Genomic DNA, 43,121 nt, shown 5'->3' on the forward strand with positions numbered 1-43,121 from the left:
TGGCTTGGTTTGTTGTTGGTTTTAATTCGTGTGAATTAAAGTTTATTAATTAACCTACTGTTTAATTTTCAAAGTTCTTAGAATTTTATGGTGGACCATCAGGGACTCGAACCCCGGACCTACCGGTTATGAGCCGGGCGCTCTAACCAACTGAGCTAATGGTCCACTAAAAATATGGTGCCGAAGACCGGAATCGAACCGGTACGGGAGTATAAGTCCCGCAGGATTTTAAGTCCTGTGCGTCTGCCAGTTCCGCCACTTCGGCATGCACCACCTAGCTACGTCCTACTCTCCCAGGCAGTTGCCCACCAAGTACCATCGGCGCTAAAGAGCTTAACTTCTGTGTTCGGAATGGGAACAGGTGTATCCTCTTCGCTATAATAACTAGATATTTTATTTTGTTTTTTCGCACTGCTTAATCAGTACAGGTATAATAATACCACCTATATATTTTATTGTCAACAGATTTTTTTATTTTTTTTATTTTTTTGTTAAATATCCTTATTTTTCGCTTATTTACTATGTTTAAACTCCATTTTTTCTTATCAAAATATAACTTTTTATAGTAACTTTTAAAAAAAATAAAAAAAATATAGGATAAATATCTTAAAATAAAATATTTATCCTATATTATAAAAACAAAATAAAATTATAAAAATCTTTATAATTTTATTTTTCGTATTCTTTTCGTAATTTCTGCACTACTTTTCTTTCAATTCTAGAAATAGTCATTTGCGATATTTCTAGTTCTTTTGCTAGAGTAGACTGAGTTTTTTCTTTGAAAAATCTTCCCTCGAATATATTTCTTTCTAATTCATTCAATTTATTCACAAATTTTTCTATAAAATCTTTATATTCTATATTAGAAAAACTATCTTCTTGTCCACCTATCTTGTCAATTAAAGTTACTTCCGTATCTTCAGAATCACCATTTATAGGAGAATCTAATGAAACAGGCTGATATCCATATGATGCTTCTAAAGCTTCTAATACTTCTTCTTCTCTGCATCCTATATATTCTGCAATTTCTTTTACTTTAGGTTTTTTCTTATTTTGTTGTTCTAATAAAAGTTTTGCTTCGTTTACTTTTTTATTTAATTCTTGAACTCTTCTTGGAACTCTCATAGTCCAGACTTTATCCCTAAAGTATTTTTTTATTTCTCCTATAATAGTTGGCGTTGCAAAACTTGAAAACTCATAACCTTTTGACATATCGTAACGTTCTATAGCATATATAAGAGCTAATGAACCTACTTGGTATAAGTCTTCAAATTCAACCCCTTTATTTATATATTTTTTAGCTAATATATTAACTAAATAAAGATTTCTCTCGATTAATATATCTCTAACTTCTTTATTACTTTTATCTTGACTGTAAATATTAAATAATTCTTTATTATCCATATCTAGATAGTTGGTAACAGATGACATATCTTTCATTAATTATCAACTCCTAAATATTTTGTCATTTTTATAACTGTTCCATAATTTATATTAGATTTGATCTCTACTTCATCCATTAAACTTTGTATTATAAATAACCCAAGTCCGCTTTCTTTAGGTTCTTCTAAATTAGGCACATCTATCGAATCAACATCATATCCTTTGCCACTATCTATTATTGTAATAGTTAATCCATTTTCAAATATTGTATATTCTACAGAAAATTTATTGTCTAAACTATGTTTTATAGCATTTGTACAAGCTTCTGATACAGCTACTTTTATATCTTCGATATCTTCTAAACAAAATCCTATTTTATTAGCTATCCCTGATGTAGTTAATCTTATAACGCTTACATATTGTGGGTTAGAAGCAATTTCCATTTTTATAGTTTCAAAATTCAATTCTATCCCTCCATTTTAAATATTTTATCAAGTCCTGTTATAGAAAAAATCTTTTTAACATTATCTCTTGGTGATTTTATATATATTTCTTTATTTTCAACTTTTATTCTTTTTAGTATTCCTATAATAACACCTAATCCAGTTGAATCAATATAATCTAGATTTTCTAAATTAAGTCTTATGTTTTTTATACCTTTATCAATTAATTTATGTAAATACTCTTTAAATTCGTCTGCTGTAGATACATCTAATTCTCCTGCTACTAATACTTCCCAGAAATCAGCATCTGTATCATTTTTTAATTTTATATCTATAGACATTTACAAACCTCCTGCACTATTCCAATTATTTTTTAAATATTCTTAAAACCTTGAAGAAACCAGTTACTTTTTCAACCACATCTAATATACTTCTTACATCATTTGTTATATCGGCTGCATTATCTATTATTTGATTTAAGTTTTTTTCATTGTAATCAATTATTTTATTAACTCTATCAATTGTTTTTGTAGCTGTATTTAGTGTTTTAGCTATGTATATAGCTATTATTAATATCGCAACACCAAATAAAACTGCCCCAATTTGCCAACCAATTGCATTCATTATTTATTCTCTCCTTCTTCATCAAAACGTCTGCTGACTACTATGTCTTCTTCTTTGATTTCCATTTTTTCTTCAGATAAGTCATCTTTTATTTTAGACACTTTTTGTTTTACATCTGCAAATGTTTCATGTAGAACATCTTTGGGATTTTCTTTTATTGTGTCTATCTTTTCTTTGGCATCTCTTCTTAATTCTTTGCCTTTCTTAGGTGCTAAAAATAATCCAATAAAAAATCCTATTATTACTCCTAATGTTAAAGTTCTTCCTCTTTTTTTACTCATATCATCTAGCTCCTTTCACCTTTAAATATATTTATATTATATATTACATTGTGGATTGATTATATATTATTTATTCAAAATACCAAAAAAGTTTATTAAAAAATGCTTTTAAAGTTATTTCTTGGACATTTCTTAAATCTCTTATTATAATATGCAAAATTGCAATTTTTAACTATCCACAAATAATATATTTTGTCCACAATATTAATCAATGTATGTAATATAGAAAAAGAATAGGTGTTACCCTATTCTTCCTCATCTGTATTTATTTTAGCTATTGAAACTACGTTAACTTCATCATCTGTTTTCATAAGTTTAACACCACTAGTAACTCTTCCGAATACAGATATATCATCAACTCTTAATCTAATAAGAACTCCATCAGAATTTATAAGCATCAATTCGTCTTCGTTGTTTACCATTGTTGCTCCAACTATTTCACCTGTCTTTTCAGACATGTTGTAAGTTTTAATTCCTTTACCTGCTCTTATTTGGCTTCTATATTCATCTATGTCTGTTCTTTTTCCATAACCATTTTGGCTTACAACTAATAAGTCTTCACCTTCATCAGATAAACTCATAGATACTACTCTGTCGTCTTCAGATAAAGTTATACCTTTAACACCCATAGCAGTTCTACCCATTGGTCTTATGTCTTTTTCATCAAATCTAATTGACATACCTTTTGATGTTACAAGTAATACATCTTTTTCTCCGTTAGTAGTTTTTACATCTATTAATTCATCGTCATCTCTTAATCCAATAGCAATTAAGCCTGATTTGTTGATATTTTTGAATTCAGATCTCTTAGTTTTCTTAACTATACCTTTTTTAGTAGCTAATAATAAGTAAGAATCATCATTTGTTGTTGTATCAACTTCAATTAATGTTGCTATTTTTTCATTTGGTCCTAATTGAAGTAAGTTTACTATTGCAGTTCCTTTTGCTTGTCTCTTCCCTTCTGGAACTTCAAATGCATCTAATCTAAATACTCTACCTCTATTAGTAAAGAATAATAATCTATTGTGAGTTCTTGTAGTTATAAGGTGTTTTACGAAGTCTTCTTCTCTAACAGTAAGAGCAGATATTCCTCTTCCACCTCTTCTTTGACTCTTATAAGTATCTAAAGGTAATCTCTTGATATATCCGAAATGAGTTAATGTTATAGTTATTTCCTCATCATCTATTAAATCTTTTATATCTATTTCACCTTCAGCATGTCTTATTTCTGTTCTTCTAGCATCTGAATGTTTCTTTTTAATTTCTAAGATTTCGTCTTTTATAACACCTAGTAATAATTGCTCATCTGCAAGTATTGATTCTAAGTATTCTATCTTTTTCATTAATTCGTTGTATTCAGCTTCTACTTTTTCTCTTTCTAGCCCTGTTAACTTTTGAAGTCTCATATCTAAGATAGCTTGAGCTTGTATATCACTTAATTTGAATCTTTCCATTAATCCACTCTTAGCCATTTGTGTATTTGCAGAAGATCTGATTAAGCTTATAACTTCATCTATGTAATCTAAGGCTATTTTTAAACCTTCTAATATATGTGCTCTTGCTTGAGCTTTGTTTAATTCGAATTTAGTTCTTCTTGTTACTACATCTTTTTGATGTTCAACATAGTAGTATAATATTTGTTTTAAGTTTAATATTCTTGGAACACCGTTTACTAGAGAAAGCATTATTATACTGAATGTATCTTCAAGTTGAGAATGTTTGTATAAGTTGTTTAATACTATGTTAGCATTTACATCTCTCTTTAACTCTATAACGATTCTCATACCATTTCTGTTACTTTCGTCTCTTAAGTCTGATATTCCTTCGATTTTTTTATCTTTAACTAATTCAGCTATTCTTTCAACTAATTTAGCTTTATTAACTTGGTAAGGAATTTCTGTTACAACTATTTGTTGTTTTCCTTTAGGAAGCTCTTCTATTTCTGCTCTAGATCTAACTTTAACTTTACCTCTACCAGTTTTATAAGCTTCAGCTATACTATCTTTACCCATTATTATTGCACCAGTTGGGAAATCTGGACCTTGTATATATTCCATTAATTCATCAACTGAACAATCTGGGTTATCAATAAGATGTACTGTAGCATCTATTGTTTCACCTAAGTTGTGTGGTGGTATAGATGTTGCCATACCTACAGCTATACCATTTGATCCGTTTACAAGTAAGTTAGGGAATCTAGCTGGTAATACAGTAGGTTCTTTTAAAGATTCGTCAAAGTTTGGTCCGAAATCTACAGTTTCTTTGTCTATATCTCTTAATAATTCTAATGATAACTTACTCATTTTTGCTTCTGTATAACGCATTGCGGCTGGTGAGTCACCATCTACAGAACCGAAGTTACCATGTCCATCAACTAAAAGTCCTCTAGTTGAGAAATCTTGTGCCATTCTAACCATTGCTAGGTATACTGCACTATCGCCATGTGGATGGTACTTCCCTAAAACGTCCCCAACTATACGGGCAGATTTTCTATATGGTTTATCTGGAGTTAAGTTTAACTCATTCATAGAGTAAAGTATTCTTCTATGAACTGGTTTTAAACCATCTCTTACGTCTGGAAGTGCTCTACCAGCGATAACACTCATGGCATAGTCTATATATGAATCCTTCATTTCTTTCGAAATTTCGGCAGGAATTATTCTATTATTTTCTTCCATGTTTATTCTCCTTCCTCATTAAATATCTAAGTTCTTAACGAATTCAGCATTTTCTTCTATAAATTCTTTTCTTGGTCCAACTTTATCTCCCATTAACATAGAGAATATTCTATCTGCTTCTGTAGCATCATCTATTGTTACTTGAAGTAAAGTTCTTGTTTCTGGGTTCATTGTTGTTTCCCATAATTGTTCTGGGTTCATTTCCCCAAGACCTTTATATCTTTGAAGCTCAATTCCACTCTTACCTATTTCTTCTAATAAAGTTTCTAATTCTTTATCTGAATAAACATAGTATTCTTTCTTTTGTTTTTTAACTTTGTATAGAGGTGGTTGTGCTATATAAACATAACCATTATCTATAAGTGGTCTCATATATCTAAAGAAGAATGTTAATAATAATGTTCTGATGTGTGCACCATCGACATCGGCATCGGTCATTATTACTATTTTGTGATATCTAGCTTTTTCTAAATCAAAATCATTTCCAACACCACAACCGTAAGCAGTTATCATGTTTTTGATTTCTTCTGATGATAATATTCTATCTAATCTAGATTTTTCAACGTTAAGTATTTTACCTCTAAGTGGTAATATAGCTTGTGTATATCTATCTCTACCTTGTTTTGCTGAACCACCGGCAGAATCCCCTTCGACTAAGAATATTTCACTTTTTGCAGGGTCTTTTTCTGCACAGTCTGCTAATTTACCTGGTAAAGAAGTACTTTCAAGTACAGTTTTTCTTCTTGTTAATTCTCTAGCTCTCTTTGCAGCTTCTCTAGCTCTTTGAGCTCTTAATGCTTTATCCACAATTACTCTTGCTGTTTGTGGATTTTCTTCTAAGAATGCACCAAGTTCTTCAACAGTTACTGCATCAACTATACCTCTCATTCTAGTGTTACCTAATTTAGTTTTAGTTTGTCCTTCGAATTGAGGGTCTGGTAATTTAACAGATACAACTGCTGTAAGACCTTCTCTTATGTCTTCACCTGATAAGTTTGCATCGCTTTCTTTTAATAATTTATTTCTTTTAGCATACTCGTTTACTGTCTTTGTTAACGCAGATTTAAACCCAGCTAAATGGGCTCCACCTTCATGAGTATCTATATTGTTCGCAAATGATAATATATTTTCAGAATATCCATCTGTGTATTGGATAGCAATTTCAACCATACAGTCTTGTATTTTTTTATCTATGTAAACTACGTTTTCATGTATAGGAGTTTTAGTGCTATTTAGGTATTCTACGAACTCTCTTATACCACCATTGTATAAGAATTCTTTTTTCTGTTCTTGTCCAGGTCTCTTATCTTCAAATACTATTCTTACACCTTTGTTTAAGAATGCTAACTCTCTTAATCTACTTTCTAGTGTTTTGTAGTCAAATACTATATCATCGAATATTGTAGCATCAGGCATAAATTGAATTATTGTTCCTGTATGATCAGATTCACCTACTATCTCTAATTCTGAATCTGTTATACCTTTTTTATAACTTTGTCTGTATATCTTTCCATTTCTGTAAACTTCAGCAACTAACCATTCTGAAAGTCCATTAACAACAGATATACCAACACCGTGAAGACCACCAGATACCTTGTAACCTCCACCACCGAATTTACCACCGGCATGTAGTATTGTTAATACTGTTTCAAGTGTAGATTTACCTGTTTTAGGATGTGTTTCTACAGGTATACCCCTACCATCATCCTTAGTTGTTACACTACCATCTTCGTTAATGCAGACATATATTCTATCACAGTATCCTTGTAATGCCTCATCGATACTGTTATCCACAATCTCATATACTAAGTGGTGTAAACCTCTTGGTCCTGTAGATCCAATGTACATACCTGGTCTTAATCTAACTGCTTCTAAACCTTCTAGTACCTGAATCTGATTTGCACCATATTCTTGTTTCATCTAATTACCTCCATCCTCAATATTTGTAACTTTTCCTTTATCTATATAAAAAATTGCTGTATCACTCTCATCAAAAATTCTCTTATGTGCTAGTTCCGCACTAGTTATAAACATTTGGACTTCGCCTAAATTTTTGACTAATAATTTTTGTCTAGTTTCGTCTAATTCGCTAAAAACATCGTCTAAAATTAGAACTGGATTTTCGTTCACTTCTTGTCTTATTAGTTCTATCTCAGATAATTTTAACGAAATAGATGCTGTTCTCTGTTGACCTTGAGAACCGTATAATTTAACATCTAAATCATTTATAAAAATGTTTAGGTCATCTTTATGAATTCCGTACTTAGTCATTCTAGTTTCTATATCGTGTTGTCTATTTGATTCTAATTTTTTCAATAGCTTATTTTTTGCATCTATAACGGTATCCTCATCAGATAAATTTATCTGATTTTTATAGGTTATCAACAATTCCTCATTGTTACCTGTTAATTTCTTGTGCATTTCATTAGATATTTTAGCTATTTTTTTTATAAAATCTCTTCTCAAAATGTAAATATAGGCACCATAATTAGCCAGGTTCTCATCATACACAGACAATAGATTAGCATCTACCATCTTACTTTTTAAAGTTTTATTTCTCTGAATCAATATTTTATTATAATTAACTAGATAATTATAATATTTAGGCATGATTTGGCTAATTTCTTTGTCAATAAATGATCTTCTCTCTCTAGGACCGTCCTTAACTAACTTAAGGTCCTCTGGAGAAAAAATTACGACATTTAAGTTACCCAGCAATTCTTGAATTTTTTGAATATGAATCTTATTAACTTTTATTCCCTTTTTATTCTTTCCAATTGCAACTTCAATTAAACCTTTTGAAGAGTTTTTTAAATAATTTCCACCGATATATAGGTTTTCACTTCCGAATTTTATGACTTCCTTGTCTTTATTGGTTCTAAATGATTTTCCAAATGATAGCATGTATATAGCTTCTACAATGTTAGTTTTTCCTTGTCCATTTTTTCCAACGAGTAAATTTATGTTTTTCTCAAAATTTAAATGTAAATTATCATAATTTCTAAAATTTATTAGTTGTAAGCTATTTAATCGCATAAGAATACTCTCCTTAGAGTACTAACTTACTTTGTTAGTGTTATTTGATTTCCTTCTACTTCAACAACATCTCCAGGTACTAATTTTTTACCTCTTCTTGTTTCAACTTCACCATTTACTTTTACAACGCCCTCTTGAATAAGGTATTTTGCATGTCCACCTGTTGATGCAATATCAGCAAGTTTTAGAAATTGATCTAATTTTATATATTCTGATTCTATTTTCAATTCAAGCATAACTTACCCTCCTACAATTTTTAATCTAATAACTTATTATATCATAACTAAAAAAAACTCGTACTATTTATTTTTAGACGAGTTTTTTTTATGTATTCCTTTTCTGTAATATATTAACATTTATTAACAGTTGTGGATTATTTAGTGGATTAATTATTAGAAGATATTCTTACTGGTAAAAGTAAGTATGTATATTTTGTTCCATCAGCTGGCTTAATTATACAAGGATTCACATTTGTTGTGAATTCTATAAATATTTCTTCACAATCTATATTTTTAAGTCCCTCTAATAAATATCTTGAGTTAAATGCTATATCTAAATAATCACCTTCTAGTGATAATGCCACTTCTTCATAAACATTACCTTTTTCGTTGTTTGAAGTTATAGCCATCACAGAATCTCTTATAGATAATTTTATAAGATTATTAAGTTCAGATTGAGAAAGTAAAGATGCCCTTTCTATACTGTTTAATAAATCTCTTGTTTTTAATTTTATTTTTGAATTATACTCCCTTGGGCATAACTTGTTATAGTCTATGAATTCTCCATCTAGAAGTCTTGTTACTATTTTAGTTTCATCCAATATGAAAATAGCATTTTTTTCATTGAATCCAACTTTAACATCTTCTTCTGAAGATAATAAACTATTCACATCAATTAGTGTTTTCCCTGGGATAATTATCTTAGCTTTTATATCTTCATGGCTTAAGTTATCCACTTGACAACTTCTAACCGCAAATCTATAACCATCTATTGCAACTAAGTTTATATTTCCATTTTCTATTTCTAAAAGCTCTCCCATAAGTATTGGCTTAGTTTGATCTTGTGATGTTGCAAATACTGTTTGTTTTATCATACTTTTTAGTACGTCTTGAGGTATGCTATATAACTTATCCTCATTAACATCTGGAATTTGTGGATATTCTTTTGCTGAATCCCCTTTTATTTTGAATTTTGAGTTTAAACAATTTATATAAACATTGTTATCTTCATCTGTTTCTATTTCTACAAATGAATCTGGTAATTTTCTTATTATATCCCCAAATAGTTTTGAATTTATTACTATACTTCCTTCTTCAATTACTTCTGCTGAAACATGAGTTTCTATTCCTATTTCTAAATCATATCCCTTTAAGACTATTTCATCTTGTTTCGTAACTATTAAAACACCTTTTAGTAAGTCTAAAGTTGTTTTTGAATTAATAGCCTTTTGCACAATTCCAATTTTATTAGCTAATAGTTTTTGATTACAAATTATCTTCAATGTGGATAACCTCCTTGTTGCTTTTTTAATAAAATAATTAATAATAATGATAGTAGTATTAGTAGTAGGTGTTGTTGATAATGTGTATAAGTACTTGTAGAATACTGATATCAATGATTGCAGCATGTGTACAAAATGTGTATAACTATGCAAAAACCTATTGATAACTTTGTGGAAAGATTATGGATAACTTTTTGCCAAAAATTATATACACATCTATTCACAGGTTTATCCACAAGTATTCACAGGTAAACTGTGTATAACTTTACCCTTTTAATTCTGCTATTATTTTACTTATTTTCTCTTTTAATTCACTATTTTTTTCAAGCTCAAGATCTTTTGAAATTTTGTCATGAGCGTGTATAACTGTAGTATGGTCTCTTCCTCCAAATTCGTTTCCTATCTTAGGTAACGATAAGTCTGTAAGCTCCCTACTTAAATACATTGCTATTTGGCGTGGATAAGCTATTGTTCTTGTTCTTTTCTTAGAATTAAAGTCATCCATTTTGATTCCAAATGCAGTAGAAACTTTTTCTTTTATTCTATTTACAGATATCTCTTGGCTTTCTGATGTTGTTACAATGTCTTTTAAAGCTTCAACAGCTAAGTCGTAAGATATATCTTTGTTGATAAGTGATGAATAAGCTACAACTCTTGTTAGAGCGCCTTCTAACTCTCTTATATTTGATTTTATATATGTAGCTATATAATTCATTACTTCATTAGGAATATCTATATTTTCTATTTGAGCTTTTGTTTTTAATATAGCTATTCTTGTTTCAAAATCAGGTGGTTGAATATCTGCGATTAATCCCATTTCGAAACGAGATCTTAACCTGTCTTCTAATGTAGGTATCTCTTTTGGAGGTCTATCACTAGAAATAATTATTTGTTTATTTGCTTCATGTAAAGCATTGAATGTGTGGAAGAACTCTTCTTGAGTACCTTCTTTACCTGCTATAAATTGAATATCGTCTATAAGCAGTATATCAACATTTCTATATTTATCCCTAAATTCCTCGTTTTTATCGCTTTTTATTGAATTTATAAGTTCATTTGTAAATTTTTCAGATGATACATAAACAACTTTTGCATCATTTTGCTCTTTCATAATAGAGTGTCCGATCGCATGCATTAAGTGAGTTTTTCCAAGTCCAACACCACCATATAAGAATAGTGGATTATATGCTCTTGCTGGTGATTCAGCAACTGCAACACAGGCAGCATGAGCAAATCTATTACTATTTCCTATTACGAATGTATCAAATGTGTATTTAGGATTTAGTCTAGGGTAATTTCTAATAATATTATTGTTACTATTGTTGTTAATAATATTATTATTATTTGAAGTTTTTAAAGGATTTTGTTCAACTTCGTTACTATCAGAAATAATTTTAATTTCAAATTTGTTTGAAGTAAGTTGGCTTAAGCAACTTTCTATCAAATTTAAATATCTAGTTCTTAATATATCTTCTGCAAATTCAGTAGGTGCAAGTAATGTCAACTCATTCGAATTTGTTTCAATAGGTACAGTGTTTTTAAAAAATGTTTCAAAGCTAGCAGATGCAACTTCACCTTTTATAAGTTGCAATGTTTTTTTCCATAATGAAACGATGTCCATATTTAAACCTCCAACAAATTATTAGTTTTTCCACAGAAATATCCACAAAAAGCTTAAAAAATGACAAAGTTAGAATTCTAATATAGTTACTAACAACAATCGGTGGATAACTTGTGGATAATGTGTGCGTACGTATTTAATATATATAATTATTAACAAGCTGTGGATAAAGTTATTAAGATTATTAAGTATTGTAATTTCAATGAATAGTAATAATATTGTCAATAAAAGTGCTAGTTATACACAAGAATATCCACATGTTGTGAATTGCTTAATAACTTTATCCACAATATTAACATGCACCTTAATAATATCAAAAAATTTTCCAAATTACAATATGACTAAATTAAATTATCCACAAATAAACAGGGATGTGGATAATTTAATTAACATAGTGTGAATCAAATGTGCATATAAAAAAATATATTATTTGCAGGCTAAAAGCAAGAGCCAATTTTACAAATTAAATAAAAAAATAAAAAGGCAAAATTTGATGGATTAAGAGTATAAATTTGTGGAAAATGTGAATTAGTTTATTTTTAGTTAATATAAAGGAGGTATTTTAGAGAAAATATAAAAAAGGTATAAAAAATTTTTAAATGTTTATATTGTAATAATGAAGAAATATAAAAAGAAGTCACATTTTCAACAGATAAATGTGGATAGTTGTGGATAAAATAGAATATGTAGATGAACTTAAAATCAAATTGTAGTAGGTTAAGACCAAGGGCTAAAAAAATGAATAAATTATTTTGAAATTAATCTGTTAAGATATGCACATATATGTTGATAATAATGTGAATATATTTTTGCATTATGTGTAATTTTTATAAAAAATTTAACCGTTTTAATATGTTTAATAAGCTCAAAAACTCGTTGACAACCTAATTAAAAGCATTTATAATAATATGTGTTATGTTTACTTTGAAAGTAAAATTATTATTTTTATAAATGGAAAAAAATTTGAAAGGCGGTGCAAAGAATGAAAAGAACTTATCAGCCAAAAAAAAGACAAAGAAAAAAAGAACACGGATTTAGAAAAAGAATGAAAACTTCTAACGGAAGAAACGTGTTAAAAAGAAGAAGATCTAAAGGAAGAAATAGATTAACTCATTAATTTAAAAAGGCCGCTTAAGAAAGTGGCCTTTTTGCGTAATTTTTTTAAATTTAAAAATGAAGAAAACAATGAAGCTGTGTTTATGGAGGATTAACTAAGATGTATTTTAATGAAACTGAACGTTTGAGAAAAGACTCTGATTTTAGACGAGTTTATAAACACGGTAAATCTTTTGCAAATAGATACTTAGTAATGTATATAATGCGAAACAATTTAGAATATAATCGAGTGGGCATATCAGTTTCTAAAAAGGTAGGAAAAGCGATTGTTCGCAACAAGGTTAAAAGAAAAATAAGAGAATCATTTAGATTAGATGTTGATGGCAAAATAAAATCTGGATACGATATAGTTTTTATTGCTAGAGTTGCAATAAACGACGTGCAATACAACGAAGTTAATAAATCTATGAAGCATCTCGTAAATAAGTTTAAATTATTTAATAGATAATTGTTTCTAAATTATGGAGGTTCAAATTTGTTGAATAAAATAGTTTATAAATTGAAGGAAATAAACGTTTATTTATCGAAAGTATGTATTTACTTAATAAGATTTTATCAAAAATATATATCTCCATTGAAAGGACCTACTTGTAGATTTTATCCAACATGCTCTCAATATGCAATAGAAGCATTTAAAAAATATGGAGTGATAAAGGGCATGTTTCTCACAATAAAGAGAATACTAAAATGCCACCCATTCCATCCAGGGGGCTATGATCCTCTAAAATAATATTTCGGGAGGTATACGAATTGTTAGACGCAATAGGGAATTTTTTAGGTATTATACTTAGCTTTATAGTAAATATAGTTAATGACTATGCTTGGTCAATAATCATATTCACTATATTAGTTAGATTATGTCTTCTGCCTTTAATGGTAAAACAAATCAAGTCAACTAAGGCAACGCAAGATATTCAACCTAAAATAAAGGAAATTCAAGAAAAATATAAGAATAAGCCAGAAAAACAACAAGAAGAAATAATGAAGCTTTGCAAGGATGCAAAAATAAATCCTATGGCAGGATGCTTGCCGATGTTTATACAATTACCAATATTAATGGGGTTATTTGCACTATTAAGAAATCCTGTTTCATATGGGGTGTTTCCTAATGAAGCGGCATATCATGCTGCTAACCACGGATTCTTATGGATTTCAAGTGTATCACAAACGCATAACTTAAGTTTAGGTATACTATCTGGTATAAGTGCTTACTTCATGCAAAAATCTATGGCAACAACTGATGAGTCTCAAGCTCAAATGATGAAATCGATGACGATAGTAATGACAGCTATGTCTTTCTGGTGGGGATATACGTATGAAGCGGGTCTTGCACTTTATTGGACAATGAGTAATATATTCTCAATAGCACAATACTATTTAGTAACAAGTCCTTTAAAAGCTAAGATGGCTAACTCTGAGGAGGAAGTAGTTAAAGATGAAAAATCAAGCGATAGAAAATCAAACAAAAAAGAACAATCAAACAGACAATCAAAAAAGTCTGGAACTAAGAAGTAAGTCACAAGAAGAAGCAATACAAAAAGCAATTGAGCAATTAAATGTAGATAAAGAAGATATCGAAGATATAAAAGTTGAAGTTATTGAAGAACCAAGTAAAGGATTCTTAGGTTTTATAGGAGCTAAAGATGGACTTTATAAAATAACTTTAATTGAAAAACAAATAGAAATAAAAGAAATTGATATAGCAAAAGAGTTTATAGAAACAATGTTACATAATGCAAAAGTAAATGCTGATGTAATAGCTACTCAAGAAGATAATTTAATAAAAATTAATATCAAAGGAAAAGAAGCAACATGTCTAATAGGTAGACGTGGTGAAACTTTAGATGCTGTTCAATTCTTAACTGGTTTAGCTCTTAATAAAATAAATAAAGATTCTCACTGTAGAGTACTAGTAGATATAGAAAACTACAGAGAAAAAAGAGAACAATCTTTAATTAGATATGCTAACAAAGTAGCTAGAGAAGTAGCTAAAACTAAAAAAACTAAAAAATTAGACTATATGAATCCATATGAGAGAAGAATAGTTCACTCAGCACTTCAAAATGATAAGTATGTAATTACTTACAGTGAAGGAACAGATCCATATAGAAGATTAGTAATAGAGTATAAAAGATAATTTGAAAACCTCCTAAGATATAGGGGGTTTTCTTTTTAAGTAGTATTTTTTAAAATATTTTTACTAGATATTTATAGAATTTTTAAATTAGGTATAAAATGTTAATAAGTGTTGATATAATATTCAATTGAGTTTGAGTTAAAAATGTTAAAATAGAGATTGTAAAATTTAAATAGAAAATATAATTAGAAATTTAAGAGGTGATAATTTTGTTTATAGATGATACAATAGCAGCTATTGCCACTGCCCCAGGTGAAGGTGGTATAGGAATAATAAGAATAAGCGGAAGCAACTCATTACCAGTTGCAGAAGAAATATTTAAATCAGTATCGGGTAAAAAAATAAGTGAATATAATCTTAGAACATTAATATATGGAAATATATTTGATGGAGAAAAAAGAATAGATGAAGTTTTAGTAGCTTATATGAAAGGACCTAACTCATACACAGGTGAAGACGTAATAGAAATAAATTGCCACGGTGGATTTATTTCAGTTAAAAAAATATTAGAACTAATATTAACTAAAGATGTTAGATTAGCAGAAGCTGGTGAATTTACAAAGAGAGCATTCTTAAACGGAAGAATAGATTTATCTCAAGCTGAAGCTGTTATAGACGTAATAAAATCAAAAACAGATAAAGCACAAGAAGTTGCTCAAAATCACTTAGAAGGAGCTTTAGCTAAAAAAATAAGAAGTCTTAGAAATAATGTTACAGAAGTTCTGGCACAATTAGAAGTTTCTATAGATTTCTCTGATGAAGATGTAGAAGATGTTACTTATAAAGAAATAGAAGACAAATCTTTAGCATTAAGAGATGAAATTAAAAAGTTATATGATTCAGCTGAGAGCGGTAAAATTCTTAGAGATGGACTAAAAACAGTAATAATCGGTAAACCAAATGTAGGTAAATCATCATTATTAAACTCTATCTTAGGAGAAAATAGAGCTATCGTAACAGAAATAGCAGGGACTACAAGAGATGTTATAGAAGAGTTCGTAAACATCAAAGGTATTCCACTAAAAATAGTAGATACTGCAGGTATAAGAGAAACAGAAGATATAGTTGAAAAAATAGGTGTTCAAAAATCTAAAGAATCTATAGATTCAGCAGATTTAGTTATAATAGTTTTAGATTCATCAAAACCATTAACTGATGAAGATTTAGAAATACTAGAAAATGCGAGAAGTAAAAAGACAATAGTATTATTAAATAAAATAGACTTAGAACAAGCTATAGACCAAACTGTAATTGAAGAAATTGTAGGAAAAGATAATATAATAAAAATTTCAGCACTTAAAAATGAAGGAATTGAGCAAATACATGATAAAATAGAGGCGATGGTATTTGCCGGAGATGTTAAGAGTTCTTCAAGTGTTGTTATAACAAACTCAAGACATAAAGATGCATTATTTAAAGCTTATAACTCAATAAATGATGCTATAGCTGGAATAGATCAAAGATTACCATATGATTTCATAGAAGTAGACTTTAAAAATATTTGGGACTACTTAGGATATATAAATGGAGATACAGTACAAGAAGACTTACTAGATACAATCTTCAGCAACTTCTGTATAGGAAAATAACAATTAATATTTTAAAACAAGATATAAATTATTTATAGACAGGAAAACAAATCTAAAAAATATATTTATATCTTGTTGATTTTAAATACTATAAGTTTATAATTTATAGATGTGTAATAAACTATGTGAAATAGAAATGTTCCCCGTGGAACATTTTTAGAAAGGAGCAATAATGATAACATTTGATGCAGGAAATTATGATGTAATCGTAGTTGGTGCAGGACATGCAGGATGTGAAGCTGCATTAGCTTCAGCTAGAATGGGATGTAAAACATTAATGGTTACATTAACACTAGATTCAATAGGAATGATGCCTTGTAACCCATCAATAGGTGGAACAGGAAAAGGACAATTAGTTAAAGAAGTAGATGCCCTAGGTGGAGAAATGGGAATTAACATAGATAAAACTTTTATACAAAGTAGAATGTTAAATACTGCAAAAGGACCGGCAGTACACTCACTAAGAGCACAAGCAGATAAATTTAAATATCATACAGAAATGAAAAAAACTCTAGAAAATGAACCAAATCTAGAAATAGTAATGGATGAGGTTGTTGATTTAATTAATGACGGAAACGTAATAAAAGGTGTTATAACTAGAATGGGATGTAAATATCATTCTAAAGCAGTTATATTAGCAACTGGAGTTTACTTAAATTCATTAATTTATATAGGTGAAGTAACATTAAACGAAGGACCTAATGGATTAGGTTATGCAGAAAGATTAACTGATAAATTAGTTGATTTAGGATTAGATATGAGAAGATTCAAAACTGGTACACCAGCAAGAATCCACAGAGATAGTATAGATTTCTCAGAAATGGTACCTCAAGAAGGTGATGAAAAAGTAACTCCATTCTCATTTATGAGTGATGATTTAAAAATAGACCAAGTATCTTGTTACTTAGCAAGAACTAACTTAGATACACATAAAGTTATAATGGACAACATAAACAGATCAGCTATGTATAGTGGAAAAATAAACAGTACAGGGCCAAGATACTGTCCATCAATAGAAGATAAAGTTGTTAGATTCAACGATAAAGAATCACATCAAACATTTATCGAGCCAGAAGGTTTAGATACAAAAGAAATGTATATTCAAGGTATATCTACAAGTTTACCATATGAAGTACAACTTCAAATGTATAGAAGTATGAAAGGTCTTGAAAACTGTAAAATAATGAGACCTGCATATGCAATAGAATATGATTGCTTAAATCCAACACAATTAAAAGCTTCACTAGAAATAAAAGTTACAGAAAACTTATTCAGTGCAGGACAATTTAATGGTACATCAGGATATGAAGAAGCAGCAGCTCAAGGACTTATGGCTGGTATAAATGCAGCAAGAAAAATACAAGGAAAAGAACCATTTATATTAGATAGATCAGAAGCATATATAGGTGTTCTAATAGACGACTTAATAACTAAAGGAACTAATGAACCTTATAGAATGATGACATCAAGAGCAGAATATAGACTTTACTTAAGACAAGATAATGCTGATATGAGACTTACTGAAAAAGGATATGAAATAGGTCTTGCAAGCCAAGAAAGATATGATAGATTCTTAGCTAAAAAAGCATTAGTAGAAGCTGAATTAGAAAGATTAAAAACTGAAAGAGTTACACCAAAAGAAGTAAACGAATTATTAGCACAAAAAGGTGCATCAGAAATAAAAGTAGGTTTATCTTTATATGACTTCTTAAAAAGACCAGAAGTAACTTATGACTTATTAGAACAAATAGGTAAAGGTGCATCAGAAGAAGTTCCTTATGATGTAAAAGAACAATGTGTGATAATGTCTAAGTATGAAGGATATATAGATAAACAATTAAAACAAATAGATCAATTTAAAAAATTAGAAAAGAAAAAACTACCAGAAGATATAGATTATTCAACAATAGAAGGTCTTAGAATAGAAGCAAGACAAAAACTTAATGATATAAAACCATTATCAATAGGTCAAGCATCTAGAATATCAGGAGTTTCTCCTGCTGATATATCTGTATTACTTATCTATCTTGAACAAATGAGAAGAACAAGAGGTGGAAATAATGAGTAATATAGAAATACTAAGACAAGGTATAGAAGACTTTGGAATAGAGGCTAGCGATAAAATGCTAGCTGATTTCCAAAAGTATAAAGAGATATTAGTTGAATGGAATCAAAAAATGAACCTAACAGGAATAGAAGATGAAAAGGAGGTTTTCATAAAACATTTCTTAGATTCTGTATCTGCTGTTACAAAAGGTTATATAAAAAATGGAATGTCTTTAATTGATGTTGGAACAGGAGCAGGATTCCCAGGAATGCCTCTAAGAATCTGTTTACCAGAATTAAAAGTAACATTACTTGATTCTTTAAATAAAAGAATTAACTTCTTACAAGAAGTAGCAAATCAATTAGATATAGATGATATAGAATTTATTCATGGAAGAGCTGAAGATTTCGGTAAAAGTGAAGAATATAGAGAATGTTTTGATATAGCAACAGCTAGAGCTGTAGCTGGATTACCTGCACTTATGGAGTTTTGTGTTCCATTTGTAAAAGTAGGCGGATACTTTGTTTGTCTAAAAGGACCAAATGCTAATTTAGAATTAGAAGAATCTAAAAAAGCTATGGAAGCATTAGGTTTAGAATATATCGAAAAAATAGATATAAAACTACCAGAAATAGATTTAGATCATAATATATTAGTATTTAAAAAAGTTAAAAATACACCAAGTAAGTATCCTAGAAAAGCAGGAAAAGTTACTAAAAATCCTATAAAATAATATATAATGCTTTGAAGACCAAAAATATAAAGGATTACAACATAAAATGAAGAATAATATTCTTAAAGAAAGTTGATAAATAGAGACGGAGATTGTTTAATCAAATCATAACAATGGAATCAGTTTAAATCTAAAAAATAGTTATAAATGAAAGAGGTATGTTATGGAAGAGAAAATAGTTATACAAATACCGATAGAAGAAATAGTCCCAAATCCATATCAACCAAGAAGAGTATTTTCTGAAAAGTCATTAGAAGAGTTAAAAAATTCAATTGAAAGTTATGGAGTATTACAACCGATTACTGTAAGAAAGAAAAATGAAAAGTTTGAATTGGTTGCAGGAGAGAGAAGACTTAGAGCTGCAAAGCTGGCTAACTTAAAAACAATACCTGCTATAGTACATGAAGTATCTGATGAAACATCAGCCGTATTAGCATTATTGGAAAATCTGCAAAGAGAAGATTTAAATTTTATAGAAGAGGCTTTGGGCTATGAGAATTTAATAAAAGAGCATAATTTCACTCAACAACAATTAGCTGAAAAACTAGGTAAAAATCAATCTACAATTGCTAATAAGTTGAGAATATTGAAATTGCCAGAATCTATAAAAGAATCATTAGTCCAAAACGGACTTACAGAAAGACACGCACGTGCGTTACTTAAATTACCTAACGAGGAATTAATGAGTCAAGTTGTATCAAAAATAATTAAAAATGAATTGACTGTTAAAAAGACAGAAAAGCTTGTAAAAGATATTTTGGATAATATAGAAGCAAAAGAAGACACAGAAAAAAAACAAAATATTAAATGCTCAATGAGCATAAGGATATATCTTAACACATTAAAACAGGCTTATGATGCTATACTAAATACAGGCATAGAAGCTAAATATAATGAAATAGATAAGGGAGATTATATGGAAGTAGTCGTTAAAATCCCGAAAAAATAGAATTACTGCATAGCAGTAATTTTTTTTTAAACAAAGACAATTTATAATCTAAATTACTTAAAAATTATAGGAGGATATAATTTAATGTTAGAACAAGAATTAAATAAAAACGCAAATTTATTAACTGATGAAAATCAAACTCAAATTGTAAATGTAAAAATATCTGATATATATCCAAATAATACTCAACCGAGAATACATTTTGATGAAGATAAAATAATCGCATTATGTGAATCTATAAAAAAACATGGCGTACTTCAACCGATTGTGTTGAGAAAAGACGAAGATGGTAAATATATGATTATTGCTGGAGAAAGAAGATATAGAGCAAGTATTATGGCAAAAAAACAAGAAATACCTGCAATAATAAAAAATATACCTATTAAAGAAGTAATGGAAATTGCCTTAGTTGAAAATCTTCAAAGAGAAAATTTAAATATAATAGAAGAAGGAAAAGCATATAAAAATTTAATAGAAGAATATCATTCTACACAAGAAGAAATAGCAGAATTAGTAGGTAAAAGTAGACCATATATAACTAATACAATGAGATTATTGAACTTGTCTGAAGAAGTTAAAAAATACATAGAATTAAATAAAATTTCTCCAGGGCATGGAAAGGCGTTACTAAGGGTTAGTGACGAAATGAAACAGATTGAATTAGCACAAAGAATAATAAATGAAAATCTATCAGTAAGAAAGACAGAAGAGATAGTAAAAAATATAGTAGAAGATAAAAAAATTAAAAATAAATTAAAAGAAAAAGATATATTCATTAAAGATATAGAAGAAAGATTAATGAATACTTTAGGGACTAAAGTTAATATATCTTCTGGTAAGAAAAAAGGAAAAATAGAGATAGAATATTATACAGATGAAGATTTAAATGATATAATAGATAGACTTTTAGAGGAATAAATTATAAAAATTATGTAAATATATATTTTTTAAAATAGGGATATAGTGATAAAATAAGAAGAGTTCCTTTAAAAGGAAAATAAAAATTACATTTTTATTATGAACATAATTATAATATAGCGAGGAAAGTGGATATTTTATAAGATAGAATACTTAATTAATATATATAATTATATTTTAATTAATAAAAATATAGATTAAAATATAGTGAATTACTGTTTCTAATTAAAAAAATAGAATTTTTAGAAAAAAATGTAATCAAGGGTGATGTAATTAATGTAAGTATAAGTTATAATTATATTATAATTAGTAATAATAAATAATGTTAAAGTGGGTGAGATATATGAACATATTGAGTTTGGGGGAAAAGATAAAAAAGCTCAGAAAAGAAAAAAATATGACATTAAAGGAATTGGCAGGGGACAGAATAACAGCTGCACAAATAAGTCATATAGAAAGGGATAAATACCATACAAGTTATGAACTTTTAGAATACTTATCTGAACGACTAGATGTCAGTATAGATTATCTATTGGAGACAAAAGAAATGCAATCTAAAAAAATTACTGACAATTTGATTTTACAAAGCGAAATATATATAAAAAGAGATGCGTTAGATGAAGCTGAAAAAGAAATACACGAAATCATTGAAATATGTGAAGAGTATGGCCTTTCTGAGAATTATGGTAAATGTAATTATTTATTAGGAGATATCTATCTAAAAAGAAAAGATGGTGCAACAGCAAACTTTTACTTTGAGAAAGCATTATTCTATTTTATAAAAAATGATGATAAAAAGAGAATATTCCAATGCTATATGAATATAGCAAATATATACTTTGATGAAGAATTCTATCAAGTATCTTTAACAAATTATTATTTTGCTAAAGATATATTAGAAGAAATTAATATAGATGATCCAGATACATACAAAGAACTATACAGCAAAATATCTAAATGTTATATGAAACTAAATGATAGTGAAAAATCACTAGAATTTATTGAAAAGATAGGTAATATAGATAATGATTATTCGTCAGAACAAGAAATAGAACTATTAGTTTTAAAAGCTAAAAAACTATTAGCTGAAGGAGAATATGTAAAATCAAAAGATTATTTTGCTAAGGCTTTAAAAATAATAGAAAAAGAAGAAAATAAAGATAAGTTAGCTCAAATATACTTAACAGTCGGAAGTATTTATGCAGAGATGGGAGATAATGAAAAATTCTTAGAGTATTCAGAGAAAGTATATGACATAAAGAAAAATGATACAGATGAATACATGATGAATAGTTTATATAACATTATCCAATCGTATATAGATGCAGACGATTTTGAAATGGCTAAGAAATATTCTAAATTGGCACTAGCAGCAGCAATAAAAAATAAAAGTAAATATGATGAATATAAAGCTTTAAAATACTATTGTGATATATATAAATACAAAGGAGAAACTGATATATCTATAGAATACCTTATAAAATGTATAGAAATAGTTTCTAAATTAGACGAAGAGAAAATCTTAGGAAACTTATATATAGAACTAGGTCAATTATACTCAGGAATATCAAAAGAAAAAGAATTAGAATGTTACCAAAAGGGTATAACTATATTTAAAGATTTAGAAATAATATAATAATAAACAAAAAAGCTAGACTCATTGAGTCTAGTTTTTGTAATTTATATAAGATACGAATATAATTCAGAATATTGAGTGAAAAATAAAAAAATATATGATAATATGATTATGAAAAATTAATTAAGAAAGGAGTATGCTAAAATAAAGGAATTTTAGCAACTAAAGCACTATGAATGAAATGTATATAATATCATTTAATTCTACACATCAAGCTATAAAATGTGATAAGCTTTTTGGTAAAAATGAAATGGATTATACAGTTTTACCTACACCAAGAGAAATCACTCAAAGTTGTGGTATGTCTATAGCATTTGCAATAGAAGATATAGATAATATAAAAGAAATTATTAATCAAAATCAAATTGAATACAAAGGAATATACAAAATATATAAGCAAGATGGAAAAAAACAAGTAGAAGAAATTAATTAAGAGGGGGAATATCATATGCCATTAAGTCTTAATATAGGAGATACTGTTGAACTAAAAAAACAACATGCTTGCGGTTGTAAAGAATTTGAAATAATTAGAGTTGGAATGGATATTAAAATAAAATGTAAAAATTGTGGAAGGCTTATCATGCTAGATAGACCAACACTAGAAAAAAGAACGAAAAAAGTAATTCCAAAAAGTGAATAAAATATTAGTATAAATATACAAAAAATGATTAAAAATAGAATTGTAAGAAAAAGTGAGTAACTACAAAAAAATCTTGATATATTTATCTAATGGTGATAAAATAGACAAGTATGAGATTTAATTCTCATTTCTCTGCTCTAAGAAGTAGAGCCGTTAAGTCCAAAGGGAGGTGAAAAAGAATGAAAAATTATGAATTAGTTTATGTTGTAAAACCAAATTCTGATGATGAAACAAAAGAAAGTGTTTTAAACAAAATAAAAGACGTTATTTCTTCAAATGGTGAAGTAGAAAAAGTTGATACATGGGGAAATAAGAAATTAGCTTACCAAATAGCTAAATTCTCAGAAGGTTTCTATGTATTAGTTAACTTTAAGTCTGGTGTTGAAGTTCCAAAAGAATTAGACAGAAACTTAAAGATAAACGAAAACGTAATAAGACATATGATCGTGGTTGCATAATTAATGCTTAGTCCAATAGATTTATAAGGAGGTCGCATTATGAACCATGTAGTTTTAATTGGAAGATTAACAAAGGATCCAGAACTAAGATATATACCTGGTACTGGAACACCTGTTGCTACATTTACTCTTGCAATTGATAGAGAATACACTAAGAAAGACGGAACAAAAGAAACAGATTTCATACCTGTAGAAGTTATAGGTAAGTCAGCTGAGTTCTGCGCAAACTATATATCAAAAGGTAGATTAGTTGCAGTTCAAGGAAATCTTAGAGTAGATAGATATCAAACTCAATCAGGAGAAAACAGAACTTTCACTAAAGTAAGTTCAAGAAGCGTACAAGCTTTAGATAGCAATAGAGGAAAATCGGAAAATCCATATGTTGAAAGTCATCAAGGGTCACAAGCAGGTTTTGAACCAAGCTTTGAGCCAACTCAAGGATTAGATCCTAATGGTTTTCAAGCTATAGATGACGATGATATACCATTTTAAGGAAAAGGAGGAATAACACAGATGATAAACAAAAAAAGACGTAAAAAGAGAAGAGTTTGTCAATTCTGCGCATCAAAAGACGCTAGAATAGATTACAAAAACACTCAAAGATTACAAAAGTACATCACTGAGAGAGGTAAAATATTACCAAGAAGAATATCAGGTACTTGTGCAAAACATCAAAGAGAATTAACAGTGGCAATAAAAAGAGCTAGAAACTTAGCACTTTTACCATACACTTTAGACTAATAAAAGTAAGCCTTCCATTGAAATATCAAGGAAGGCTTTTTTAATAACTACTTCACAAAAATAAGATACAATATTGCTGTTAAGTAGTATAATTCGACTAGAAAAAACATCATTTAAAGAACCATTTTTTAAATGATATAATAATATATGTGTTATAATATGTTTATATATTTGATAGTTGCAAATTCACAAAAACTTTATATTTATACTCAAAATTAAATTTTGCGATTATTATAAAAATAAATTGCAAAGATAAGAATGTAATTACATATTGTTTATTGAATTATTATAAATACAATAATTAATTACTAAAAATACTTATATAATTTATTTTTAAGGTTAAATAATATAAAGGAGGGTAAAGTTGTGAGGATTGATAGGAATACTGATATTACAAAAAACATGAAATTAATAGAATGGATGAAAAACGAGCTATTAATGAGTGTTAGTGAATTATTTAATGTTTTATTCAAAGGTGTAAGATCAGCGGATGAGGGACTTCAAGATATATTAGCAAATATTATAATGATAACTTATCTTTTAGCAAAAAGACTAGGAATAAGTTTTAATGAAATAGACTATAAAATAAAAGAAAAAACTTCATTAGGGATAAAAGAAGATCACAGTATAGAAAAATGGTATGGAGATTTAACCAATTTAAAAAATCATATTGAAAACAGGGAGTGATTATAAATTGAATAAAAAAATAACATTACCTCAGACGATAGTAATAACATTATTTACTATAATAATGATATTAGTTGCGGTTAATATACCAGCATTGAGTATATTAACAATTAGTGTTTCTTCATTGTTTGTGGTAATTGCTGCATTATCAGACACTAAAGGTATTTTCATATCTTTTGCTATGGTAATTTTGGGGCTAATTTTCTTTATTGACCCGGTATATATTTTTGATATTTGTCTAAATTTTGTTATACCAGGGATAATAATAGGTATAATTACTAGAAACATATTAAACTATAAGGAAGATAATAAATATAACCCTATTTTTATGGGGACTATTGCATTTATACTTGGATTAATTGCAAATTATTTAGTATCAAAATACTTATTTAATATTAATATGTTAGAAGAATTCACTTCTGTTATGAAAGCACAATTATCAACACAAATTAGTGTAATACAAGAATCTGTATCAAATCTGGCTTCAATGCCAAACATTACAGAGGAGTCAATAATACAAACAGTGTTAAATATTATGCCATTAATACTATTTTCTAGGGCTATAATATTAGCTATACTTACATATTTCTTAGCTATATTCACCTTAAAGAAAATAAGAAAAAATAATATAAAAGAAACTCTAAAAGGAATTAAGTTTTCTCGATTTTATTTACCGGGAAATGCTGTATTAACTTCGTTTGTTTTATATATACTTATAATGTTAATTGAAATATTAAATATCCCATTATATACAGATTTAATATTAGTAAACTTAGAATTAATATTCTATATATTATTCCTTATACAAGGAGTATCTGTGGCTATATTCTTCACAAAAAAATGGCTTAAAGCAGGTCATGTAATAAAATTCATATTAGGAATAATAGCTGTAAGTATAGTAGGAATTATGGGAATTTCTATATTAGGAATGGTAGATAGTATATTCGATTTTAGAAAAGTAAAAAGTTGTGAATTAATATAGGAGGATAAATATGAGGAATAAGCCAAATTTTAAAATAAATATGCCAGAAATAAATGCTTATATATTGATAATAGGGATAATGAGTATACTGCTTCTTGCTTACAATTTATACTTAGGAGGCTTATTTTTCTTTGGATTCATATATATAGTCTTTCACAACTGGAGAATCGCTAATTTTAGAAAAAAGGAATGGAATAAATATATTCAGAATTTGTCGTTAGATATGGATGAAACAACAAAAAAAGCTATAATGAATTTACCAATTCCTCTTTGTATATTAGAATTCGACGGGAATATAAATTGGTATAACAATAAGTTTTATGAAATGACAGGTTCACCAGATTTATTAGGTGAAAATATAGATAATATAATACCAAACTTAGATTTAAGAAAAGTTTTAAATGAGAATAAAGAAATGTATACTGATGTTGAATATAAAGATAGACAGTATACTGTTGTTTATAATGTTATAAAAAATGAACAAAATGACAATGCAAAATATCTAATGATGTTATATTGGATGGATAAAACTGAATATTTACAACTAAAACAACAATATGAAGATGATAAAAATGTAATTATGTTAATTCAAGTTGATGAATATGATGAAGTTTTAAAAAGTGCTCCAGAAGAAAAGAGATCTTTAATAACAGTTGAATTGGAACGTATCTTTACATCTGTTTTTGAAAATGAACTTAAAGGGGCAATCAAAAAAACATCTAAAGATAAATATGTCTTTTTCACTAGAGAAAAAGAATTAAAAAAACTACAAGAAAATAAATTCGCTATATTGGATACTATAAGAAATATAAACTGTGAGAATACTCTTCCAGTTACTATAAGTATAGGAGTTGGTAGAGAAGGTGATTCTTTATATAAAGATTTGCAACGTGCAAACGGTGCATTAGATTTAGCGTTAGGTAGAGGTGGAGACCAAGCTGTTGTTAAAACTCAAGACAAATTCGAGTTTTATGGTGGAAAGTCAAAAGCAGTAGAAAAAACTACAAAAGTTAAATCTAGATTAATAGGATATGCACTTAAAGAAGTAATCTCACAAAGTAATAATATATACATTATGGGACATAAATATCCAGATTTAGATGCGATGGGTGCAGCTGTAGGTATATTTGACATATGTAAATCTTGTGGTAAATCAGCCAATATAGTATTAGACCAAGTTAACGATTCTATAGAAGAATTCGTTAAGAGAGTAAAGAAACAGGAATATTACAAAGGTCTATTTATAACATGTGAGGAAGCCATAAAAAACTGCAACAAAGATACAGTTGTAATTGTTGTGGATACTCATAGGCCAAGCTATACAGAATGCCAAGAATTATTAAATATTGCTAAAAAGGTAATAGTAATAGACCATCATAGAAGAGGTGTGGAATTTATAAAAGATACAGTTTTATTATTCCATGAAATATATGTATCATCTACATGTGAAATGGTAACAGAACTTATTCAGTATTTAGAAGAAGATGTTAAGATAAATAAATTAACAGCAGAAGGCTTGCTTGCAGGAATTAACTTAGATACAAAATTCTTTGCATTTAAGACAGGTGTAAGAACTTTTGAAGCTGCATCATACTTGAAAAAAATCGGTGCAGATACTGTTGAAACTAAGATGTTATTTAAATCAAATGTAGAAGATTTTATTGCTAGAGCTGATATTATAAAAAATACTAAAATAATAAATAAAAGAATTTGTATAGCTTATTCTGAATCAGAAATAAGCAATATAAATGTGGTCATAGCTAAGGCAGCTGATGAACTTTTAAATATTAAAAATGTTGAAGCTTCTTTTATCCTAGGACACAAAAATGACACAGTATTTATAAGTGCGAGGTCATTAGGACAAATCAACGTTCACGTACTCATGGAAAAGCTAGGAGGCGGCGGACATATAGATATAGCTGGTGCTCAACTTAAAAATGTAACACTAAATCAAGCTTATAAAAAGGTGCATCAGATAATAGAAGAATATTTAGAGGAGGAAAATCAATGAAAGTAATATTATTAAAAGACGTTAAAGGCACAGGAAAAAAAGGTGAGGTTAAAGAAGTAAGTGATGGTTATGCAAGAAACTTCTTACTACCTAAAAAAATGGCAAAATTAGCAGATAACCAAGCTGTTAAAGAATTAAAAGAACAAAATAAATCAGCAGAAATAAAAGCTCAAAAAGAGTATGAAGAAGCTGTTGAATTAGGCGATAAAATGAAAGAAATGAATATAGAAATATATTCAAAAGCAGGAGAAGGCGGAAGATTATTCGGTTCTATAACTGCAAAAGAAATAGCTGAACAACTTAAAAAACAAAAAGGTATAACAGTAGATAAAAGAAAAGTACTTTTAAATGAACCAATAAGAGTATTAGGTTCTAGATTCGTTGAAATAAAAATTCATCAAAAAGTTGTTACAAAAATAAGAGTAGACATTAAAGAAAAATAAACCTGAACTTGAGGTGATAAATAATGGAGGATAATACAAGAATTCCTCCACATAGTGTGGAAGCAGAACAGTCCGTATTAGGATCTATATTACTAGATAAAGATGCTATGATAAGTGTTTCAGAAACATTAATACCAGAAGATTTTTATAAAGAAGCACATAGAGTAATTTATGAATGTATGCTGAAACTTTATAACAATCAATCTGAAATTGACTTAATAACATTAGCAGATGAACTAAGAGATCAGGGGTATTTAGATGATATAGGAGGAATAGCATATATAACAAGCTTATCGACGATTGTTCCTACAACATCTAATATAAAATACTATATAAATATAGTAAAAGAAAAATCTATATCTAGACAATTAATATCAGCAGCAAATGATATTATAAATTTAGGTTATGATAGCTCTACAAAAGTTGAAGACGTTTTAGAAAATGCAGAGAAAAAGATTTTTGATATATCTCAAGAGAGAACAACTAATGATTTTCAGCCGATAAATCAAGTTTTAACAGAAACTCTTTCTATGCTAGAAAAATTATATGAAGAAAAAAGCGATGTTACAGGATTAACTACGGGATTTAGAGATTTAAATAAAAAAATAAATGGTCTTCAAAGATCGGATTTGTTACTAATAGCGGCACGTCCTGCTATGGGTAAAACAGCATTTGCACTTAACTTAGTACAAAATGCAGCCTTAAAAGGTGATGCATCAGTTGCAGTATTTAGTCTCGAGATGTCGAAGGAACAGCTTGTTCAACGTATGGTAGCAGCTCAATCTAGTGTAGAATTAAAGAAAATCAAGACCGGAACACTAGCTGCCAATGATTGGCCAAGAATAACAGATGGTATGGCAGTATTATCGGGAGCGAAAATTCATATAGATGATACACCAGGTATAAAAATATCTGAATTAAGATCAAAATGTAGAAAGTTGAAAATAGAAAAGGGATTAGATTTAGTATTGATAGACTACTTACAGCTTATGGAAGGTGAAGGCCATAACGAAAGTAGACAACAAGAAATTGCTAAGATATCTAGATCGTTGAAAATATTAGCTAAAGAATTGGATTGTCCAGTTGTTGCATTATCTCAGTTATCAAGAGCCCCAGAACAAAGGGCAGATCATAGACCGATGCTTTCAGACTTGAGAGAATCAGGTTCTATAGAACAGGATGCCGATATAGTAATGTTTTTATATAGGGACGAATATTATAATCCAGATACAGAAAGAAAAAATATCGGTGAGGTTATTGTGGCTAAAAACAGACATGGAGAAACTGGAACAGTTGAACTAGTTTGGTTTGGTGAAATACAAAAATTTGCCGATAAAATGAGAGAAGAATAAAACTAAAAAAATATATATATTTATAAAAATTGTAAATATTAAAATAAAGAAACTAAAAAATTATACACAATATCCACAGGCTTCTGTTGATAATTGTGTATAATTTTTGTTGATAAATTTTCTAATTATCAAAAAATACAAATTAAATTATTTCTCTTTTAAATAAAGTTGCAATAAAATCGAATGTTTGATAAACTAATAGACGTAAGTGTTCGAAAATTAATAATAATTTATATAGAGGTGAACGTATGAAAACAGTAGCAATAGTAGGCTCTCAATGGGGAGACGAAGGAAAAGGTAAAGTAATAGATTTCTTAGCTACTCAAGCAGATGTAGTAATAAGAGCTCAAGGTGGAAATAACGCTGGACATACTATAGTTGTAGATGGGAAAAAATTCGCATTAAGATTAATACCATCTGGGATATTAAATCCAAACACTATAAATGTTATAGGAAACGGTATAGTATTTGATCCAAAAGGATTCTTTGAAGAACTTGAAATGTTACAAGAAAACGGCATAGATACAAAGAATATAAAAGTAAGTGATAGAGCTCACATAATATTCCCATACCACAAAGAACTTGATGGTTTAGCAGAAGAAGCAAGAGGCGATAACAAAATAGGAACTACTAAAAGAGGTATAGGTCCTTGCTATATGGATAAAACTGAAAGATCTGGTATAAGAATATGCGACTTAATGGATAAAGAAGTATTTGCTAAAAAATTAAAAGGTCAAGTAGATGCAAAAAATAAAATAGTTAAAGGTGTATATGATAAAGAAGCAGATATGTTCAACTACGATGAAATATATGCTGAATTCATGGAATACGCAGAAAAATTAAGACCATTTGTTGCTGATACAACTGTAATAGTTTATGATGCAATAAAAGCTGGTAAAAAAGTTTTATTTGAAGGAGCACAAGGTACTTTACTAGACTTAGATTTAGGAACATACCCATTCGTTACTTCTTCTCACCCAACATCAGGTGGATTCGCAGTTGGTGCTGGTGTAGGTCCAAACATGATAAAAGACGTTGTTGGTATAGTTAAAGCTTATACTACAAGAGTTGGTGAAGGGCCATTCGTTACTGAACAATTAAACGAAATAGGTGACCAAATAAGAATAAAAGGTCATGAATTCGGTACAGTAACAGGTAGATCAAGAAGATGTGGATGGTTCGATGCTGTTGTTGTTAAATATGCAGCTAGAACAAACGGTTTAACTAGTATAGCATTCATGTTATTAGATGTATTAACTGGATTCGAAGAAATACAAGTATGTACAGCTTACAAATGTGGAGATGAAATATTAGAAAACTTCCCAGCTTCATTAGAACAATTAGCTAAATGTGAACCTGTTTATGAAACAATGCCAGGTTGGACAGAAGATATAACTAAAGTTGAAAAATACGAAGATCTTCCAGAAAACGCTAAAAAATATATAACAAGAATAGAAGAGTTAATAGGTGTTAACGTAGACTTAGTTTCAGTTGGACCAAACAGAGCTCAAACTATAATAAGAAAAAATGTATTCGATAAATAATATCTAAATTATTTAAGCATTAATATAAAATAAAAAGGATGTATCATTAGATTAGAATCTAAATGGTACATCCTTTTTTTAATCAAATTTACTTTCCCATCTTAAATCTTTTCCAACAAATTTAACTAATGTAAATTTATCAAAAATTCTAGATGAGATTCTTTCTGTATAAGTTTCAGCTAATTTTCCAAGGGAGAAATTAGTTGATATTATAGTTTTCTTTTTATTTAAAAGTCTAGTATTTAATATCATAAATAATTCACTGACTGTAAAAGTATTAGTAAGCTCAGTACCAAGGTCGTCGATTATTAATAAATCACATTCAAATAAATTATTGTAGTTTTCTTTTGATATAGAATTATTTATATTATGGAATTTGTATTCTTCTATAATTTCAAACATTTTAAATGATGTTTGATATATAACCGTAAATCCTTTGTCTAATAATGCTTTTGCAATGCAATTTGACATAAAGGTTTTTCCTAAACCTGTATCTCCATAGAATAATAGATTTTCTTCATTATCTTTAGTGAAATTCTGCACAAACATTTCACATATTGCTGATATTTCAAGTATATTTTGTTTTGATGATATATTTAGTTCTGGTATTATATCATCTGAAAATAGAGAAAGATCTAATGTATTAAAGTTTTGTGTTTTGAAGTTTCTTGATATATTGGACATTTTATAATATTCATTTATAAGAGCTTGTTTAAAACAATTGCATTTCTCTCCGTTTTTTAAAAATCCAGTATCTTCGCATATAGGACATTCATATTGAATTTCTAAATCATGTTCAGGGATATTATGCATTTTTAAGAAGTTTTGTTTTTCTTCTTTTAACGAGTTTATATCTTCTCTACACTTAGCCAATAAATTTTCTTTATCAGGAGAAGTAGATAAAACTAATCTCATCATTTTTAGTCCAACATTAGTTATTTCATCGTCGATTTTTTCTATTTCCGGAAACTTGTTATATATTCTCTTTTTTCTTTCTTCAAATTCATATTCTGCCTTATCTCTTTTCTTTTGGTACGAAAAAAGAATTTCTCTTACTGCTGAGTCTTTCAATTAATTAATCACCTACTTTGCTTTTTTTGAATTTTGAACTTTGAGTAATTTTGCTTCTAACTCATCTTCAGAATATTTTCTGAAGTGCTCATTAAAACTATTGTGATATCTAGTAACTACCTTTGGAGCTCTATCTTTACTATAGTTAGTATTGTTGTTGTAATTATAAGTTTTAGTTTCTTTTTTCTTTTGATTTTCTTCTTTTTCTTTTTGTTTACTAGCTTTAAATTCAGCTTCTTCTTTTTCAACATCTTCTATAGTCGTTATATCTTTAGAGTACCAATTTTCCATTATACCATTTATATAAGATATAGACGGATTTGGGGTATTTATACTCTTAGAACATGCATATGATATTAATTCTTGACTAAAATTGTATTTATCAATCCAGATATCTATAATTTCTTTTTCTGAATCTGTTGGTTGTCTATTAGAGAAACCAAGTTGATTTAAGATGCTGCGATAAATGGAATATCTGTCTTTTCTAGCTACAAAACTATTTTTAGCATCCTCAACAGAAATTATATTTGCATCATACCAATTTCTCAGTACACTTTCAACATAATTTAAAGGTTTAGGATTGCCGTTTTTTTGTTCTTTACTATATTCATAGGCATAGACTACTAAGTCAGGAGTTAAATTATATTCATTAATAAGCTCTAGGATTTTCATATTTTCACTTGGAACTAAAGGTCTTCCTATTATTTTATTTATAGAATTAAACATTCTGACAATACTAGGATTATTTCTAGCCTCTAAAAGTTTATCTGTATCTGATTGGACTGGAGCAACAGTTTTATTATTATCAATATTATTCATATAAAAATCTCTTAAATTTACAAATTCAATTGAAAAATCAAAGTCATCTTCAACATCATTTTTATGTATTTTTACTAGTTTTTGTTGTTCCCAATACTTCCAAGCATTGATTACATCTGATAAGGGAACCCCTAAATTTTTAGCCAATGAAATATTATTAAAATTTGGATTGGCCTTAGGATCACATGCTTGTCGATAGCCTAAAAGATAAACTTGTACGTATAATCCATTAGCCATAGGCATAAATATATCTATGAAGATATTAGAGATTATAGTATCTCCAGAATCTTTTTTATTAACTTCTTTAAAAAACATTTCATCACCTCAGATAAATTATAACATAAGACATTATAGTTTTATCTTTGAACTAAAAAAAAAAAATATGCATGTAAAATGGGAGGGGAAATAAAATGGTTATAAACTTTAATAAGAAAAGGAGAAAGATAGCCTTAGTTATACTTATTATACTCTGTGCTATAGGGGTATTTTTTCTTATTAATCATAAGACAGAGAATGATACTATGCAAATAGTAGATGACAAACAAATAAATAATTACATAATTGATGTTGTATTTAATGATAAAGATAAGATAATTGAGTGTAATCAAAATATTACATATGTAAATAATACTGGCAAAACTTTAGACAAGTTGTATATGCATATCTATCCAAATGCTTTTTCGGATAGCGAAACATGCCCTTTTGAAAAGGAAGAAATGGAACAAGCTTACCCAAATGGTTTTAATAGGGGATACATAGACATATTAAACATTTTAAATAGTAATAAAAAATTAAAATACAATATAACAGGAGATAAAAAAGATATTTTAGAAATCCAATTAGATAAAGAGTTAAAAAAGGGTGAGAAATGTTCTATCGATATGAAATATAATGTGAAATTACCTAATTGCTTAGGTCGTTTTGGATATGGTGATGATACGATAAATATAACTAACTGGTTTCCAATAGCATGTGTTTATGATGAAAAAGGATGGAATTTAGGAAGTTACTCAGCAATAGGAGACCCATTTTATAGTGATACAAGTAATTTTACAGTTAATATTTTAGTTCCAAACAAATATGAAATTGCTAGTACAGGTTCAATAATAGAAGAAAAGAAAGATAAAGATAAAAAACTTTGTAAGTTACAAGCTAAAAAAGTAAGAGATTTTGCAATGATATTAAGTGATAAATTTATAATAAATAAAAGTGTTTATGGAAAAACTTCTATTATTACATATAGTTTAGACAAAGATTTAGCAGTTGAGGCAAATAAAATTGCAAAAGAATCAATAAAAGTATTTAGCGAGTTGTTTACAGAATATCCATACGATACATATTCAGTAGTAGCGAGTGATTTCTTTATAGGAGGAATGGAATATCCGACTTTAGTAATGATAGACAAAAATTTATATGATGAAGATAGTAAGTTCTTGCTAGAGTATGTAATTGCGCATGAAACAGCACATCAATGGTGGTATAGCATAGTTGGAAATGATGAAGTAAGTGAACCATGGCTTGATGAAGCGCTTACGGAATATTCTACTATTTTATATTTTGAAAGCAGATATGGTAAAGACGTAAGTGATAAATTGATGAAGACTATGAAAGTTCAAAGTGAAAATTATAGAGGAGAAGATATGTTTAAAGCAATTAATGAATTTGGTAGCTCATCAGAATATAGTTTAAATGTATATACAAAAGGTGCAGTAGTTTTTAATGAAATAAGAAAAGAAGTTGGAGATAAGATTTTCTTTGAAACATTACAAGAATACTGTCAGAGTTATATGTTCCAAAATGTTAATGGAGAACAATTTATGAAATTATGGAAGGATAAAGGGGTGGATATAAATAAGATAGTTGATAAATGTAGTTAAGATATATATAATGTTTAAGATATAAATAATGAGGTAATCTTTAAATAGGGTGTGGAAAAACGTCTCACACTCTATTTTTTTGGTATAATATTATGTAGAAGTTAAGATAGAGAGGAGCGGTAAGGTGTTAAAATATTGTTCAATTGGAAGTGGAAGTAGTGGGAATTGCCATGTTGTAACTTATAAAGATACGGGAATTTTAGTAGATGCAGGACTAGCAGGAAAAACAATAACATCAGGAATACAACAAGCTGATTTTGATATAGAAAAAATACGTGGAATATTTATAACTCATGAACATTCTGACCATATAAAAGGTGCAGGAATTATGTCTAGAAAATTAGATATACCTATATATGCAAATTTAAAAACATGGTGTTCAATGAAAGATAAAATCGGAAATATAAAAGAAGAAAATATGGTGGTTTTTGATAATGATAAAACTTATGTTTTAGGAGATTTAAAGATAAGACCTTTTTCAATACCACATGACTCGGAAGATGCAGTGGGATATAATATCTATTCAGAAAAAGAAAAAATGTCTATAGCAACTGATATAGGATATATAACTGAAAATATAAGAAAAAATGTAAAAGGTTCAAAATTAGTAGTGTTAGAATCAAATTATGATCCTAATATGCTTATGATGGGAAGTTATTCATACGCACTTAAAAAGAGGGTAATGTCTGAAGGCGGTCATTTATCAAATGAAGAAGCTGCAAGTTTTTGCATAGAGCTAGTAGAGGGAGGAACGGAATCAATACTATTAGCACATTTAAGCAAAGAAAATAATTTTCCTGAGTTAGCATATGCAACATCAAAAAATGTTTTAACTAAAAATAACATGATAATAGGAAAAGATTTAATATTAGATGTATTATCAAGAGATAAAGTTTCAAAGGTTTATGAACTATAGAAATATGAATGGACAAATTTAATTAAGGGGGAAATATATATGTTATATTTTGAAAATGATTATTCAGAAGGGGCACATGATAAAGTTTTAGAAGCATTAATAAAAACTAATTATGAGAAACTTTCTGGATATGGAAGTGATGAATATTGTGAAAAAGCAAAAGAAAAAATTAAAAAAGCTTGTGGATGCGAAAATGCAGAAGTTTATTTTTTAGTTGGTGGAACACAAACAAATCAAATAATTATAGATACAACATTAAAACCATATGAAGGAGTTGTATCAGCGGAAACTGGACATGTCAGCGTGCATGAAGCAGGAGCTATAGAATATACAGGACATAAAGTTTTAACAGTTCCACAACATAATGGAAAAATAGATGCAACAGAGCTAAAAGATTTTTTAGAAACATTTTTTAATGATGGAAACCATGAACATATGGTATTTCCGGGAATGGTTTATATATCACATCCAACAGAATATGGAACATTATATACAAAAGATGAATTAGAAAAAATATCTACGATTTGTAGAGAATTTGAATTACCATTATTTTTAGATGGTGCTAGATTAGGCTATGGAGTAATGGCAAAGGAAACTGATGTAGATATCAAAACCATAGCAAAATACTGTGATATTTTTTATATAGGTGGAACAAAAATTGGAGCATTATGTGGAGAAGCAGTAGTATTTACTAAAAATAATATGCCGAAACACTTTACAACAATGGTAAAACAACATGGTGCTTTACTTGCAAAAGGAAGATTATTAGGTGTTCAATTTGATGCATTATTTACAGATAATCTTTATTTTGATATAGCAAAAAATGCAATATATATGGCAGAACTATTAAAAAAAGGACTAGCTGATAAAGGATATAAGTTTTACTTAGATTCACCTACAAACCAGCAATTTATCATATTAGAAAATAGTAAAATGAATGAACTATCAAAATACGTTAGATTTAGTTTTTGGGAAAAATACAATGATTCACATACAGTAGTCAGATTTGCAACAAGCTGGGCTACAAAAAGAGAAGATGTTGAATCATTAATTGCATTATTATAAATAAAATATTAAAAAATCGTCCGCCACTATATTTGGCGGATTTTTTAATGCTAAATTTATACATTAGAGGTTTAAAATTATAAAAATAGTTAGTAAAATAAATATTTATCCACTGTTTTCTAATTATCAACTGTGGATATGTGGATAAGTATGTGAATTTTTGTTTATTTCTAACTATTGCAATAAATCTTGTATTTTAAAATATATACAAAAGCAAATTGGTATAATATAATCAAATAGGATTATTTAAATGTAGAATAAAGCATTTTAACATTTAATAAAAAAGGAACGATAATATATAAAGGAGGAAATGCTACTTATATAAAGTAGTATAGATTATATGAGAATAAATATAGTATGCGTCGGAAAAATTAAAGAAAAATATTTGAAATTAGGTATAGATGAATTCAAAAAAAGATTATCTAAATATTGCAAATTAGAAATAATAGAGCTAGAGGATGAAAAAGCTCCAGAAAATCTAAGTGATAAAGAAATGTTAATTATAAAAGAAAAAGAAGGGAAGAAAATTCTATCTAAGATAAAAGATAATAGCTATGTTATAGCTCTTGCAATAGATGGAAAAAATTTATCATCAGAAGAACTTGCACAGACTATAAATAAATTAGGTGTAAGGGGTGTAAGTAACATAACTTTCGTAATTGGTGGTTCGTTAGGTCTTTCAGATGAAGTTTTATCAAGAGCAGATTATAAGTTATCTTTCTCAAAAATGACATTCCCACATCAATTAATGAGATTAATTTTATTAGAGCAAGTCTATAGAGCTTATAGAATAAATAATGGAGAACCGTATCACAAGTAACGGAGCGTGTTTATATAAAAATGACCGTCATCAAGTAAATTTTTATTTACTTGGTGACGGTCTTCTATATATAAAAATTATTATTTTTTAAATATTCCAAATGGTTTACCAACTGGTAAGAATACTCTTCCGAAGTGAGTATTTAATACTGCAGCACCACATCCATAGAATGAAACTATAGCTATAGCTAATTCAGAGTAAGCAGCTAACATATGAGTTGCATGCTCCATTATTCCGAATGAAGTTAATGTTAATCCTATGAATAAGAAGTCTATAAGAACAAATATAGTGAATAATACTTTATGAGTTTCCATAGCTCCTATAGTCATGAATATAGTGAATATTAGGTATCCTAAGTAAGCGAATCCTAATTGTTTTGTATCACAAGCAGCAGCTAATTTTTCTCCGAACACACCGTTTTGCATTAACCAAGTGAATCCTACTGCATACCAGAAGAATGCATAAGCACCGAATGCAGTTGCACCGAATGTATTGTTGTGTTTGAAATCATTTATTGATGCCATTAATTGAGCACTTGCTCCTAAGAATATAGCCCATGGGAAAACTAGAGATACACCATTAGTTAATCCAAGTTTTTGAGATGAAGCTACTAATGTTATTATTGCTAATCCGAAAAGTCCTAATGCTGAAGGATCAGCAGTTACAACTTTAACTTTTGTTTCGTTATTCATCGTGAAACCTCCTATAAAAATATATTAATTAATGTACTTTGTATACACATACCTATATATAATACCAAAAAAATTGATTTAGGTATACAAAAAATATAAAATAGTTAATAATTGGAGCATATATTTTTTTAATAAATATATAAAAATACCCCTTATGATTTTTAAATTAATAAATCATAAGGGGATAGTATTTAAAGTGATTTAATTATTTCTTCTAATTTCTCAGATAGAGTTCTTGCACGCTCAAAATCAGTATCTTTTAATGCATAAGCAATTTGCATCTCAAGAGATTTTTTCTTTTCTTCAATTTGTAGATAGTCTTTGTCAAAGTGATTAGCATAAATCATTTTTCTAAATTTACGCATGCTTACTTTTCTTACTGTTTTATCTTCAATAAGAAGAACATAATCTGCACAGTTAACTATGAAATGGTAATCATGAGAAACCATTAATATAGCACCTTTATAATTTTGGATAGCTTTTTCTAAAGCCATTTGCGAATAAATATCTAAGTGGCTTGTAGGTTCATCCATTAGTAACATATTTGCTTTACTAGCAGAAACTTTAGCTAGTTGAAGGATATTTTTTTCTCCACCAGATAAAGAATCTATTTTTTGTGTAAGAATATCTGAATCAAATCCATATCTTCCAAGATATCTTCTTATTTCACCATAAGTTTCAAAACCAACATCATAGAATTCTTGAAGTATTGTGTTAGATTCGTTTACTACTTCACTTTGCATTTGAGATAAATATGCTAATTTAATATTTTCATCTATTTTAATAGATTCATTATTATTTTTGAATATTTGCCTTAATAAAGTAGTTTTTCCAACGCCGTTTGTACCAACTATAGCTACTTTATCAGTAGATTTTATTTCAAAGTTAACATTTTCTAAAAGTGTTTCATCAAATGAAATACCAAAATCAGATGTTTTTAAGGCTATAGTTTCTTCAATTTCATTATTAGTTTCTAAGTTAATGTAAGGTTGTTTTATATCTACAAATGGATGTTTGATTCTATTTGCTTCTAATCTTTCTTGAATTTTAACTCTAGCTTTTAATGCTCTACCTCTAGAAGCATCTGCATTATAAGTTGCTTTTTCTCTTAATACTTCGATTAATGCTTCATTTCTAGCGATTTCTTCTTCATCAGCCATTGCCATCTCTTGTAATTCAATTTTAGTTTGAAGAAGAGAGAAGTTATAGTCAATATATCTTCCATCAAATTCTTGAAGTTCAGTATTTTCAAGATGAATAATTTTATTGAAGCAATGGTTTAATAAATATCTATTATGTGTAATTACTAAGATAGTTTTTTTATGAGAATTAATTAAGTTTTTTAATGCATTAAGATTTTCAAAGTCTAAGAATACATCAGGTTCATCCATAATCATTAAATCTGGGTTATTAAGCATTTCTTTTATTACTTGGATAAGTTTAAATTCTCCACCACTAAGTTCAGAAATCATTCTATCTCTGTGATTACCGAAGTCAGCTATATTTAATTTCTTGTTGATATTATTTTCATAATTATCACCATCGATTGCATCAAATGCATCTAAAACTTCTTGATATTTTTCTAATACAGTTTCTATATCGTCAGTAGTTCCCATCTCAGCACAAAGAGTAGCTATTTCATTTTCAAGTTTTATAAATTCTTCTGCAATATACTCAAAAACAGTTATATCATTTGCTTTGTCTCTTTGAGTGAATTGGCTTACGTATCCGATTTTTAAGTTTGGCTCCATTTCTAACTTACCATCAAATAGGTATTTTTCTGGATCTATGATTATATCTATAAGTGTACTTTTTCCACTACCACTTGCACCTATAAAAGCACAATGTTGACCTTCTTCTAATGTAAATGAAACATTATTATATAAGTCCCTTTGTGGGAATGAGTACGATAATTTTTCAAATTTTATCATATAATTACCTCTCTTTATTATTTAAAAAAATCGCCATATTTTAACGGTCTTTTGGCGAATTTACTTTTGATAGAATAACATTTTTTATAACTAATTTCAATTATTTAAAATTGGATTTTTAGTAGAGTGAGTAGTTTATATTTATTGACATATATAATGATATTGTAAATTAATATTGTAAATATTAGAATTAATGATAAGATACAAAATATATAGATAGTACAAAGACAAATTAAGGAGGAAATTAAGTTGAAATATAATGTTGATGTAGAAGCGACCAATTCGTATTTAGATACATATAATGAACATTGTCAGTGTATGTATTGCAAAAATTATTTAAAAACTTTTGAAAAAGAATATCCAAAAGCAACAAAGGTATTAGCTGAGCTAGGTATTAATGTAGATTATCCATTAGAAATAATAGATTTTTGTTGGAATGAAAAAGGAGATAAGCGTATTTACGAAAGTTACTATTCAGTTAAAGGCGAATTATTTGAAGATAAGACTGTATTATATGATGAAGATGCAGTTATAACATTATATAGACATGATACTGATGCACATATTTATGTTAATACAGGTATGTCAAAACCATACTTTATTGCACAAGTAACAAATATTGAATTACCATGGGTATTAGAAGAACAACCATTTGATTAAAAAATTATTGATATGTTTTAAGATAATAAATAAGGGCTTAAAAAGCCCTTTTCTATTATAATTATTAATTTTAATTATTGTATAAATTTGATTCTATACAATAGTAACATTTTTTATTTTGAACTTAAACTATCTCGATACTGTTTTGGAGACATACCTGTTTCCTTTTTAAATAATGTATAAAAATAAGATGTATTATTAAGTCCAATCAAATCTCCTATTTCGGCTATGGACAAGTCCGTAGTTTTTAATAATTCAAGAGAAGTATCAATTCGTTTTTTATTAATAAATGTAATAATATTAAACCCAGTTTCTTTTTTAAATAATCTTGTAAGGTGATCAGGAGATAAACCTATTTCATTGGCAACTTTCTTAACAGAGAGGTTTGATGATAGGTTCAAATTTATAAAAGTAAAAGTAGCTTTTACAGTAGGAGAAAATTGGGATAGTGAATGTTTTTTTGTCAATAAACAATAAGAACGGACCATTTCTTGAGGGAAATTATTTAATGTTTCAAAAGATGGTGCATGTTCTATTTTTTTTGCCCATTTTCTTGATAACTCATCTAAATATATAGGAGGAACACCGCCCATATGTGAGGCTTTACGGAATAAAGTATTACCACTTAATAATAAATTTTTTGTATCTCTGATTGAATCAGATGCGTTATTAATATCACTTAGGCTTGAACTATATTTTTCAAGATGGGCTTGTGCACGATTTAAATCCCCTTTTGTAATATAAGATAAAAGTTTCCCTTCTGATATGTATCTTTCCTCAAGTATTTTATACATAGAAGTTCGATTCATCTCTTCTGTAAAAATATCATAGCTTGAATCTTGTTTAGACAAAATACTTAAGTCTAAATTATTTATTTTGGGTGGAATAGAACTTTTAGTAATATATTCATTAATAGTATATAAAATTTCAAATATCTCAGCAGAATCTATAGAAGGAACTGACTGATAATATAGTTTTAGTTTTGCAGCATAATCTAAGCTGAGTTGTAAATTGCTTATAATTTCATAAACTAAATTACCTGTAATAGGATTTTCTAAAAATGGACCAATCATAAGATGTTCATCACGATTTTCTGAGATGCATAGTGTGTAATACTGAGTATTAAATGGTGTGGTTATATTTGTAATTACCGAACTTCCGCATTGATTAAGGTAAATTTTTAAACATTTTGTAAGATGATAATTTATCATTGATGAAAAATCAGAATATCCTTCTGTACGAAGTGATTCTAATGTTGATTTTTGGAATTTACGTACTTTCACAGGAATACATTTTGATAATAATTTTATTGTAAAATCTAAAATATCTGTTTGCATAAAACAATCTCCTTTATAGTTATATAATATATAATAAAAAATTTTTAAAAAACGTATATGTGAATATTATAATCGGATTTGAGCATTATGAAAACCTTTTTTTGTGATACAATTAACATATCGTTATAAAAAATAACAAATTCAAAACATGTGTTAAATATATTGCAGTCAGTACTTGCAATATAAAAATATGTATTATAACTTCAATGAGATTAGAATATGCATTTTGTTTTGAGATAAAAATAAGGGGGAAATATATATGAGACAAATATATAATTTTAATACTAAATGGGGATTTTCTAAAGAAGCTGTAGAAGCACCAACTACAATGCCTGAAAGATGGAATTGGGTTAACCTACCTCATACTTGGAACAATATAGATG

Annotated in this window: 43 protein-coding genes, 2 tRNA genes and 1 rRNA gene; 27 read left to right on the plus strand and 19 right to left on the minus strand. The window is 28.1% G+C overall.

Annotation, left to right across the window (positions count from 1 at the left end; genetic code table 11):
• Nucleotides 1-88: 88 nt before the first annotated feature.
• From ABCM86_RS11840 to dnaA, 14 genes are all read right to left on the minus strand, one after another.
• A tRNA-Ile gene (locus tag ABCM86_RS11840) sits at nucleotides 89-165 on the minus strand.
• A 10-nt stretch (nucleotides 166-175) separates the two neighbouring features.
• Nucleotides 176-265: transfer RNA gene (locus tag ABCM86_RS11845), tRNA-Leu, on the minus strand.
• A gap of 7 nt (nucleotides 266-272) precedes the next feature.
• A 5S ribosomal RNA gene (rrf, locus tag ABCM86_RS11850) occupies nucleotides 273-389 on the minus strand.
• Between the two features lie 280 nt (nucleotides 390-669).
• The gene (locus ABCM86_RS11855) at nucleotides 670-1,440 is read right to left on the minus strand and encodes a SigB/SigF/SigG family RNA polymerase sigma factor (protein WP_195930050.1); all 771 of its coding nucleotides are present in this window, start codon (nucleotides 1,438-1,440) and stop codon (nucleotides 670-672) included.
• Complete coding sequence (locus ABCM86_RS11860; protein ID WP_330593193.1) at nucleotides 1,440-1,847, minus strand: ATP-binding protein; 408 nt, start codon at nucleotides 1,845-1,847, stop codon at nucleotides 1,440-1,442. Before ABCM86_RS11860 ends, ABCM86_RS11855 begins: the two co-directional genes overlap by 1 nt.
• Before the next feature lie 2 nt (nucleotides 1,848-1,849).
• Nucleotides 1,850-2,167, minus strand: coding sequence for an STAS domain-containing protein (locus tag ABCM86_RS11865; protein ID WP_195930051.1), 318 nt, complete (start codon nucleotides 2,165-2,167; stop codon nucleotides 1,850-1,852).
• Between the two features lie 25 nt (nucleotides 2,168-2,192).
• On the minus strand, nucleotides 2,193-2,450 hold the full coding sequence (locus ABCM86_RS11870; RefSeq protein ID WP_195930052.1) for a DUF948 domain-containing protein: 258 nt from the start codon (nucleotides 2,448-2,450) through the stop codon (nucleotides 2,193-2,195).
• Nucleotides 2,450-2,731, minus strand: coding sequence for a YtxH domain-containing protein (locus ABCM86_RS11875; RefSeq protein ID WP_195930053.1), 282 nt, complete (start codon nucleotides 2,729-2,731; stop codon nucleotides 2,450-2,452). Before ABCM86_RS11875 ends, ABCM86_RS11870 begins: the two co-directional genes overlap by 1 nt.
• A gap of 245 nt (nucleotides 2,732-2,976) precedes the next feature.
• Nucleotides 2,977-5,409 (minus strand): DNA gyrase subunit A, encoded by a 2,433-nt coding sequence (gyrA, locus tag ABCM86_RS11880; protein ID WP_195930054.1) that lies wholly within the window; start codon nucleotides 5,407-5,409, stop codon nucleotides 2,977-2,979.
• Nucleotides 5,410-5,427: 18 nt separating this feature from the next.
• Complete coding sequence (gene gyrB, locus ABCM86_RS11885) at nucleotides 5,428-7,329, minus strand: DNA topoisomerase (ATP-hydrolyzing) subunit B (protein WP_195930055.1); 1,902 nt, start codon at nucleotides 7,327-7,329, stop codon at nucleotides 5,428-5,430.
• Entirely contained in the window at nucleotides 7,330-8,445 is a 1,116-nt protein-coding gene (gene recF / locus ABCM86_RS11890) for a DNA replication/repair protein RecF (protein ID WP_195930056.1), read from the minus strand.
• Nucleotides 8,446-8,471: 26 nt separating this feature from the next.
• Nucleotides 8,472-8,681 carry a S4 domain-containing protein YaaA gene (gene yaaA / locus ABCM86_RS11895; RefSeq protein WP_195930057.1) on the minus strand — a complete coding sequence of 70 codons (210 nt, stop codon included), beginning with the start codon at nucleotides 8,679-8,681 and terminating at the stop codon, nucleotides 8,472-8,474.
• 149 nt (nucleotides 8,682-8,830) lie between these two features.
• Nucleotides 8,831-9,946 (minus strand): DNA polymerase III subunit beta, encoded by a 1,116-nt coding sequence (gene dnaN / locus ABCM86_RS11900; protein ID WP_195930058.1) that lies wholly within the window; start codon nucleotides 9,944-9,946, stop codon nucleotides 8,831-8,833.
• 265 nt (nucleotides 9,947-10,211) lie between these two features.
• Nucleotides 10,212-11,567, minus strand: a complete 1,356-nt coding sequence (gene dnaA / locus ABCM86_RS11905; RefSeq protein ID WP_195930059.1) for a chromosomal replication initiator protein DnaA — start codon at nucleotides 11,565-11,567, stop codon at nucleotides 10,212-10,214.
• 982 nt (nucleotides 11,568-12,549) lie between these two features.
• On the opposite strand from dnaA, the gene rpmH reads away from it, so the two are divergent.
• The 22 genes from rpmH (at nucleotide 12,550) to ABCM86_RS12015 (ending at nucleotide 31,550) form a co-directional block, all read left to right on the plus strand.
• The gene (rpmH, locus tag ABCM86_RS11910) at nucleotides 12,550-12,684 is read left to right on the plus strand and encodes a 50S ribosomal protein L34 (protein WP_039679955.1); all 135 of its coding nucleotides are present in this window, start codon (nucleotides 12,550-12,552) and stop codon (nucleotides 12,682-12,684) included.
• Nucleotides 12,685-12,783: 99 nt separating this feature from the next.
• The gene (gene rnpA / locus ABCM86_RS11915; protein WP_195930060.1) at nucleotides 12,784-13,131 is read left to right on the plus strand and encodes a ribonuclease P protein component; all 348 of its coding nucleotides are present in this window, start codon (nucleotides 12,784-12,786) and stop codon (nucleotides 13,129-13,131) included.
• A 60-nt stretch (nucleotides 13,132-13,191) separates the two neighbouring features.
• Nucleotides 13,192-13,413, plus strand: coding sequence for a membrane protein insertion efficiency factor YidD (yidD, locus tag ABCM86_RS11920; RefSeq protein ID WP_330593195.1), 222 nt, complete (start codon nucleotides 13,192-13,194; stop codon nucleotides 13,411-13,413).
• Between the two features lie 20 nt (nucleotides 13,414-13,433).
• Nucleotides 13,434-14,198, plus strand: a complete 765-nt coding sequence (locus tag ABCM86_RS11925; protein WP_195930061.1) for a YidC/Oxa1 family membrane protein insertase — start codon at nucleotides 13,434-13,436, stop codon at nucleotides 14,196-14,198.
• Nucleotides 14,119-14,820: an RNA-binding cell elongation regulator Jag/EloR gene (gene jag, locus ABCM86_RS11930; protein WP_195930062.1), complete on the plus strand. Its 702-nt coding sequence runs from the start codon at nucleotides 14,119-14,121 to the stop codon at nucleotides 14,818-14,820. The genes ABCM86_RS11925 and jag overlap by 80 nt, the downstream gene beginning before the upstream one ends.
• 209 nt (nucleotides 14,821-15,029) lie before the next feature.
• Entirely contained in the window at nucleotides 15,030-16,409 is a 1,380-nt protein-coding gene (mnmE, locus tag ABCM86_RS11935) for a tRNA uridine-5-carboxymethylaminomethyl(34) synthesis GTPase MnmE (protein ID WP_295677272.1), read from the plus strand.
• 175 nt (nucleotides 16,410-16,584) lie between these two features.
• Nucleotides 16,585-18,477 carry a tRNA uridine-5-carboxymethylaminomethyl(34) synthesis enzyme MnmG gene (gene mnmG / locus ABCM86_RS11940; protein WP_195930067.1) on the plus strand — a complete coding sequence of 631 codons (1,893 nt, stop codon included), beginning with the start codon at nucleotides 16,585-16,587 and terminating at the stop codon, nucleotides 18,475-18,477.
• Nucleotides 18,470-19,189, plus strand: a complete 720-nt coding sequence (gene rsmG, locus ABCM86_RS11945; protein ID WP_195930064.1) for a 16S rRNA (guanine(527)-N(7))-methyltransferase RsmG — start codon at nucleotides 18,470-18,472, stop codon at nucleotides 19,187-19,189. The genes mnmG and rsmG overlap by 8 nt, the downstream gene beginning before the upstream one ends.
• A gap of 163 nt (nucleotides 19,190-19,352) precedes the next feature.
• Entirely contained in the window at nucleotides 19,353-20,138 is a 786-nt protein-coding gene (gene noc / locus ABCM86_RS11950; protein ID WP_295573005.1) for a nucleoid occlusion protein, read from the plus strand.
• Nucleotides 20,139-20,222: 84 nt separating this feature from the next.
• Entirely contained in the window at nucleotides 20,223-21,056 is an 834-nt protein-coding gene (locus ABCM86_RS11955; RefSeq protein ID WP_195930065.1) for a ParB/RepB/Spo0J family partition protein, read from the plus strand.
• Between the two features lie 343 nt (nucleotides 21,057-21,399).
• On the plus strand, nucleotides 21,400-22,692 hold the full coding sequence (locus ABCM86_RS11960) for a helix-turn-helix domain-containing protein (RefSeq protein ID WP_343004064.1): 1,293 nt from the start codon (nucleotides 21,400-21,402) through the stop codon (nucleotides 22,690-22,692).
• Between the two features lie 172 nt (nucleotides 22,693-22,864).
• Nucleotides 22,865-23,125, plus strand: a complete 261-nt coding sequence (locus tag ABCM86_RS11965) for a DUF3343 domain-containing protein (protein ID WP_195929915.1) — start codon at nucleotides 22,865-22,867, stop codon at nucleotides 23,123-23,125.
• 15 nt (nucleotides 23,126-23,140) lie between these two features.
• Nucleotides 23,141-23,332, plus strand: coding sequence for a DUF951 domain-containing protein (locus tag ABCM86_RS11970; RefSeq protein ID WP_295573015.1), 192 nt, complete (start codon nucleotides 23,141-23,143; stop codon nucleotides 23,330-23,332).
• Nucleotides 23,333-23,511: 179 nt separating this feature from the next.
• Entirely contained in the window at nucleotides 23,512-23,790 is a 279-nt protein-coding gene (gene rpsF / locus ABCM86_RS11975) for a 30S ribosomal protein S6 (protein ID WP_195929913.1), read from the plus strand.
• A gap of 39 nt (nucleotides 23,791-23,829) precedes the next feature.
• Nucleotides 23,830-24,282, plus strand: a complete 453-nt coding sequence (gene ssb, locus ABCM86_RS11980; RefSeq protein WP_195929912.1) for a single-stranded DNA-binding protein — start codon at nucleotides 23,830-23,832, stop codon at nucleotides 24,280-24,282.
• A gap of 21 nt (nucleotides 24,283-24,303) precedes the next feature.
• Complete coding sequence (gene rpsR / locus ABCM86_RS11985; protein WP_007285221.1) at nucleotides 24,304-24,531, plus strand: 30S ribosomal protein S18; 228 nt, start codon at nucleotides 24,304-24,306, stop codon at nucleotides 24,529-24,531.
• 366 nt (nucleotides 24,532-24,897) lie between these two features.
• Complete coding sequence (locus ABCM86_RS11990; RefSeq protein ID WP_195929911.1) at nucleotides 24,898-25,218, plus strand: MazG-like family protein; 321 nt, start codon at nucleotides 24,898-24,900, stop codon at nucleotides 25,216-25,218.
• Between the two features lie 7 nt (nucleotides 25,219-25,225).
• Complete coding sequence (locus ABCM86_RS11995) at nucleotides 25,226-26,200, plus strand: DUF2232 domain-containing protein (RefSeq protein WP_195929910.1); 975 nt, start codon at nucleotides 25,226-25,228, stop codon at nucleotides 26,198-26,200.
• A 10-nt stretch (nucleotides 26,201-26,210) separates the two neighbouring features.
• Nucleotides 26,211-28,211, plus strand: coding sequence for a DHH family phosphoesterase (locus ABCM86_RS12000; RefSeq protein WP_195929909.1), 2,001 nt, complete (start codon nucleotides 26,211-26,213; stop codon nucleotides 28,209-28,211).
• Nucleotides 28,208-28,654, plus strand: a complete 447-nt coding sequence (gene rplI / locus ABCM86_RS12005) for a 50S ribosomal protein L9 (protein ID WP_195929908.1) — start codon at nucleotides 28,208-28,210, stop codon at nucleotides 28,652-28,654. Before ABCM86_RS12000 ends, rplI begins: the two co-directional genes overlap by 4 nt.
• A gap of 23 nt (nucleotides 28,655-28,677) precedes the next feature.
• Entirely contained in the window at nucleotides 28,678-30,006 is a 1,329-nt protein-coding gene (dnaB, locus tag ABCM86_RS12010; protein ID WP_195929907.1) for a replicative DNA helicase, read from the plus strand.
• Nucleotides 30,007-30,254: 248 nt separating this feature from the next.
• Nucleotides 30,255-31,550, plus strand: coding sequence for an adenylosuccinate synthase (locus tag ABCM86_RS12015; protein ID WP_195929906.1), 1,296 nt, complete (start codon nucleotides 30,255-30,257; stop codon nucleotides 31,548-31,550).
• A 78-nt stretch (nucleotides 31,551-31,628) separates the two neighbouring features.
• Here the strand turns inward: ABCM86_RS12015 and ABCM86_RS12020 are convergent, their stop codons facing one another.
• Complete coding sequence (locus ABCM86_RS12020; protein WP_195929905.1) at nucleotides 31,629-32,621, minus strand: ATP-binding protein; 993 nt, start codon at nucleotides 32,619-32,621, stop codon at nucleotides 31,629-31,631.
• A gap of 12 nt (nucleotides 32,622-32,633) precedes the next feature.
• A complete protein-coding gene (locus ABCM86_RS12025; RefSeq protein ID WP_343004065.1) occupies nucleotides 32,634-33,755 on the minus strand; it encodes a DnaD domain protein in 1,122 nt (373 codons plus the stop codon).
• Nucleotides 33,756-33,961: 206 nt separating this feature from the next.
• On the opposite strand from ABCM86_RS12025, the gene ABCM86_RS12030 reads away from it, so the two are divergent.
• The 4 genes from ABCM86_RS12030 (at nucleotide 33,962) to rlmH (ending at nucleotide 38,118) form a co-directional block, all read left to right on the plus strand.
• Complete coding sequence (locus ABCM86_RS12030; RefSeq protein WP_243269560.1) at nucleotides 33,962-35,317, plus strand: M1 family metallopeptidase; 1,356 nt, start codon at nucleotides 33,962-33,964, stop codon at nucleotides 35,315-35,317.
• A 124-nt stretch (nucleotides 35,318-35,441) separates the two neighbouring features.
• Entirely contained in the window at nucleotides 35,442-36,233 is a 792-nt protein-coding gene (locus ABCM86_RS12035) for an MBL fold metallo-hydrolase (protein ID WP_343004066.1), read from the plus strand.
• A 39-nt stretch (nucleotides 36,234-36,272) separates the two neighbouring features.
• Nucleotides 36,273-37,298, plus strand: coding sequence for a low specificity L-threonine aldolase (locus ABCM86_RS12040; RefSeq protein WP_195929901.1), 1,026 nt, complete (start codon nucleotides 36,273-36,275; stop codon nucleotides 37,296-37,298).
• A 340-nt stretch (nucleotides 37,299-37,638) separates the two neighbouring features.
• A complete protein-coding gene (gene rlmH / locus ABCM86_RS12045) occupies nucleotides 37,639-38,118 on the plus strand; it encodes a 23S rRNA (pseudouridine(1915)-N(3))-methyltransferase RlmH (protein ID WP_195929900.1) in 480 nt (159 codons plus the stop codon).
• Between the two features lie 80 nt (nucleotides 38,119-38,198).
• On the opposite strand, the gene ABCM86_RS12050 is transcribed toward rlmH, so the two are convergent.
• Together ABCM86_RS12050 and ABCM86_RS12055 are read right to left on the minus strand one after the other, a co-directional pair.
• Nucleotides 38,199-38,810 (minus strand): acetate uptake transporter, encoded by a 612-nt coding sequence (locus ABCM86_RS12050; RefSeq protein ID WP_195929899.1) that lies wholly within the window; start codon nucleotides 38,808-38,810, stop codon nucleotides 38,199-38,201.
• A 191-nt stretch (nucleotides 38,811-39,001) separates the two neighbouring features.
• Entirely contained in the window at nucleotides 39,002-40,741 is a 1,740-nt protein-coding gene (locus ABCM86_RS12055; RefSeq protein ID WP_343004067.1) for an ABC-F family ATP-binding cassette domain-containing protein, read from the minus strand.
• Between the two features lie 249 nt (nucleotides 40,742-40,990).
• Here ABCM86_RS12055 and ABCM86_RS12060 point away from each other — a divergent pair, with 249 nt between their 5' ends.
• On the plus strand, nucleotides 40,991-41,401 hold the full coding sequence (locus ABCM86_RS12060) for a hypothetical protein (RefSeq protein ID WP_295763680.1): 411 nt from the start codon (nucleotides 40,991-40,993) through the stop codon (nucleotides 41,399-41,401).
• 113 nt (nucleotides 41,402-41,514) lie between these two features.
• Here ABCM86_RS12060 and ABCM86_RS12065 read toward each other — a convergent pair whose 3' ends face one another.
• Entirely contained in the window at nucleotides 41,515-42,738 is a 1,224-nt protein-coding gene (locus ABCM86_RS12065; protein WP_343004068.1) for an AraC family transcriptional regulator, read from the minus strand.
• Between the last annotated feature and the right edge of the window lie 383 nt (nucleotides 42,739-43,121).

Source organism: Clostridium sp. 2218st1_F5_2218SCRN_220325 (assembly GCF_039062665.1).
Classification (GTDB): domain Bacteria; phylum Bacillota; class Clostridia; order Peptostreptococcales; family Peptostreptococcaceae; genus Intestinibacter.

Bases quoted from the DNA above. Each gene is read 5' to 3' on its own strand.
- ABCM86_RS11965 (WP_195929915.1), top strand. From the start codon at position 22,865: ATGAATGAAATGTATATAATATCATTTAATTCTACACATCAAGCTATA.
- ABCM86_RS11865 (WP_195930051.1), bottom strand. From the start codon at position 2,167: ATGTCTATAGATATAAAATTAAAAAATGATACAGATGCTGATTTCTGG.
- rpsF (WP_195929913.1), top strand. From the start codon at position 23,512: ATGAAAAATTATGAATTAGTTTATGTTGTAAAACCAAATTCTGATGAT.
- rsmG (WP_195930064.1), top strand. From the start codon at position 18,470: ATGAGTAATATAGAAATACTAAGACAAGGTATAGAAGACTTTGGAATA.
- jag (WP_195930062.1), top strand. From the start codon at position 14,119: ATGAAAAATCAAGCGATAGAAAATCAAACAAAAAAGAACAATCAAACA.
- ABCM86_RS12030 (WP_243269560.1), top strand. From the start codon at position 33,962: ATGCAAATAGTAGATGACAAACAAATAAATAATTACATAATTGATGTT.
- ABCM86_RS12055 (WP_343004067.1), bottom strand. From the start codon at position 40,741: ATGATAAAATTTGAAAAATTATCGTACTCATTCCCACAAAGGGACTTA.
- rplI (WP_195929908.1), top strand. From the start codon at position 28,208: ATGAAAGTAATATTATTAAAAGACGTTAAAGGCACAGGAAAAAAAGGT.
- gyrA (WP_195930054.1), bottom strand. From the start codon at position 5,409: ATGGAAGAAAATAATAGAATAATTCCTGCCGAAATTTCGAAAGAAATG.
- rpmH (WP_039679955.1), top strand. From the start codon at position 12,550: ATGAAAAGAACTTATCAGCCAAAAAAAAGACAAAGAAAAAAAGAACAC.
- ABCM86_RS11875 (WP_195930053.1), bottom strand. From the start codon at position 2,731: ATGAGTAAAAAAAGAGGAAGAACTTTAACATTAGGAGTAATAATAGGA.
- rnpA (WP_195930060.1), top strand. From the start codon at position 12,784: ATGTATTTTAATGAAACTGAACGTTTGAGAAAAGACTCTGATTTTAGA.
- ABCM86_RS11855 (WP_195930050.1), bottom strand. From the start codon at position 1,440: ATGAAAGATATGTCATCTGTTACCAACTATCTAGATATGGATAATAAA.
- ABCM86_RS11960 (WP_343004064.1), top strand. From the start codon at position 21,400: ATGAACATATTGAGTTTGGGGGAAAAGATAAAAAAGCTCAGAAAAGAA.
- ABCM86_RS11970 (WP_295573015.1), top strand. From the start codon at position 23,141: ATGCCATTAAGTCTTAATATAGGAGATACTGTTGAACTAAAAAAACAA.
- recF (WP_195930056.1), bottom strand. From the start codon at position 8,445: ATGCGATTAAATAGCTTACAACTAATAAATTTTAGAAATTATGATAAT.
- dnaA (WP_195930059.1), bottom strand. From the start codon at position 11,567: ATGGACATCGTTTCATTATGGAAAAAAACATTGCAACTTATAAAAGGT.
- ssb (WP_195929912.1), top strand. From the start codon at position 23,830: ATGAACCATGTAGTTTTAATTGGAAGATTAACAAAGGATCCAGAACTA.
- ABCM86_RS12065 (WP_343004068.1), bottom strand. From the start codon at position 42,738: ATGCAAACAGATATTTTAGATTTTACAATAAAATTATTATCAAAATGT.
- dnaB (WP_195929907.1), top strand. From the start codon at position 28,678: ATGGAGGATAATACAAGAATTCCTCCACATAGTGTGGAAGCAGAACAG.
- rlmH (WP_195929900.1), top strand. From the start codon at position 37,639: ATGAGAATAAATATAGTATGCGTCGGAAAAATTAAAGAAAAATATTTG.
- ABCM86_RS12000 (WP_195929909.1), top strand. From the start codon at position 26,211: ATGAGGAATAAGCCAAATTTTAAAATAAATATGCCAGAAATAAATGCT.
- ABCM86_RS12025 (WP_343004065.1), bottom strand. From the start codon at position 33,755: ATGTTTTTTAAAGAAGTTAATAAAAAAGATTCTGGAGATACTATAATC.
- noc (WP_295573005.1), top strand. From the start codon at position 19,353: ATGGAAGAGAAAATAGTTATACAAATACCGATAGAAGAAATAGTCCCA.
- rpsR (WP_007285221.1), top strand. From the start codon at position 24,304: ATGATAAACAAAAAAAGACGTAAAAAGAGAAGAGTTTGTCAATTCTGC.
- ABCM86_RS12050 (WP_195929899.1), bottom strand. From the start codon at position 38,810: ATGAATAACGAAACAAAAGTTAAAGTTGTAACTGCTGATCCTTCAGCA.
- ABCM86_RS12040 (WP_195929901.1), top strand. From the start codon at position 36,273: ATGTTATATTTTGAAAATGATTATTCAGAAGGGGCACATGATAAAGTT.
- gyrB (WP_195930055.1), bottom strand. From the start codon at position 7,329: ATGAAACAAGAATATGGTGCAAATCAGATTCAGGTACTAGAAGGTTTA.
- ABCM86_RS12015 (WP_195929906.1), top strand. From the start codon at position 30,255: ATGAAAACAGTAGCAATAGTAGGCTCTCAATGGGGAGACGAAGGAAAA.
- yaaA (WP_195930057.1), bottom strand. From the start codon at position 8,681: ATGCTTGAATTGAAAATAGAATCAGAATATATAAAATTAGATCAATTT.
- ABCM86_RS11955 (WP_195930065.1), top strand. From the start codon at position 20,223: ATGTTAGAACAAGAATTAAATAAAAACGCAAATTTATTAACTGATGAA.
- ABCM86_RS11870 (WP_195930052.1), bottom strand. From the start codon at position 2,450: ATGAATGCAATTGGTTGGCAAATTGGGGCAGTTTTATTTGGTGTTGCG.